The 57671-nt window shown below is 65.9% G+C and carries 52 protein-coding genes, 1 tRNA gene and 3 pseudogenes (1 of these 56 running past the window's edge); 33 read left to right on the plus strand and 23 right to left on the minus strand.

What is annotated here, in order from left to right; translation table 11 throughout:
- The first annotated feature begins 68 nt into the window (after positions 1 to 68).
- Positions 69 to 1175 (plus strand): DUF2339 domain-containing protein, encoded by a 1107-nt coding sequence (locus ACWDTF_RS16420; RefSeq protein WP_449754707.1) that lies wholly within the window; start codon positions 69 to 71, stop codon positions 1173 to 1175.
- On the opposite strand, the gene ACWDTF_RS16425 is transcribed toward ACWDTF_RS16420, so the two are convergent.
- A complete protein-coding gene (locus ACWDTF_RS16425) occupies positions 1138 to 1686 on the minus strand; it encodes an alpha/beta fold hydrolase (protein ID WP_449754670.1) in 549 nt (182 codons plus the stop codon). The two genes, ACWDTF_RS16420 and ACWDTF_RS16425, sit on opposite strands and share 38 nt — an antisense overlap.
- A gap of 154 nt (positions 1687 to 1840) precedes the next feature.
- On the opposite strand from ACWDTF_RS16425, the gene ACWDTF_RS16430 reads away from it, so the two are divergent.
- The 3 genes from ACWDTF_RS16430 to ACWDTF_RS16440 are packed head-to-tail and all read left to right on the plus strand — an operon-like array spanning position 1841 to position 4139.
- Positions 1841 to 2248, plus strand: coding sequence for a YciI family protein (locus ACWDTF_RS16430; RefSeq protein ID WP_240857821.1), 408 nt, complete (start codon positions 1841 to 1843; stop codon positions 2246 to 2248).
- Positions 2245 to 3408 carry an RNA polymerase sigma factor gene (locus ACWDTF_RS16435; protein ID WP_240857822.1) on the plus strand — a complete coding sequence of 388 codons (1164 nt, stop codon included), beginning with the start codon at positions 2245 to 2247 and terminating at the stop codon, positions 3406 to 3408. The genes ACWDTF_RS16430 and ACWDTF_RS16435 overlap by 4 nt, the downstream gene beginning before the upstream one ends.
- An 11-nt stretch (positions 3409 to 3419) precedes the next feature.
- Complete coding sequence (locus ACWDTF_RS16440) at positions 3420 to 4139, plus strand: cutinase family protein (protein ID WP_240857823.1); 720 nt, start codon at positions 3420 to 3422, stop codon at positions 4137 to 4139.
- Positions 4140 to 4171: 32 nt separating this feature from the next.
- Here the strand turns inward: ACWDTF_RS16440 and ACWDTF_RS16445 are convergent, their stop codons facing one another.
- From ACWDTF_RS16445 to ACWDTF_RS16455, 3 genes are read right to left on the minus strand one after another with little or no spacing between them, the layout of a single operon-like run.
- Positions 4172 to 4885: a hypothetical protein gene (locus ACWDTF_RS16445; RefSeq protein ID WP_433256662.1), complete on the minus strand. Its 714-nt coding sequence runs from the start codon at positions 4883 to 4885 to the stop codon at positions 4172 to 4174.
- Entirely contained in the window at positions 4878 to 5543 is a 666-nt protein-coding gene (locus ACWDTF_RS16450) for a nitroreductase family protein (RefSeq protein WP_433256664.1), read from the minus strand. Before ACWDTF_RS16450 ends, ACWDTF_RS16445 begins: the two co-directional genes overlap by 8 nt.
- An 8-nt stretch (positions 5544 to 5551) precedes the next feature.
- Complete coding sequence (locus tag ACWDTF_RS16455; RefSeq protein ID WP_433256666.1) at positions 5552 to 5992, minus strand: DoxX family protein; 441 nt, start codon at positions 5990 to 5992, stop codon at positions 5552 to 5554.
- 296 nt (positions 5993 to 6288) lie between these two features.
- Between ACWDTF_RS16455 and ACWDTF_RS16460 the strand changes: the two are divergent.
- Positions 6289 to 6587, plus strand: a pseudogene (locus tag ACWDTF_RS16460) (GIY-YIG nuclease family protein).
- 66 nt (positions 6588 to 6653) lie between these two features.
- On the opposite strand, the gene ACWDTF_RS16465 reads toward ACWDTF_RS16460, so the two are convergent.
- Together ACWDTF_RS16465 and ACWDTF_RS16470 are read right to left on the minus strand one after the other, a co-directional pair.
- Positions 6654 to 7583 carry an oxidoreductase gene (locus ACWDTF_RS16465; protein ID WP_433256668.1) on the minus strand — a complete coding sequence of 310 codons (930 nt, stop codon included), beginning with the start codon at positions 7581 to 7583 and terminating at the stop codon, positions 6654 to 6656.
- Between the two features lie 931 nt (positions 7584 to 8514).
- A complete protein-coding gene (locus ACWDTF_RS16470; RefSeq protein ID WP_449754671.1) occupies positions 8515 to 9876 on the minus strand; it encodes a styrene monooxygenase/indole monooxygenase family protein in 1362 nt (453 codons plus the stop codon).
- 99 nt (positions 9877 to 9975) lie between these two features.
- Here ACWDTF_RS16470 and ACWDTF_RS16475 point away from each other — a divergent pair, with 99 nt between their 5' ends.
- Positions 9976 to 12102: an acyltransferase family protein gene (locus tag ACWDTF_RS16475; protein WP_449754708.1), complete on the plus strand. Its 2127-nt coding sequence runs from the start codon at positions 9976 to 9978 to the stop codon at positions 12100 to 12102.
- Positions 12103 to 12108: 6 nt separating this feature from the next.
- Here the strand turns inward: ACWDTF_RS16475 and ACWDTF_RS16480 are convergent, their stop codons facing one another.
- On the minus strand, positions 12109 to 12621 hold the full coding sequence (locus ACWDTF_RS16480; protein ID WP_355276711.1) for a SanA/YdcF family protein: 513 nt from the start codon (positions 12619 to 12621) through the stop codon (positions 12109 to 12111).
- A 218-nt stretch (positions 12622 to 12839) separates the two neighbouring features.
- Between ACWDTF_RS16480 and ACWDTF_RS16485 the strand changes: the two genes are divergently transcribed.
- The 7 genes from ACWDTF_RS16485 (at position 12840) to ACWDTF_RS16515 (ending at position 23919) form a co-directional block, all read left to right on the plus strand.
- A complete protein-coding gene (locus ACWDTF_RS16485) occupies positions 12840 to 14225 on the plus strand; it encodes a wax ester/triacylglycerol synthase family O-acyltransferase (protein ID WP_433256672.1) in 1386 nt (461 codons plus the stop codon).
- A 238-nt stretch (positions 14226 to 14463) separates the two neighbouring features.
- The gene (locus tag ACWDTF_RS16490) at positions 14464 to 18027 is read left to right on the plus strand and encodes a (Fe-S)-binding protein (protein WP_449754672.1); all 3564 of its coding nucleotides are present in this window, start codon (positions 14464 to 14466) and stop codon (positions 18025 to 18027) included.
- Between the two features lie 97 nt (positions 18028 to 18124).
- Entirely contained in the window at positions 18125 to 18691 is a 567-nt protein-coding gene (locus tag ACWDTF_RS16495; RefSeq protein ID WP_355276691.1) for a dihydrofolate reductase family protein, read from the plus strand.
- Positions 18692 to 18739: 48 nt separating this feature from the next.
- A complete protein-coding gene (locus ACWDTF_RS16500) occupies positions 18740 to 19993 on the plus strand; it encodes a pyridoxal phosphate-dependent aminotransferase (RefSeq protein WP_449754673.1) in 1254 nt (417 codons plus the stop codon).
- A gap of 65 nt (positions 19994 to 20058) precedes the next feature.
- Positions 20059 to 21825, plus strand: coding sequence for an SDR family oxidoreductase (locus ACWDTF_RS16505; protein ID WP_449754674.1), 1767 nt, complete (start codon positions 20059 to 20061; stop codon positions 21823 to 21825).
- Positions 21826 to 21833: 8 nt separating this feature from the next.
- Positions 21834 to 22730 carry a metal-dependent hydrolase gene (locus ACWDTF_RS16510; protein ID WP_449754675.1) on the plus strand — a complete coding sequence of 299 codons (897 nt, stop codon included), beginning with the start codon at positions 21834 to 21836 and terminating at the stop codon, positions 22728 to 22730.
- Between the two features lie 13 nt (positions 22731 to 22743).
- Positions 22744 to 23919, plus strand: a complete 1176-nt coding sequence (locus ACWDTF_RS16515) for a PDR/VanB family oxidoreductase (RefSeq protein ID WP_355276698.1) — start codon at positions 22744 to 22746, stop codon at positions 23917 to 23919.
- On the opposite strand, the gene ACWDTF_RS16520 is transcribed toward ACWDTF_RS16515, so the two are convergent.
- On the minus strand, positions 23881 to 25431 hold the full coding sequence (locus tag ACWDTF_RS16520) for an MFS transporter (protein ID WP_449754676.1): 1551 nt from the start codon (positions 25429 to 25431) through the stop codon (positions 23881 to 23883). The two genes, ACWDTF_RS16515 and ACWDTF_RS16520, sit on opposite strands and share 39 nt — an antisense overlap.
- Positions 25432 to 25521: 90 nt before the next feature.
- Here ACWDTF_RS16520 and ACWDTF_RS16525 point away from each other — a divergent pair, with 90 nt between their 5' ends.
- A complete protein-coding gene (locus ACWDTF_RS16525; RefSeq protein WP_433256686.1) occupies positions 25522 to 26100 on the plus strand; it encodes a WHG domain-containing protein in 579 nt (192 codons plus the stop codon).
- Between the two features lie 28 nt (positions 26101 to 26128).
- Entirely contained in the window at positions 26129 to 26899 is a 771-nt protein-coding gene (locus ACWDTF_RS16530) for a MerR family transcriptional regulator (RefSeq protein ID WP_240857838.1), read from the plus strand.
- A 9-nt stretch (positions 26900 to 26908) separates the two neighbouring features.
- Here ACWDTF_RS16530 and ACWDTF_RS16535 read toward each other — a convergent pair whose 3' ends face one another.
- The 3 genes from ACWDTF_RS16535 to dcd all read right to left on the minus strand — a co-directional run bounded on the left by ACWDTF_RS16535 (position 26909) and on the right by dcd (position 30369).
- The gene (locus ACWDTF_RS16535) at positions 26909 to 28177 is read right to left on the minus strand and encodes a hypothetical protein (RefSeq protein WP_240857839.1); all 1269 of its coding nucleotides are present in this window, start codon (positions 28175 to 28177) and stop codon (positions 26909 to 26911) included.
- Between the two features lie 133 nt (positions 28178 to 28310).
- Complete coding sequence (locus tag ACWDTF_RS16540) at positions 28311 to 29711, minus strand: nucleotide sugar dehydrogenase (RefSeq protein WP_433256692.1); 1401 nt, start codon at positions 29709 to 29711, stop codon at positions 28311 to 28313.
- An 88-nt stretch (positions 29712 to 29799) separates the two neighbouring features.
- Positions 29800 to 30369, minus strand: coding sequence for a dCTP deaminase (dcd, locus tag ACWDTF_RS16545; RefSeq protein ID WP_240857841.1), 570 nt, complete (start codon positions 30367 to 30369; stop codon positions 29800 to 29802).
- Positions 30370 to 30561: 192 nt separating this feature from the next.
- On the opposite strand from dcd, the gene ACWDTF_RS16550 reads away from it, so the two are divergent.
- From ACWDTF_RS16550 to ACWDTF_RS16565, 4 genes are all read left to right on the plus strand, one after another.
- Positions 30562 to 31938, plus strand: coding sequence for a hypothetical protein (locus ACWDTF_RS16550; RefSeq protein WP_449754677.1), 1377 nt, complete (start codon positions 30562 to 30564; stop codon positions 31936 to 31938).
- 360 nt (positions 31939 to 32298) lie between these two features.
- Positions 32299 to 33711, plus strand: coding sequence for a DUF222 domain-containing protein (locus ACWDTF_RS16555; protein ID WP_449754678.1), 1413 nt, complete (start codon positions 32299 to 32301; stop codon positions 33709 to 33711).
- An 86-nt stretch (positions 33712 to 33797) separates the two neighbouring features.
- Positions 33798 to 33871 (plus strand) — tRNA-Gly (locus ACWDTF_RS16560).
- 37 nt (positions 33872 to 33908) lie between these two features.
- Positions 33909 to 34349: a TIGR03668 family PPOX class F420-dependent oxidoreductase gene (locus tag ACWDTF_RS16565; protein ID WP_449754679.1), complete on the plus strand. Its 441-nt coding sequence runs from the start codon at positions 33909 to 33911 to the stop codon at positions 34347 to 34349.
- Positions 34350 to 34373: 24 nt separating this feature from the next.
- Here the strand turns inward: ACWDTF_RS16565 and ACWDTF_RS16570 are convergent, their stop codons facing one another.
- The 3 genes from ACWDTF_RS16570 to ACWDTF_RS16580 all read right to left on the minus strand — a co-directional run bounded on the left by ACWDTF_RS16570 (position 34374) and on the right by ACWDTF_RS16580 (position 36587).
- Positions 34374 to 34661, minus strand: a complete 288-nt coding sequence (locus ACWDTF_RS16570) for a putative quinol monooxygenase (RefSeq protein WP_449754680.1) — start codon at positions 34659 to 34661, stop codon at positions 34374 to 34376.
- Positions 34662 to 34772: 111 nt separating this feature from the next.
- Entirely contained in the window at positions 34773 to 35342 is a 570-nt protein-coding gene (locus ACWDTF_RS16575) for a pyridoxamine 5'-phosphate oxidase family protein (RefSeq protein ID WP_449754681.1), read from the minus strand.
- A 60-nt stretch (positions 35343 to 35402) separates the two neighbouring features.
- Positions 35403 to 36587: a DUF418 domain-containing protein gene (locus tag ACWDTF_RS16580; protein WP_449754682.1), complete on the minus strand. Its 1185-nt coding sequence runs from the start codon at positions 36585 to 36587 to the stop codon at positions 35403 to 35405.
- Positions 36588 to 36666: 79 nt separating this feature from the next.
- On the opposite strand from ACWDTF_RS16580, the gene ACWDTF_RS16585 reads away from it, so the two are divergent.
- Entirely contained in the window at positions 36667 to 37272 is a 606-nt protein-coding gene (locus tag ACWDTF_RS16585; protein ID WP_449754683.1) for a TetR/AcrR family transcriptional regulator, read from the plus strand.
- On the opposite strand, the pseudogene ACWDTF_RS16590 reads toward ACWDTF_RS16585, so the two are convergent.
- Positions 37255 to 37497: pseudogene (locus tag ACWDTF_RS16590) on the minus strand (dihydrofolate reductase family protein); the annotation flags it as partial. The gene ACWDTF_RS16585 and the pseudogene ACWDTF_RS16590 sit on opposite strands and share 18 nt — an antisense overlap.
- 20 nt (positions 37498 to 37517) lie before the next feature.
- Here ACWDTF_RS16590 and ACWDTF_RS16595 point away from each other — a divergent pair.
- A complete protein-coding gene (locus tag ACWDTF_RS16595; protein WP_449754709.1) occupies positions 37518 to 38027 on the plus strand; it encodes an SDR family NAD(P)-dependent oxidoreductase in 510 nt (169 codons plus the stop codon).
- Between the two features lie 16 nt (positions 38028 to 38043).
- Here ACWDTF_RS16595 and ACWDTF_RS16600 read toward each other — a convergent pair whose 3' ends face one another.
- The 6 genes and pseudogenes from ACWDTF_RS16600 to ACWDTF_RS16625 form a co-directional block, all read right to left on the minus strand.
- Complete coding sequence (locus tag ACWDTF_RS16600; RefSeq protein WP_240860674.1) at positions 38044 to 38871, minus strand: alpha/beta fold hydrolase; 828 nt, start codon at positions 38869 to 38871, stop codon at positions 38044 to 38046.
- 104 nt (positions 38872 to 38975) lie between these two features.
- Entirely contained in the window at positions 38976 to 39962 is a 987-nt protein-coding gene (locus tag ACWDTF_RS16605; protein WP_449754684.1) for a GlxA family transcriptional regulator, read from the minus strand.
- Between the two features lie 16 nt (positions 39963 to 39978).
- A pseudogene (locus ACWDTF_RS16610) lies at positions 39979 to 41465 on the minus strand (flavin-containing monooxygenase).
- Between the two features lie 85 nt (positions 41466 to 41550).
- On the minus strand, positions 41551 to 42120 hold the full coding sequence (locus ACWDTF_RS16615) for a flavodoxin domain-containing protein (RefSeq protein WP_240860672.1): 570 nt from the start codon (positions 42118 to 42120) through the stop codon (positions 41551 to 41553).
- A 128-nt stretch (positions 42121 to 42248) separates the two neighbouring features.
- A complete protein-coding gene (locus tag ACWDTF_RS16620) occupies positions 42249 to 43505 on the minus strand; it encodes an arginine deiminase (protein WP_449754685.1) in 1257 nt (418 codons plus the stop codon).
- A gap of 53 nt (positions 43506 to 43558) precedes the next feature.
- Positions 43559 to 44200: a TetR family transcriptional regulator gene (locus ACWDTF_RS16625; protein ID WP_449754686.1), complete on the minus strand. Its 642-nt coding sequence runs from the start codon at positions 44198 to 44200 to the stop codon at positions 43559 to 43561.
- A gap of 126 nt (positions 44201 to 44326) precedes the next feature.
- On the opposite strand from ACWDTF_RS16625, the gene ACWDTF_RS16630 reads away from it, so the two are divergent.
- The 12 genes from ACWDTF_RS16630 (at position 44327) to ACWDTF_RS16685 (ending at position 56783) form a co-directional block, all read left to right on the plus strand.
- Positions 44327 to 45844 carry an MFS transporter gene (locus ACWDTF_RS16630; RefSeq protein WP_240860667.1) on the plus strand — a complete coding sequence of 506 codons (1518 nt, stop codon included), beginning with the start codon at positions 44327 to 44329 and terminating at the stop codon, positions 45842 to 45844.
- Positions 45845 to 45929: 85 nt separating this feature from the next.
- A complete protein-coding gene (locus ACWDTF_RS16635) occupies positions 45930 to 46328 on the plus strand; it encodes a DUF427 domain-containing protein (RefSeq protein WP_240860665.1) in 399 nt (132 codons plus the stop codon).
- A gap of 13 nt (positions 46329 to 46341) precedes the next feature.
- Positions 46342 to 47256, plus strand: a complete 915-nt coding sequence (locus ACWDTF_RS16640) for an LLM class flavin-dependent oxidoreductase (RefSeq protein WP_240860663.1) — start codon at positions 46342 to 46344, stop codon at positions 47254 to 47256.
- A 27-nt stretch (positions 47257 to 47283) separates the two neighbouring features.
- Positions 47284 to 48168, plus strand: coding sequence for a DUF1295 domain-containing protein (locus ACWDTF_RS16645; RefSeq protein ID WP_355276423.1), 885 nt, complete (start codon positions 47284 to 47286; stop codon positions 48166 to 48168).
- Positions 48169 to 48172: 4 nt separating this feature from the next.
- Positions 48173 to 49309, plus strand: a complete 1137-nt coding sequence (locus ACWDTF_RS16650; RefSeq protein WP_355276421.1) for an FAD-dependent oxidoreductase — start codon at positions 48173 to 48175, stop codon at positions 49307 to 49309.
- Between the two features lie 231 nt (positions 49310 to 49540).
- On the plus strand, positions 49541 to 50794 hold the full coding sequence (locus tag ACWDTF_RS16655) for an ABC transporter substrate-binding protein (protein ID WP_240860659.1): 1254 nt from the start codon (positions 49541 to 49543) through the stop codon (positions 50792 to 50794).
- Between the two features lie 118 nt (positions 50795 to 50912).
- Complete coding sequence (locus ACWDTF_RS16660; RefSeq protein ID WP_240860658.1) at positions 50913 to 52931, plus strand: ABC transporter permease; 2019 nt, start codon at positions 50913 to 50915, stop codon at positions 52929 to 52931.
- Positions 52924 to 53769 (plus strand): ABC transporter ATP-binding protein, encoded by an 846-nt coding sequence (locus ACWDTF_RS16665; protein WP_355276419.1) that lies wholly within the window; start codon positions 52924 to 52926, stop codon positions 53767 to 53769. The genes ACWDTF_RS16660 and ACWDTF_RS16665 overlap by 8 nt, the downstream gene beginning before the upstream one ends.
- Positions 53769 to 54473, plus strand: a complete 705-nt coding sequence (locus ACWDTF_RS16670) for an ABC transporter ATP-binding protein (protein WP_240860656.1) — start codon at positions 53769 to 53771, stop codon at positions 54471 to 54473. The genes ACWDTF_RS16665 and ACWDTF_RS16670 overlap by 1 nt, the downstream gene beginning before the upstream one ends.
- A gap of 275 nt (positions 54474 to 54748) precedes the next feature.
- Positions 54749 to 55342 (plus strand): TetR/AcrR family transcriptional regulator, encoded by a 594-nt coding sequence (locus ACWDTF_RS16675; RefSeq protein ID WP_276615155.1) that lies wholly within the window; start codon positions 54749 to 54751, stop codon positions 55340 to 55342.
- 96 nt (positions 55343 to 55438) lie between these two features.
- Positions 55439 to 56071 carry a TetR/AcrR family transcriptional regulator gene (locus ACWDTF_RS16680; protein ID WP_240860652.1) on the plus strand — a complete coding sequence of 211 codons (633 nt, stop codon included), beginning with the start codon at positions 55439 to 55441 and terminating at the stop codon, positions 56069 to 56071.
- A 115-nt stretch (positions 56072 to 56186) separates the two neighbouring features.
- Complete coding sequence (locus ACWDTF_RS16685; RefSeq protein WP_355276416.1) at positions 56187 to 56783, plus strand: pyridine nucleotide-disulfide oxidoreductase; 597 nt, start codon at positions 56187 to 56189, stop codon at positions 56781 to 56783.
- A 123-nt stretch (positions 56784 to 56906) separates the two neighbouring features.
- On the opposite strand, the gene ACWDTF_RS16690 is transcribed toward ACWDTF_RS16685, so the two are convergent.
- Positions 56907 to 57038 (minus strand): hypothetical protein, encoded by a 132-nt coding sequence (locus ACWDTF_RS16690; RefSeq protein ID WP_355276414.1) that lies wholly within the window; start codon positions 57036 to 57038, stop codon positions 56907 to 56909.
- 159 nt (positions 57039 to 57197) lie between these two features.
- Positions 57198 to 57671 carry the 3' portion of an MFS transporter gene (locus ACWDTF_RS16695; protein WP_355276412.1) on the minus strand. 1122 nt of this gene lie beyond the right edge of the window, so 474 of the gene's 1596 nt are visible here — the last part of the coding sequence; the start codon falls outside the window, past its right edge; its stop codon occupies positions 57198 to 57200.

The raw sequence follows: 57671 nt of genomic DNA on the forward strand, positions 1-57671 counted from the left end.
GCCACCGCGCCAACCCGAAGGTCGCTACAGTAGGAGCGCCCACAGGTGGGGAATTTCAATGAGCACACCTGGGGAACTTCCTTGAGCCTCGTCACAACTGGACTGCCATGTTCATCACCAACACGGCGGTCGGCACCCTACCCGTTCTGTACGGACTCGTGGCCTGGTCGTCGGACGATCGGTGGTTCTTCCTGATCGCCGCGTCGCTCAACGTCGTGCTGGCGATCGTGTCGGTGCTGGTGCTGATGCGGTCCTCGACTCGCCCGGTGATTCTCGCTCTGACGTCGTCGGCGACGGTGTTCCCGATGTTCGGCGCCGTGCACATCACCGGCGGTCCGCTGGCGTCGACGCTGCTAGGCGTCACCGCCGCAATCCTTCTCGCGCTGGCCGTCGCCGGTCGCCCGCTGGACGTCCCGGTTCCCGTCCGGGTGGTGTGGCTCGCGACGTCTGCGGTCACCGCCCTCGTAGCCTGCGCGTCGATCCTCGAGGGTGCGGGTCTCGCCGTCGCCGTGGCCGGCATCGCCGTTGTCACCGCCTGCGCCGCTGCGGTCGGGAAGGTTTCGGGCACCGGAGGGGACCTGAACCTCACCGTCGCGGTCATCGGGACGATCGCCACCGGGATCTCGCTCGCCGGCACCTTGCTCTCCGGTGCTGTTCCCCAGCTGCTGTTCGCCGATGCGCTGCCGACCGGCGATCAGGCGCTGATGCTGATCACCGAGGTCCTCACCCTCGCCGCCATCGTCGTGCTGGCGTGGTCGTGGGCGCAGGGCGCCGGCGGCGAGCAGTTGCAGGCGATCTGGACGGTCGGGACCGTGGCCGCGTTGTGGCAGGTCACGCTGCTGTGCGTGGGACTCGGCGCACTGATCGGCGGCGGCAGCGACGCGGGAATCCGGGGTGGCCACGCGGCGGCCACGATCGTCTGGGTGCTCACCGGTGCGGCCGGTCTGCTGTGGGCCCGCCGTCAACGCGGCAGTGCACGCACCGTGACGCTCAGCGTGAGCCTGTCGATCATCGGTGCGGCCGTCGCGAAACTGTTCCTCTTCGACCTCGCCACGCTCGACGGCGTGTTCCGGGTGATCGCCTTCATCGTCGTCGGACTGCTACTGCTGTCGCTGGGCGTCGCCTACGCGCAGTCGCTCAACTCCGACGACGACCGTTCCGTCGCCCAGCGTTGAGATCACGGCCCAGTGAGCCGACGACCGACCCGACTTCCCCGTCGAACTGATGACCGCCGACGGCGTGTTCGTACAGACGAGCCTGGGGAAGTCGGGTCGCGTTGAGCTTCAAGTGCCCAACCGGCACAGCCTCATCGTCTCGACAATCGTGCAATGCGAGCGGGACTGTCGGCTGCCGATCGCGGAGGTCGTATTCGGCGATGTCCCAACCGGCCGGGCTCCAATCGGGCATGGCCAGCAGCACCGCCGCTCGCACCGCGATTCCCGGATCGTCCGACAGCACCTGCATCAGCATCGATGCACCGAAGGAGTGGGCGATGACCACGTCGGATGCACTCAGTGATGCCACGGCAGGACGAATGACCGCGGCCCACGCGGCCCGCGACATGTCGTCGGGCGGGATCACCGGATAGTCGAGCGTCATCCCCAGCGTCTCGGCGAATTCCTCGGCGAGTGGTCGGTCGTCGAGGTCGCCGCCCGCACCGTGAATGAACAGCAATCGTCTCGCCACAATCATCCTTTCGAGCTGCCCCGGAGGTGTCGACTCGGCAACGGGCGACAACTCATCGAAGAATTCGTCACCATCGATGTAGAGGATGGGTCGACGGCTCCGTCTCAGGTATGAACGCGGCCGCAGGGGTCGCGTCGGACCAGAGGAGAAAACAATGGCGAAGTACCTGCTTCTCAAGCACTACCGCGGCGGCAAGCCCGCCACCAACGACGTCCCCGCAGATCAGTGGACCGCCGACGAATGGGAGGCGCACATCCAGTTCATGCGCGATTTCTCCGACCGGCTCGTCGAGACCGGGGAGTTCGTCGACGCCAACGCCCTCGCCGAGGACGGGGTGTGGGTGCGCTATGACGGGGAAGGACGTCCACCGGTCACCGACGGACCGTTCGCCGAGACCAAGGATCTGATCGCCGGCTGGATGATGATCGACGTCGATTCCTACGATCGGGCACTCGAACTGGCCGGGCAGTTGTCGGCGGCCCCCGCGGCCGGTGGCCGACCACTCGGAGAATGGCTCGAACTCCGGCCGGTGATGAGCGAACCGCCCACCATCACCGAATGACCGAGCCCGACCGTGCAGGTGCCACCGCATTGAGCGGACAGGTTCCTGCGGTGATCGGCATCCTCGTCCGGCGCGGAGCAGACTTCGCGTCGGCCGAGGATGCTGTGCAGTCCGCACTGGTGCGGGCGCTGGAGACCGGGGAGCGGCCCCGGGACCCGAAGGCCTGGCTCATCACCGTCGCGTGGCGCAAGTTCTTGGATCAAGTGCGCAGTGATGGCTCACGGTCGGCACGCGAGGAAAGCGTCGCACGAGAGCCCGAACCCGGTGACATCACGGGAGCCGATGACTCGCTGTGGCTGTACTTCCTGTGTGCTCATCCGTCACTGACCTCGTCGTCGGCCATCGCGCTCACTTTGCGCGCCGTCGGCGGGCTGACGACCCGGCAGATCGCCGACGCCTACCTGGTGCCGGAGGCGACGATGGCGCAACGCATCAGCCGGGCCAAGCAGCGACTCCGTTCGGTGCGCCTCGATCAACCAGGTGATGCGAGCACCGTCCTGCACGTGCTGTACCTGCTCTTCAACGAGGGATACAGCGGCGAACTCGACTTGGCCGCCGAGGCCATTCGCCTGACGCGCCAGTTGTCGGAGTTGCTCGACGAACCCGAAGTGGACGGTCTCCTGGCGCTCATGCTGCTCCATCAGGCTCGACGCGAGGCGCGGATGAGCGCGTCGGGTGCCCTGATTCCCCTCGCCGAACAGGACCGATCCCGCTGGGACACCGCGATGATCGCCGAAGGTGTCGAGATAGTGCAGTCCGCGCTGGCCCGCGACCGGTTGGGCCCCTATCAAGCGCAGGCCGCGATCGCCGCCCTGCACGCCGACGCCCCGAACGCCGACGAGACCGACTGGGTGCAGATCGTCGAGTGGTACGACGAACTGGTCGCGCTCACCGACTCGCCGGTCGTCCGACTCAATCGTGCCGTCGCCGTCGGGGAAGCCGATGGGGCCCCGGCCGGGCTCGCTGCCTTGGCCGACGTGGATCCCGGCGTCCCGCGCCACGCCGCCGTCTCGGCCTACCTACATGAGAGAATCGGCGACTTCGACACCGCCACAACCGAATACGCTCTCGCGGCGAGGGTAGCGACCAATGAGGCAGAGCGAGACCACCTCGCTCGCAAGTCTGCGCAATGTGCGCGAAAGCGGATCCAGGATCGCTGACCCTGCATAGCATGAGGCAGATGATCAAGCGTCTGCTATTGGTGATTTCTGGTCTCACGATGGCCATCGGCGGGTCGATCGTCGTGGCCGATGCGCCGGCGATGGCCGCACCGTGCGCCGACGTCGAGGTGGTGTTCGCGCGCGGCACCGTCGAATCCGCACCGCCGGTCGGGCTCACCGGACTCTCGTTCGGCGCGGCTTTGCGCCAGCGTCTACCCGGCAAGTCGGTGAACGTCTACGGGGTCAACTACCCCGCGAGCGACAAGTTCAACAACCGACTCCTGTTCGCGCAGACGGTCGCGAACGGTGTGCGCGACGCCCAGAATCGGGTGAAGTACATCGCGGCGACCTGCCCGCGCACCCGGATCGTGCTCGGCGGCTACTCGCAGGGCGCGGTGGTCGCGGGTTACGCCGTGCAGGCCAACATCGAGGTTCCCGCCCGCTACCGCCAGTACGCCGACCGCGCACCCAAGCCGCTGCCGGCCAGCCTGTCGAAGAACATCGCGGCAGTGGTGCTGTTCGGTCCGCCGTCGGACCGGTTCATCCGCGATGTCGGCGCGCCGCCGATCCGGATTGCCCCGGCATACCGCTACAAGACCGTCCGGTACTGCATCCCCGCGGACACCATCTGCAACGGCTCACCGGTCGGCGGGCCCAACGTTTTCCACGTCCTGTACGCGGTCAACGGCATGACGGTCGACGCAGCGAACTACGTCGCACGGCGCCTGTGAGCTGAGTGCAGGGCCCGCTGGTCGATGCCAACTCAGCGCGGGAAGGCACGCGCTCCGAGGATGGTGTCACATGCGGCAGCACCCCGGTGGAGCCCGGCGTCGAACGCGGCGACCCGTTGCTCGCCGGCGCCATGGCCGGGATCGCCTATCTCCCGGAACAGACTGCGACTCTCCCGGACTACAGCGGACGGCAGCATCCGTTGGCCGACGAACCATGCGATTCCGACGCCGGACCAGCAGTCGGCGGATTGTTCCAGCGGGAAGAGTCGCCGGTTGTCACCGGACAGCGTGACGGCGACCGGGTCGAATCCGGCCCGTTCCTGAATGCCGTGCCCGGACTCGTGCACGAGCGCGGTGATCGCCCGGACATCGCTGGTCAGGATTTTCGCGTCCCGCCTGGGCTCGATGAACGTCAGCCGATCACAGTGATGCAGGCCGAGACCGATGGGACCCACCCGAGCGAAACCACAGATCCCGTCCGTGGTGCTGCTCGGCCAGACGCCGACGCTCGGCTGCTGCACAAGGACGGTCTCACGCACGACGCCGCCCACACCGCGGTTACGCAGGAAGCGTTCGGTGAACGCGGCGCCGCAGCGCGCATACCGCACGAGGTCGGTGCCGCCACACGCCGCCATCGACGGCTGGATCCGAACAGTTCCCCACGGCGACGCCTGCGCCGGTTGTGCCGGAACGGCTCCGAGCAACAGGGCCGCGGTCAGCATCGCGCCCGCGAGGACCTTACGCATCCAGTGGAGCCCCGTCGTACCGTTCCCAGGTGACGAACTCCTCCACCGGCCGGCGTCGCAACTTGGTGAGTTGTTTCACCGGCTTGCCGAGGGGTACGACGGCCGCGATTGCGTGAGTATCGGGTAATCCCAACAACTCTCGCATGGCGGGCTCCTCGGCAACCGCCATCGTGGTGAACGTGCCACCGTACCCGAGCGACCGCGCCGCCAGCAGCGTGTTCCAGATCAGCGGGTACACCGACGCCCCACTCACCACGCCGATCCGATCGAGGTTCTGGTCGACGGCCGCCACCACCGCGAGATCGACCGAGAAGACCAGCAGGACAGGGGCTTTCCCAACCGGTGCGACAAAGTCGTCGACGCCGGGCACCTCGGCGATCTCCTGCTGGGTGATGCCCGGCGGATGCACCGGGTTCCACGGACTCTCACCGGCGCCGCGTTGCGCGAGATAGCGTCGAGCCGCTGTCTTGCTCAACTCGGCGACGCGGGCGCGGGTGTCGGGATCACGGATCACCACGACGTGTCCGCCCTGTCGGTTGCCGCCGCTGGGAGCGAACCGCGCGAGGTCGAAGATCTGCCACAGCACCTCGTCGGACACTGGATCGTCGGTGAACTCTCGCGCCGCGAAGGTCGTTCTCATCACCTCGTCGAGTTCCATGAACCCAACTATGCCTTGCCGCTGGTGCGTCCGTCCCCGCCTGCGGCGATCGCCCACAACACCAGGACCGGCTGGAAGAACAGGCGAACCAGTCGCTTGGTGTCAGTGTCGAGGCCGAACGCGTCGATACCGGCCACGTACTGGTGGATGTTGCCCGGGAATACCGCGACGAAGAAGGCAGCGGCCACCCACGACACGATGCGCCGGTGTCGGGGCAGCGCAATCAGTGCGGCACCCAAGCCGATCTCGACGACACCGGACGCCAACACGGTCGCGTCCTTGCCGAGCGGAACCCAATCGGGCACCTGAGCCTGGAACTCGTCGCGCTGGAAGGTCATGTGCCCGATCCCGGCGAGCGCGAGCACCACGCCGAGCGCGATGCGTGCGAACATCCGGCCGCGGGACTGGGGTGTGGTCGTGGGTGCGATCAGTGTCTTCAGGTCGGGCATCGAAACTCCTGTCGTCCTGTGCGTCGGCGAGTATTCGGAATCATCCTCCCACCGGATTGCCCGAGATTTCGCGAGTCTCGTCCGCCGATCGAGCCGCCCCCGCTGATCGAGCCACCCAACCGCTGATCGAGCCGACTCCGAGCCGCCCCACGCTGATCGAGCCGACTCCGAGCCCCCCACGCTGATCGAGCCGACTCCGAGCCGCCAGGCGAGGCGTCGTGTCGAGATCACTTCCGCGCCCACAGCCCTGTGGACAAGCGAACCACGATCCGGCACCAAAGCGCCAAAGTGTGTGCATGATCGGCTACTTGTACATCCTTGAATGCGCTGACGCACCCTGTATGTCGGCAGTACGCGGAATATCGAGCTGCGATTCGAGCAGCACCAAAGTGGACGCGGCTCGCGGTACACGAGCAGCCGCCTACCGGTCAGGCTCGTGTACTTGCTCGAATGCCCCTCTGTCGCAGAGGCGTACGCGCTGGAGAAGCGTGTCCAGAACTGGTCGCGGGCCAAGCGCATCGCATTGATCAACGGTCGGTTCGACCTGCTACCGGAACTGTCTCGACGGCGGGGTAAGTCGTACGGTTCGGAGTAGTGATCTCGACACGGGTCCTCGCCTAGCGGCCCGCTCCCGGCTCGATCAGCGTATGGGGCGGCTCGATCAGGCAAAGGAATAGTGCACGTCGGTGAGGTCCTCGGCCACGTCCCACAACTGCGTGGCCACCGCACGATCCTGCGCGCGCGCCGACGGCGTCACGAGTGCCGGCGGGCCGGCGAGGCCCAATCGTCCTGTCGGACCGTAGTATTCGCCGCCGATAGCCCGAGGATCAGTTGCCGCGCGAAGGATCGAGAGCACACCTTCGGGCGGGTCCATGATGAAGCGGTCGGTCAACCACCGCAGCGACGGGGCGAAGTAGGCCCACTGCAGGAAACGGTTCTGCTCGCGCATCACACCGGTTCGCGTCCCGCCGGGATGGGCTGCCAGAGAGGCGATCTCCGACTTGGCATCCCACAGCCGCCGGTCGAATTCGAACGCGAAAAGCATCTGCGCCAACTTGGCACGGGAATAGGCCGACGCCGAACTGAATCCGCGGTCGAGCCGTAGGTCATCGAAGTCGATGGCGCCGGTGCGGTGTGCGTGACTGCCGACCGTGACCACCCGACCGTCACCCGAAACCTTCGGCAGCAGAAGACCCGTCAGCGTGAAATGACCGAGAAAGTTTGTCCCGAAGTCCATTTCGAAACCGTCGACGGTGAGCTCACGTTGCGCACGCATCAGGCCGGCGTTGTTGATCAGCAGGTCTATGCTGTCGTGTCGGTCGATGATCTCTGCTGCCGCGCGTCGCACCGAGGACTGGTCGGACAGGTCGATCGTGACGACGTCCAGCTCGGCTCCCGGCACCATGTCGACGATGTCCGCGGCGGCGGCGGTCGCCGTCTGCTCGTTGCGGCACGCGAGTACGACGCGAGCACCCAGGGTGGCCATACCCATGGCAGCAGCGCGGCCGATGCCGGAGTTGGCCCCGGTGATGACCGCGGTGCGACCGGTCTGGGGTGGAGCATCGGCGAGCGTCCAACCCGATCTCGCCACGTCAGCCCCTTCGCCACCATCCGGACCCGATCATCGATCGGTCGACTGACTTCGTATCACATTGTCAACGAAACGAGCACCTCAGCGACCCACCCGCGCCGACGTCGTCGGCGATGGTGGAGGCGGGAAGAGCGCGGCCGCGTCGCAGAAACCGCACGTGTCGCCAGAAACCTCACTTGCGGTCAGGGACCGTCGGCAGTTCCGAAGGTCCCTGACCAGAAACGAGGTCCCTGTCGCCCCGGAGCATCCGCGCCGCCGGCACTCGCGACAACCGGAGCCGAATTGGGGAACGCGAGTGCTGCAGCACTCGCGTTCTCCAACTCAACTCGAGTTCTCGCAGGACGACGCGGGACATGGCCAGACCGAAGCCGAGGCCGCCCTGGGCGGTGATGTGCCATGGGTGGCCTCAGACCACACCCTGCGTCGAGTCGGCTCAACCGTGTGCTGCAGCACACAGATTCTCCAACAGGACACGGAGTGTCCGAGGCGCCTCCTCGGAAGGCTGCATTTCCCCAGTTCAGCGGGCTGTCACTACTCTTTGGATCGGCGACCCACCCGCCGACCTCGTCGGCGATCGTAGAGGCGGGAAGCGTCCGCCGGAGCGCGGCGCGGCGACGATGATCCACGAAAAATAGGGGAAGAAACTCGTCCCCTACCCCTGGAGTCCTCCCCGCGAATTTTCTCGCGGACGACTCAACAAGCAGGGGCAGAAAGTAGGGGAAGAACCTTCCCCTACTTTCAGTGGCCCGGCGCCTCGCCGACGTGGCCCGTTCACCTGCCCTTCGAGGCATCCCTCGGCCGGCGCCTCGGGCACCTCAGAGAGCGGTGGGGTGGTGGACGCTTATGTGCAGGTCAGAGCGCTAGTCACCGACCTCTTCGAGTCAGGGAGCGGTAGGAGCCACTCGCACCTCAGCTCAGGAGCGGTAACCCGTCAGGCGGAGACGGGCGCGGGTGCCGAGGTGAATCTGCCCGCCGGCTCGAAGCGGCCCAGCACGTCGTCGGCCGGTTCGCCTGCGACGGCGGAGATGAAGCCCAGGACGTCGTCGCGGCTCTCCAGCGTGAGCAGCGGGTTGGGCTCCGACAGCAGGCCGAAGAGAGCCGACGCGATCTTCTCGTCGACCGCCGCAGCCGGGAAGGAGAGTTCGAGGTGAGTGGCGTAATCGGGGTCGCCGAGGTACAGGCGCGTCACCTCGACCGCCGCCTTTCCGCGTCGCTCCCAATGCTTTTCGAACTCCTGGGAGAGCCACTCGGCGCCGAACTCACCGTCATGCGCAGCCGCAGCCTTGACCAACTCGGCAACCTGGATCAGCGTGTTCTGCGCGCCCTGCCCGGCGACCGGGTCGACGGCGATCGCGGTGTCACCGATGGCGGCCACCGGATGGCCACCGCGCGTCGTCGCGACCGCCTGGCGGACAGTCGGGGTCACCGCACCCTTGAGCCACGACACCGGGTCAGACTCGATGACCTGCAGCTTCTCGATGACCGGTGCGTCGTGCGGGAAGTACTCGTCGAAGATCTCGACGATGGCGGCGCGGGCCGACGCCGCGTCGTGCACGTCGTCGATCTTGGGCGCCCAGGCACCGTCGGGCTTCGCGAAGACGATGAACGACCAAGTGGCACCGGCGTCCTTGTGCAGGAACGGTCCGACGAAGACCTCGCCGTTCTCGCTGTCGAGGTTGAACAGCGAATGACCGCCGCCCTCACTGCTGCGGTAGGCGAAGGTCTGTGGGCCGTGATCGAGCCCGGTCAGCGTGACCTGCAGGAGGCGGCGCTGCGGCTCCCGGTAGTGGGTGCGCGACTCGTCGACGGGGAACAGGGTCGACAGCCCACCCTTGCCGGTGGCGACCAGAGTGATGTCGGCGTCGGCGGCGATCGCGTCGAGACGGTCGAGGTCGACGGACTCCACCGAGAACCGACCCCCGCGGTCCAGGAAGCGCCCGAGCCGGTCGTCGGCACGCAGGCGAAGATCGACGGCCTGGGCGACATAGCCGTAGTCGGGGTTGAACTCGAGCACGTCGGCCCGCTCGTCGCCACTGCCGGAGTGCAGGCGAACGCTGATACCGGTGGTGTTACCGACCTCGTACAGATCGTCGATGATCTCGGCATCCCATTCGCGCGACTTGCCGAACAGCACGCCGACACCGGTAGGCGGCACCTCGTTGCGCAGCGATGCGCGGTCGCGGTCGCTGTAGAGCGTCACGTCGAATCCGGCGTCGGCGAATCCGAGCGCGGCACTGGTTCCGGCCAGTCCCGCGCCGACGATCGCGACCTTGCGACGGCTGTCTGCTGTCATGATGTTTCTCCCTCACGTTGTGGTCCGCGCACAGCGTGCCGGTGCCGTGGCCCGGCGGGGAGGGTTAGACGCAGTACGATTCCGGCTGTGCGCACGCCCATGACCGATGAGAAGTCGGTCGCGACGCCCAACGAGGACGCCGCGACCGGCAACACGTCGGGCTACCGGCTCGACCTCGACGGGCTGCGCGGAATCGCGATCGCGCTGGTCGCCATCTTCCACGTCTGGTTTGGCCGGGTGTCCGGCGGAGTCGACGTCTTCCTGACGCTGTCCGGCTACTTCTTTGTCGCGTCGTTGCTCAAACACGTCATCGCGACGCAGCCGGCGTCGGTGTCGTGGAATCGGGCCATCAATCCCGGCCCCCGCCTGTGGCGCCTGTTCCGACGACTCATCCCCGCGCTCTTCCTCGTTCTGGCCGTCGTCACGTTGCTGATCGCGCTGGTGATGCCCAAGACCCGGTGGGGCCCGCTCGGCGCCGAGGTGCAGGCCAGCGCGCTCTACTACCAGAACTGGCACCTGGCGCTTCAGTCGCAGGACTACGCCGCGGCCGATTCCGCGATCAGCCCGATGCAGCACCTGTGGTCGATGTCGATGCAGGGCCAGTTCTTCGTCATCACCATGGTGTGCGCACTCCTCCTGGGCGGGCTGCTGAAGGCACTGGCGCGACGCTTCGAGGTACTTCGACGGCCGACGGTGATCCGCGGGATCGTCGGCGGCACACTGGCCGTCGTCGCACTCTTCTCGCTGGCGTGGGCTCAATACCGGCATGGCATCAACCAGCCGTTCAACTACTACGACACCGTCGCACGACTCTGGGAGCCGTTGGCCGGTGGCCTTCTCGCGGTGTGGATGCCTCGGCTCGCACTACCGCAGCGCCTGCGCACCTGGCTCGGCGTCGGCGCACTGTTGCTCATCGTGACGTGCGGCTGGTGGATCGTCGGTGTGGCGCAATATCCGGCGGCCTGGGCGCTGGTACCGGTCGGTGCGACGCTGCTGCTGATCTGGGTCGGCTCGCCGCAGACCGCGGCCACCGCCACCGGGCCGACCCCGACCAGCCGCGCACTGGCCCACCCCCGTCTGGTGTGGCTGGGATCGATCGCGTACGCGCTGTATCTCTGGCACTGGCCGCTGCTGATCTTCTACCTGAATTGGCGCTACCAGGACGACGTGTCGTGGCTCGAGGGCACCGGGATTCTCGCGGTCTCGGTGGTACTCGCGTGGGCGACCACACGATTCGTCGAAGCACCGCTGCGGTCCGGACGCGGCGGCGGCTCGAAGCAGTACCGACGCATCCTGGTGCTGGCGCTCGTCGCCGCGACCGTCGTGAGCGCGGCGACCGTCGCCATCTGGCAGCGCGACGCCGCCAACGCCACGGTCGACACGTTGAATCTCGACCCGCGCCTCTATCCCGGAGCACGCGCCTACCTGTACGACGCGGGCGTGCCGAACGTCCCCATGCAGCCGAGTCCCGAACTGGCGCCGAAGGATTGGCCGATCACCTGGGAGGATTCGGTCACCGGACAGTTCACCGACGCTCCCGACCGCATCCGCTCGGGCGTCTACGGCGACCCGACCGCCACCCGCACCATCGCGCTCGTCGGCGGCTCCCACGCGGACCAGTGGATCGACGCACTCAACATCATCGGCCAGCGGTACCACTTCAGGATCAAGACCTACCTGCGCGTCGGGTGCGCGCTGACCACATCGCACGTCTACACCTGGTTCGGCCGCAAGTACCCCGAATGCAACGAATGGTCGCGGCGCGTGATGGCGCAACTCGCCGTCGACAAGCCCGACGTGGTGTTCACCAACAGCACCCGCCCGGCCGAAGAAGGCCCGGGCGACTACGTACCGTCCGACTATGAGGAGATCTTCGCGCAGTTCCGCGACCGCGGCCAACGAGTTATCGCCCTGCGCGACAACCCTTGGGTGAGTGCAAAACTCAAGCCGCCGGAGTGTTTGGCGACCGGCCGCAAGCCGCAGGTGTGCGGCGTCGACCGGGATCGTGCGATGTCGCCGGTCGACCCGACGATCGCCATCGCGGGCAAGTATCCGAACATGACCTTCCTCGACTACACCGACGGCATCTGCAACGACACCTATTGCCCCGCGGTGGTCGGCAACATCGTCGTGTACCGCGACTTCCACCACCTGACGGCCACCTACATCCGGAGCTTCATCCCGCAGCTGGAAACGGACCTGCAACGGTCGTTGCGTTGGTGGTGAACCGGGTCAACCGACGATCGACAACAACGCCCGCGGCTGCGCGAAGAACAGTTCGCGGACGTGGTTGCGGACGATAGTCCATGTCGGACAAGGGCATTCGGCGTTCACCCCGACGGCGTCGACTCCGCGGTCGCGACACAGTGCAATCGCCCGCGCAAGGTGGAAGTCCTGGGTGACGACGACCATTTCCCGTTCACCGAACACGTCGTGTGCGCGCCGACAACTCGCCTCGGTGTCGAATCCCGCTGGATCGTCGACGATGTCGGCGGCCGGCACCCCACGCTCCTGGAGATACGCGCGCATCACGGCCGGTTCGTTGCCGGCCTCGGCAGAGCCGTTGCCGGAATTGATGATTCGGTCCGTCTTGCCCGACCGGTAGAGAGCAAGAGTGGTGTCGAGCCGGCCGCGGACGTAGTCGCCGGGTTCGCCGTCGTCGACGAGTGATCCGAGCACCAGCGCCGTGCGCGGACCCGCGAATTCGTCGGCGTCGAAGATCCGCCCGACCGACGCGACGTACATCCAGGTGGCCGCCACCGTGACGATCAGTTCGACCACGACCAGTCCGACGAGCACCGCCGCACGCCCGAAACCCCCGAGAACCCCGAAACCTCGGACTGTGAAACACCTATCAGTTGCCCGATAGCGACCACCTCTGTGCACTGCCGGGACGATACTGAAGCAATCAGCAGCCCATGTGTGCCGGGGGTCACACAGCATCGCGAAAGTGAGGTCGAGCGATGCCGTATATGCCCGTCACGGAATCGATGTTCCTGATTGCCGAGACTCGCGAGCAACCCATGCATGTGGGCGGCCTCCAACTGTTCGTGCCTCCCGAAGGTCAGTCGGCGACCGAACTCGCCGAGGAGATCTTCGCGACGTTCCACCAATGCAAGGACGTCCATCCGATGTTCCGGAAGCGTCCGGCGTCGCCGGTGACGCTGCTCGGCCATGTGGCGTGGTCCTACGACGACGACATCGACTTCGACTACCACGTCCGACGCACGGTGCTGCCCCGACCGGGCCGGATCCTCGAGTTGCTGCGTTACGTGTCGCTCAACCACGGCGCCCTGCTCGACCGCTTCCGGCCGATGTGGGAGTTCCACGTGATCGAAGGCCTCGAGGACGGTCGGGTCGCCCTGTACTCCAAGCTCCATCACTCACTCGTCGACGGCGTGTCGGCGCTACGACTGCTCGAACGCACGCTGTCCAACGATCCCGACGACCGCAACGGCAGCGCACCCTGGGACCCGGAACTGGTCAACCGCCGCAAGCGTCGGCCTGCCCGACCGAGCCCCAGCATCGCGTCGCGGATCGGCGGAGTCTTCGATGTCGCAGGCCAGATAGCGGGCATGGCACCCGCCGCGGCGAAGGTCGCGCTCACCGGCATGACCGACCCCGATTTCGTCGCACCCGGACTCACCGCGCCGCGCACGATCCTGGACGTGGCCATCGGCAGCGCCCGGCGATTCGCCGCACAGCAATGGGAGATCAGCCGCATCCGCACCGTCGCGTCGGAGATGCAGATCACCGTCAACGACGTCGTCGTGGCCATGTGCGCCGGAGCCCTGCGCGCCTACCTCATCGATCACGACGCGCTGCCGGACAAGCCGCTCGTCGCGTCGGTGCCGGTGTCGATGCACACCGACGACGACAAGGACGGCAACGCGGTCAGCGGGATCCTCGTCAGCCTGGCCACCGACCAGCCCGATCCCGAGCGGCGACTCCGATCCATCGTCGCGTCGACCCGCAAGAGCAAAGAGGTGATCCGGGGCCTGCGTCCGCTGCAGGCGCTCGCGCTCGGCGCGGCGAACTTCGCACCGCTCGCCTTCGCGACCATCCCGGGTGTCGTGCAATACACGCCGCCGCAGTTCAACATCATCATCAGCAACGTGCCGGGCCCCAAGGAGCATCTGTACTGGAACGGCGCACGGCTCGACGGCGTGTACCCGGTGTCGATCCCCATGGAGGGTCTGGCCCTGAACATCACCGTGACCAGCACCGCCGAGCACATCAACTTCGGGCTGATCGGCGCACGCGCCCAGTTGCCGAGCCTGCAGCGCCTGCTGACCCATCTCGACACATCTCTGGAAGAACTGGAAAAAGTGGCGTCGACCAAGCCCTGAGGTGGCGATCGACACACCCAGCGGGCCTCAACCTGACTAGACAGTAAGTTACTCGTGAGTATTATCTGGGTAACATGTCTCGCCCGACAGAACGTTAGTTAGGTCATCCTTGGCAGCGCGCCGGGGGCGCGAGGATTTACGGTTACCTGTAGTACACCGTCGACCAGTGGTGCATCAGCCCTGCGCACAGCGCGAACCACGGCGGCGGACGACCTAGGAGAAAGGCCGGTACGCGCCCGTGACAGCCACCACGATTGCCATCGGCACGACGGCCGCCGTCATCAGCCTGTTCTGTTGGGCTTTGTTCCTCAGCGGCGTCTGGCGAATGTTCCGCACCATCTCGCAGGGCCAACGCGTGGACAGCGCACGCTTCTGGCCGCTGCTGCCACGCCTGGGCACGATGATCAAGGAGTTCATCGCCCACACGCGGATGACGAAGTTCCGGACCGTCGGCTGGGCGCACTGGCTGGTGATGATCGGCTTCCTCGGCGGCTTCTTGCTGTGGTTCGAGGCGTACGGCCAGTCCATCAACCCGGAGTTCCACTGGCCGGTGTTCGGCGACTGGTTCATCTGGCACCTGTGGGACGAGTTGCTCGGCATCGGGACCGTCGTGGGCATCATGACGCTGATCGTGATCCGCCAGCTCAACCATCCGCGCGTGCCCGAGCGGATCTCGCGCTTCTCCGGTTCCCGGTTCGGCGCCGCCTACTTCGTCGAGATCGTGGTGCTGCTCGAGGGTCTCGGCATGATCATGGTGAAGGCGTCGAAGATCGCGACGTATCACCACAGCGACCCATACTCCGACTTCTTCACCATGCAGGTCGCCAAGATCCTGCCCGCCTCCCCGACGCTGGTGTCGATCTTCGCGGTGATCAAGTTGATGAGCGGCATGGTGTGGCTCGCGGTGGTCGGCCGGAACATCAACTGGGGTGTCGCATGGCACCGCTTCTCGGCATTCCCGAACATCTACTTCAAGCGCGAGGCCGACGGTGGCGTCGCACTGGGTGCGGCCAAGCCGATGATGAGCAATGGCGTGATTCTCGACATGGAGACCGCCGACCCCGACGTCGACGCGTTCGGTGCGGGCAAGATCGAGGACTTCTCCTGGAAGGGCTGGCTCGACTTCACCACGTGTACCGAGTGCGGTCGATGCCAGTCGCAGTGTCCGGCGTGGAACACCGGTAAGCCGCTGTCGCCCAAGCTGCTGATCATGTCGCTGCGCGACCACGGCTACGCCAAGGCGCCCTACCTGCTGGCCGGTGGTCGCAAGGACATGGGCGGCGACGAGGTGGGTCTCGTCGACGCCGACGGAAATGTGCTCGAGGACAAGCTGAACGCCATCCCCGAGGCCGCTCGCGCCGAGGCCGCCCGCAAGCTCGTCGGTGAATCCAAGGGTGCGCTCGGCGGTGGCGAGGGCATTGTCGCCGAGGAGGGTGCGTTCGATCCCGAGGCGCTCGGAGCGGTCATCGACACCGAGACCCTGTGGAGCTGCACCACCTGTGGCGCCTGCGTCGAACAGTGCCCCGTCGACATCGAACACGTCGACCACATCCTCGACATGCGCCGCTACCAGGTGCTCATCGAGTCAGACTTCCCGACCGAACTCGCGGGCATGTTCAAGAACCTGGAGAACAAAGGCAACCCGTGGGGCCAGAACAGCTCGGCCCGCACCAACTGGATCGACGAGATCGACATCGACATCCCGGTCTTCGGCAAGGACGTCGAGTCGTTCGAGGGCTTCGAGTACCTGTTCTGGGTCGGCTGTGCCGGCGCATACGAGGACCGCGCGAAGAAGACCACCAAGGCCGTCGCCGAACTGCTCGACGTCGCAGCCGTGAACTTCCTCGTCCTCGGTGAGGGCGAGACCTGTACCGGTGACTCGGCCCGACGCGCGGGCAACGAGTTCCTGTTCCAGATGCTGGCGCAGCAGAACATCGCGATGTTCGACGAGGTGTTCTCCACGGCCCCCGAACAGCGCAAGAAGATCGTCGTCACGTGTGCGCACTGCTTCAACGCTCTCGGCAACGAGTATCCCCAAGTGGGCGGGAAATACGAAGTGGTGCACCACACCCAGCTGCTGAACCGCCTGGTGCGGGAGAAGCGGCTGGTACCGGTCGCGCCGCTCGGCGAGGGCGTCACCTACCACGACCCCTGCTATCTCGGCCGCCACAACAAGGTCTACGACGCGCCGCGTGAGCTGATGGCCGCCGCGGGCGGACAGCTCACCGAGATGCCGCGTCACGGCGAACGGTCGATGTGCTGCGGCGCCGGTGGTGCGCGCATGTGGATGGAAGAGCAGATCGGCAAGCGGATCAACATCGACCGCGTCGACGAAGCGCTCGACACCCTCGGCGACCAGGTCGGCAAGGCACCCACCAAGGTCGCGACCGGCTGCCCGTTCTGCCGCGTCATGCTGACCGACGGCGTCACGGCCCGGACGTCCGGCACCGAGAACGAGGGCAAGGTCGAGGTCGTCGACGTCGCCCAGATGCTTCTCGAGTCGGTCAAGCGCGGTGCGCCCGAGGTCAAGCTGGGCGGACGCTTCCTCGGACCGCGACCGGCCGCTCCCGAACCAGAGCCGGAACCAGAGCCCGAACCCGAGAAGGTGGCTGCGGCCGCCGCACCGGCCGCGGAGGCCGGGTCGAAGCCGAAGGCCAAGGTCGGCCTCGGCATGAAGGGTGGCAAGAAGCCGGGTTCCGCAGCCGCAAAGGCCGCACCAGCAGAGGCACCGGCAGAAGCCGCTCCCGCCGCCGAGAAGAAGCCCGCCGCCAAGGGATTCGGCATGGGCGCCAAGGCGAAGAAGCCCGGTGCCGCCAAGACAGACGCCGGATCGGCTGCTCCGGCGCCCGCCGAGGCAGAGTCGTCGGAAGCGGTCGAATCGGCGGCGGAACCGAAACCGGCGAAAGCCAAGGGCTTCGGCATGGGCGCTGCAAAGCGTCCAGGTGCCAAGAAGCCGGGTGCTGCGGCTCCTGCTGCGGGTGTCACCGCCCCGGCCGAAAGCCAGGTGTCGGAGTCCGCTGCGGACGCCGAGCCGACCGCCGACACCGCAACGGCTGCCGTCAGCGAGGAAAAGCCTGGCAAAGCCAAGGGATTCGGGATGTCCGCGGGTAAGAAGCGCCCCGGCGGGATTGGCAAGGCGGCACCGGCTGCCAAGCCTGCGGCAGAATCCGCAGCGGCCGAAACTGCGCCTGCCGCAGCCGAGACCGCAGAGGCCGAACCTGTTGCCGAAGTGAGCAGCGCGGCGGCGGTCAGCGAGGAGAAGCCCGGCAAGGCCAAGGGATTCGGCATGTCCGCGGGCAAGAAGCGACCAGGGGGCATCGGCAAGGCGGCACCCAAGCCGGCCGCGGCGGCAGCACCGGAAAGTGCGCCCGCCGAGCCGGAGTCGACCCCAGAGCCGGAGGTCGCGGAGGCCACGCCCGAGTCCGAGGTGGCCGAAACTGCCGGTGCGGCAACCGCTTTGACCGAGCACAAGCCGGGTAAGGCCAAGGGCTTCGGCATGGCCGCGGGCAAGAAGCGTCCGGGCGGTGCAGGATCGGCGGCACCCAAGCCGGCAGCCGCACCCGAACCGACGCCAGAGCCGGAACCGACGCCAGAGCCCGAGCCGGAACCGGAGCCCGAAGTCGCAGAGGCACCCGAGGCCGAAGCAGCCGAGACGCCCGAGGTAAGCGAGACCCCGTCGTCCAACGGCACGTCGTCGAACGGCGCGGGACCCGATGACGGTCGCACCATCGCCGAGGTCGGGGCGTCGAAGGCCAAGGGATTCGGTATCGCCGCGGGCAAGAAGCGTCCGGGGCACAAGTAGAGATCGCACTACGCCGTAGATTTGTGTCACCTGGTGGCACAAATCTACGGCGTAACGTTCGTCGATGAATTTCGTCCTTTGATGCAGTCTTATCTGCATGGGCAAACTCATCTACGGCTTCACCGTTTCGCTTGACGGGTACATCGCCGATGCGAACGGCAGCATCGACTGGTCCGATCCGAGCGAGGAACTGCACCAATACTGGAATGATTTCGAGCGCGAGACCGAGCTGTCGTTCTACGGGCGGCGGCTCTACGAGTTGATGTCGGGACACTGGCCGACGGTCCACGAGGACCCCGACGCGACCCCGATAATGCGGGACTTCGCCCAGGTCTGGTGCGACATGCCCAAGGTCGTGTTCTCGAGCACGCTGGAGTCCGTCGACTGGAACTCACGCCTGGAACGGGAGAACCCCGTCGACGTGGTGAAGAAGCTCAAGGCCGAGACCGACGGCCAGATGGAAGTCGCCGGTCCGACGCTGGCCGCACCGATCGTGCAGGCCGGACTCGTCGACGAATTCCGACTCGTGGTCGCGCCCACCGCGGTCGGCGGCGGTCTCCCGTTCTTCCCGACGCTGCCGTCGTGGATCTCCATGCGACTGCTGGAGACCCGTACCTTCCCGGGCGGCATCGTGCTGCTGCGTTATGAGGCAAAGCACGACTGACCGGAGGGACCGAAGAATCGGTTTGCCTGCGGCTGCGACAATGTACTGGTGAGTAGGCCACATGTATCGCACCTGAATCAGAACCTGAAGCCACTGGAGCAGTCCCTGAAGCTGCAGAACGTGTGCTACGAGATCAGGGGACCCGTGCACGCGCACGCGGCGCGACTGGAGGCCGAGGGGCATCGCATCCTCAAGCTCAACATCGGCAACCCGGCCCTGTTCGGGTTCGAGGCGCCGGACGTGATCATGCGCGACATGATCCACGCACTGCCGTACTCGCAGGGCTATTCGGAGTCGGCGGGTGTGCTCTCGGCCCGCCGCGCCGTCGTCACGCGCTACGAGCTCATCCCCGACTTCCCGTACTTCGACGTCGATGACGTCATCCTCGGCAACGGGGTGTCGGAGCTCATCACGATGACCATGCAGGCGCTGCTCAACGACGGCGACGAGGTGCTCATCCCGGCCCCCGACTATCCGCTGTGGACCGCCATGACCACGCTGTCGGGCGGGCGTCCGGTCTACTACAAGTGCGACGAGGACAACGGCTGGAACCCCGACATCGCAGATATCGCGTCGAAGATCACCGAGCGCACCAAGGCGATCGTCATCATCAACCCCAACAACCCCACCGGGGCGGTGTACTCGCGTGAGGTGCTCGAGCAACTCGTCGACCTTGCACGCGAACACTCGCTGCTGATTCTCGCCGACGAGATCTACGACAAGATCCTCTACGACGACGCCGAGCACGTGAATGTCGCGTCGCTCGCCCCGGATCTGCTGTGCCTCACCTTCAACGGCCTGTCCAAGGCCTACCGGGTGTGCGGATACCGCGCCGGTTGGGTGGTCATCACCGGCCCCAAGGATCATGCGACCGGTTTCATCGAGGGTCTCGGCATCCTGGCGTCGACGCGATTGTGTTCCAACGTGCCCGGCCAGCACGCCATCCAGGTGGCGCTCGGCGGGTACCAGAGCATCGAGGCGCTCGTCGCGCCCGGCGGTCGCCTGTTCGAGCAGCGCAACGTCACCTGGGAGAAGCTCAACGAGATCCCCGGCGTGAGCTGCGTGAAGCCGATGGGCGCGCTGTACGCGTTCCCGCGCCTCGACCCCGAGGTCCACGAGATCCACAACGACGAACTGTTCGTCCAGGACCTGCTGCTGCAGGAGAAGATCCTCGTCGTGCAGGGCACCGGCTTCAACCTCGACGACCACAACCACTTCCGCATCGTGACCCTCCCCTGGTCACGCGACCTGGGCGAGGCCATCGAGCGCATCGGCAACTTCCTGTCGTCGTACCGCCAATAGCTCTGGAGTATTCCTGTAACCGTTGGTAACGTCTATCCCCATCCGATGACTCGAAGGGGAGATTCATGGTCGACTGGCGCAAGCGAGTTGTCACCAACGGCGGGGTGAACCTGGCCGTTTTCGAGTTGGGCACGCTCGAACCAGGGCGCCCGACGGTGGTCCTGGTGCACGGTTGGCCCGACAGCCACCACCTCTGGACGCACGTAGCGCCGCAGCTGGCCGAGGACTTCCACGTCGTCGCCTACGATTGCCGCGGATTCGGCGAGAGCGATCGCCCGACCGGCGACGCACCCTATCGCCTCAGCGAGATGGCCGACGACCTGTTCGCGGTCGCCGACGCGGTGAGCCCCGACGTAGGAGTCCACGTCCTCGCCCACGACTGGGGTTCGGTGATCTCCTGGGAGGCCGTCACCCGGCCCGGAGCCGAGCGCCGGATCGCATCGTTCGTATCGGTGTCCGGTCCCAACCTCGACTACCTCGGGGCATGGGCACGCAAGAACCTGAGTCGGCCGACACCCCGCAACCTGGCCAAAGCGCTGGCACAGAGCGGCTCGTCGGCCTACACGGCGATCTTCCAGTTGCCGGTGGTTCCGAAGGTGTTCTTCCAGCTGACCGGTTCACCGCGCCTGTGGGGCGAGTTCCTCCATCGGGTCGACGGCACGCCCCGGGAGAACGCCACCTTCGCGCCGACCCTGCGCGAGGACATGGTCTCGGGACTTCGTCTGTACCGAGCCAACATTCGGCCCAAGTTGCGCAATCCCGAACCTCGCCCCACCGCGGTGCCCGTCCTCGAGGTCATCAACGACCGCGATATCGCCCTGCGGCCGAGTATCTTCGACGACACCCACCTCTACACCGAACGCATCTGGCGCCGACGCACACCGACAGGACACTGGTTGCCGCTCACCCGGCCCGATTACCTGGCGAGGACCGCACGCGAGTTCATCGCCGCTCAGTCCGGCGACACCACGGTGGCCGGTCTCGTCGATCGCACCCGAGTGTTCGGTGCGCCCAAGCCGTTGTCCGGCAAGCTCGCAGTGATCACCGGCGCGGGCAGCGGCATCGGTCGGGAGACCGCGTACGCGCTCGCCGAGGAGGGCTGTGAGCTGGTTCTCGCCGACCTCGACCTCCCGTCCGCGGAAGAAACCGCACGCGAGTCCAAGACGTACGGCGCACAGGCGACGCCCTTCGAGCTCGACGTCTCCGACACCGCGGCCTTCGTGGCCTTCGCCGAGCAGGTCCGCGCCGAGCACGGCGTCCCCGACATCGTGGTCAACAATGCCGGAATCGCGCTTGCCGGTTCGGTTCTCGATGCCACCGACGAACAGATCGACCGGCTGCTCGCGGTCGACCTGCGCGGCGTCATCACCGGCAGCCGGGAGTTCGGACGTCAGATGGTGGCGCGCGGCGTCGGCGGGCAGATCGTCAACGTCGCGTCGGCCGCGGCCTTCACCCCGTCCCGCGACCTCGGTATCTACTCGGCCGCAAAGGCCGGCGTCCTGCTGTTCTCCGAGTCGCTACGCGGCGAGTTGGCCGAGCATCGCATCGGCGTGAGCGCGATCTGTCCCGGCATCGTCGACACGAACATCGTGTCGAAGACACCGATCGCCGGTGTCGACGCCGAAACCGAAGTCGAACAACGGAATCGACTCGACGCGTTCTATCAGCGACGCGGCTTCACCCCCGACCGCGTCGCCCGCGACATCGTCAAGGCGATCATCGGCAACAAGGCCGTGGTCCCGGTGACCCCCGAGGCCAAGATCGGCTATCGCGTCTACCGATTCGCGCCGTGGCTGTCACGGTTCGGCGCACGCCAGAAGGTCGCACGGTAGGAGGACTCATGACCGCACACGCGTACGACTCCGATCACGACTGCGATCCCGGACCGGTCGAACTGCACGCCCGCAACGTGACCTTCGACTGGTCGAATACGCCGCTGCACTGGATTCCCGGTCACCCGGTGGCGTCGAACTTCGTCAGCGTGCTCAATCTCCTTCTGCCCGAAGGTGAGCGCTGGTTCGTCCAGACCTACAACGAGGCGCTGCCGCTCGTCACCGACGACGAGTTGGCCGCCACCATGCGCGGCTTCATCGGCCAGGAGGCGATGCACGCCGAGGCACACGACCACGTGCTCTGGGAGTTCCTCGACCACCACGGTATCGACCCGCGTCCGTACGCCCGCCAGGCCGAGTGGATCTTCCGAAAGGTCCTCGCCCCCATGGACAAGGGCAGCGCATCGGCGCGCCAGAAGCACCTCGTCGAACGACTCTGGTTGATCGCGGCTCTCGAGCACTACACGGCACTTCTCGGTGATTTCGCCCTCAACAACACGTGGGTGGAGCACGACGCCGACCCGACCATGACGGACTTGTTCACCTGGCACGGCGCCGAAGAGGTGGAGCATCGCGCCGTGGCCCACGATGTCGCGGTGTATTTCGGCGACAGTTACCTGCGTCGGGGTCGGGCGATGCTCTTGGCGCTGCCCGTACTTCTGTTTCTCGTCCATCGAGGCTTCCGGTACATCACCAAGCAGGACAAGACGCTGCACTACAACATGTTCGCGCGCAAGTATCAGTATTTCCGCGGCGTACGTGCTGGGGTGCTACCCCAGATGTGGAAGATCATCTTGTCGACTTTCAGCTATTTCCGACCTGGTTTCCATCCCGACGAGATCGGCTCCACCGCACAGGCCGTCGCCTACCTGGCATCGTCGCCGGCTGCTCGCAACGCACAGTGAACCCCAACGCCCGATGAACCAGCGCGCCCACCCACATACGACGACACTCACGTCGCCGCCCCCGCATCTGCACGGGCGGTGGCGTCACGACCCCCTGCTCACGCTCGGCACGGTGATCGCCAAGGCGTGGTGGCCCTTCTGGCGGCCGATGTCACCGCTGCGTCACACCGCCGAGAACGACGGTGTGACGACAGTGAAAGTCGTTCGGCGCGAGGTGGTTGCCGAGGACGAGAACGTCGTCGCCCTCACCTTCGCGGCTCCCGACGGCGGCATGCTGCACCGCTGGCATGCGGGCGCCCACCTCGACCTCCTACTTCTGTCCGGGCGGATGCGTGAGTACTCACTGTGCGGCGATCCCGCCGACCGCTACACCTACCGGATCGCGGTGCGCCGCATCCCCGACGGCGGTGGCGGGTCGATCGAGGTGCATGACACTCTGAAGATCGGTGACCTCATCTCGATCAAGGGACCGCGCAACGCCTTTCCGCTGGCGGTCCCCGGCCACGGATCGCCCGCACGCTCGGTCCGATTCATCGCCGCCGGGATCGGCATCACCCCGATCCTGCCGATGCTCGCGGCTGCCGAACGCTTTGGGCTCGACTGGTCGATGATCTACACCGGCCGAACCGCGGACTCGATCCCGTTCCGCGACGAGGTGGCCCGGTTCGGCGACAAGATCACCATCCGCACCGACGACGCCGCCGCCGGGAGCGGAGCGAGCGGGGCGCATGTCCCAGTCGGTCTACCGACGATGGACGAACTACTCGGTCCGGTCGACCCGGAAACAGGCCGTGCCCCAGGCGGTCTGGCGGTCTACTGTTGCGGACCCGTTCCGATGCTCGAGCGCCTGCGGACGCACCTCGCCGACCGCGCCGACATCGAACTTCACTACGAGCGGTTCTCTCCGCCTCCCGTCGAGGACGGTGAACCGTTCACCGTCACGCTTGCCTCCACCGGACAGCAGATCGACGTGGCCGCAGACGAATCCGCGCTGGCCGCGATTCGCCGGGTCCTGCCGTCGGTGCCCTATTCGTGCCAGCAGGGATTCTGCGGCACGTGCAAGGTCGCGACATTGTCGGGCGAGATCGATCACCGCGACAACATCCTGACCGAGCCCGAGCGCGAGGCCGGAACCATGCTCACGTGCGTATCACGAAGTCGCGGTGACAACCTCACGCTCGACCTCTGATCCCTCCGGGGCGGTATGCCCGCGGAGCAGATACAGTGCCGCAAGCCCGGCGAAGGCGGTGATCGCGACGGCCGCCCACACGGCGTTGTGGAGACCGTCCATGAACACGTCCTGTATGGCGGCTCGCACGGTGTCGGCCACGGCACTCGGCGCCTGATCGGCGACCGCGCCGCCGGCCATCACCGACTGTTCGGCGATCTCGCGCGCCTCGCGGGGTACTCCGATGTCCGACAATCGATTTCCGACGCCGGCGACGTACGCGGACGTGAGGATCGACCCGAGGACGGCCACACCGAGGGTGCCGCCGATCTCCCGGGTGGTGTCGTTGACCGCGCTGCCCGCACCGGCCTGCTCGGGCCGCAGCGAATCCATGATGAGCTGGGTGCACGGTCCGGAGATGAACGCGAGACCGGCCGCCATCAGCGACATCGACCAGATGATGAGCTCCCAGTAGCCCGACATCCGCGACGACACCTCGACCAAGGCAAATCCACCCGACATCAGGAACGCGCCGGTGACCGCGACCGGCCGCGCACCGAATCGGTGCGACAACGCCATCGCCACCGGCGAGAGCGCCGCCATGACGACCGCGAACGGCAGTGTGCGAAGGCCTGCTTCAAAGGGACCGTAGCCCTTGACCGCCTGAAAGAACTGCGTGATGAGGAAGATGAAACCGAACAGCGCGAAGAACGCGACGCTGATCATGCCCGCCGCGGTCGCGAAGCGGCGATTGGTGAAGAGCCGGACGTCGAGGATGGGGTGATCGATCCTCGCCTCGCGCCAGCCGAACAGAGCCAGAAGACCCAGTGCGACAACAAGTCCCCCGATGGTCCGCGGATCCGACCAGCCGAAGTGCGGTCCTTCGATCACCGAGTAGGTGAGCAGCCCGAGGCCCGCGATCGACAGCGCCAGTCCGAGCAGGTCGAACGGTGCGACCACCTCCGGCCGGGTACCGGGCACCACCGCGAGGATCGCCACCAGCGCGACCGCCCCCAGCGGGACGTTCACCCAGAACACCGATGTCCAGGAGAAGTGTTCGAGAAGCCAGCCACCCAGGACCGGTCCGATGGCGACTGCCACGCCCGACGTCGCCGCCCAGATACCCACGGCCGCAGCACGTTCGGAGGCCTCGGTGAAGATCGTGGTGATGATGGCCAGCGTCGCCGGAAACACCAGCGCAGCAAAGACTCCGAGGCCACCACGCGCGACGATGAGCTGCGCGAGATTCTGTGTCGACGCCGCAGCCACCGACACGGCGGCGAACCCGATGACGCCGGTGATCAGCATGCGCCGATGGCCGAAGCGGTCGCCGAGGTAGCCGCCGGTCAGCAGCAGCCCGGCGAACACGAGCGTGTACGCGTCGACGATCCACTGCAGACCGGAGATCCCGGCGTCGAGATCGCGGGCCATGGTCGGCAGCGCGACATTGACGATCGTGTTGTCGACCATGACCAGGAGTTCGGCAAAGCAGAGCGCTCCCAGCGCCCACCAACGATTGTTCAGCGTCTTCATGACGTGCCCTTCAAAGATTGTGGAACATCGATCTATTGTTGTAGTACGTTGTTCTATTCAAGAAGAACACTGTTCTAGTAGGTTGTCAATATGTCCCCCGCAAAATCCCGCACTCGCACCGCCGGCCCCGACATCCGCGTCGGCCTCATCGCGGCCGGCCGAAAGATCCTGGAGCGAGATGGCGTGGCCGGACTGACGGTGCGGGCCGTCGCGGCCGAGGCGGGCGTCGCGCCGATGGGCGTCTACAACCACTTCGACGGCAAGGAAGGCCTGATCGACGCGGTGGTCACCGACGGGTTCGCGGAGTTCGCGTCGGCCATCGCCGCCACCGACGACGACCCGGCACTCCGGTTGAGCAACAGCGGCCGGGCCTATCGCACGTTCGCGCTGGCCAACCCGGTGTTGTACTCGTTGATGTTCTCCAGCGAGTGCGAAGCCGACCTCGAGGTGGCCGCCCGCGGCTTCCTGGCACTTGCCGACATCATCCGCTACGGACAGGTCGCGGGGCGCATCATCGCAGGTGACGCCAACGACTTCGCACTGCAGGCGTGGTCGTGCGTGCACGGTGCCGTCGCGTTGGAACTCGCCGGTTCCGCTCCCCCGTTCGTCGACACCGCCGCCAACTTCGAACACATCCTCGAGCTGATCGCACGCGGTCTCGCACCGTGAGGACAACGCCATCTGGGACAATGACCGCGTGACTGAGTATCGGATCGACGATCTCGCGCGCGCGGCCGGTACGACGACGCGCAACGTGCGCGGCTATCAGGACCGCGGCCTGCTGCCCCGACCGGTCCGCCGGGGCCGGATCGCCATCTACACCGAGGCACATCTCGCACGCCTCAAGGTCATCAACGACCTGCTCAAACGCGGCTTCACGATCCGTCACATCAGCGACTTCCTGTCCGGCATCCAGCGCGGCGACGACCTCGCCGAGGTCCTGGGTTTGCAGGAGGTGGTTTCCGAGCCGTGGTCGAAGGCCACGTCGACCACGATGTCGGCCGACGACCTGCGCGACCTGCTCAACACTCGGAACCCCGCACATTTCGCGCAGCTCATCGACTTCGGCTTGATCAGCCCCGACGGCCCGGCGGACCCGCCGGAGAAGTACACGATTCTGGATCAGGAAACCGTTTCGGCGTACGGACGGCTCGTGAAGCTCGGGGTGTCACTCGGCGGCATCCTCGATGTCCACCGCAGGCTCGACGGCGAGATGTCGGCGGTGGCGGCAACCGTCATCTCCGCCGGTCGGCGTGCGGTCACCGAAGGCCGTGAGGACGGCTGGATTCCCCAGACGACCGCCGAATCCGATTGGGCCACCGAACTGCTGACCGAGCTGCGGCGCGCAGGAACGGTCACCGCCCACAACGCGCTCGACCGCGCACTGGACCGGGACCTCGCCCGGCAACTCGAGGAGTACCTCGGCGAAGCTCGGAAATCGCGAAAAGATCAGGACCGACCCTCGTAGCTCCCCACCTCAGGGAATGACGATCGGCGGTAGTCCCGGTAGCGGAATCGTGAGCCGTGGTCGCGGGCGTGGGCGTTGGCGTGGCCGCGGTCCCGGCGTCGTCTCGTCGGGTGTCGATTGCGGCGGTGGCGGCGGAGGCGGCGGGGTGTAGCGCGCAGCGGGCAGCCGCGCCTCGGCCAGGACGGCTGGGTCTGCATAGGACGGCTGTGCGGGTGACGACGGCACGGATTGTGCGGCGGCCTGGTTGTCGGATGTGGAGTCGCCGCCGAGTGCGAAGGCTGTTGCCACGCCGACCAGCGCGAACACCGCGACGGCACCGACAACGGCGGCAACCCGCCGGCCCGACGCCCGACTCAGCAGCCCACGAGTCCGCGACGGCGGCGCCGGGGCCACGTCGACCACGTCGTCCGGCATGAGCTCGTCGTCGGGTGCGACCTCCTCGACCTCCGAGTACGCCAACGACGTCGCGACCACCGGGATCGGCTCGGTCGGCCGGTCGTCGGCTGCGATCGGCTCCGGCTCTGCGATCGGCTCAGGCTCGGGCACCTGCTCCGGCATCGGCGCTGATTCGGGTGCCGGCGTCATCTCCGGAACGACCACCGGCGGCATCACGGGGAAGTCCGCCGAGCCGAGGTCATCGGCATCGACGTGGGCGTTCACCACGGGTGTTTCGGGGACGTCGAGATCGAGTACCGGCACGGCGACGGCGCGCGCGATCGAGTCGCGCAGGCCGGGCCAGTTGCGAACGCCGTCGGCCGCGACCACCGCGACCACGTTGCCACCGGCGTTGGACACCGCACCGCGGGTCAGGGTCTCGACCTGCGCGATCAGCTGTCGAGTCGGCTCCTCGACGTCGCGTCGGGCCAACCGGAACAGCCGGAGATGCCGGCGCCCCATGATGAAGGTGCCGTCCGATGCACGCAGTCGCTGACGACCCTGCGCGACGAGGTCGAGCAGTTCGCGATCCCAGTCGGCCGAGGTCGGCCTGTCCACGCGACCGACTCTGATGAGGTGGTCGGCGATCATGCGGTCGAGCGTGGCGGGGCCGATGTCGTCGTCGGCCTGCGCAGATACCACCGCGCGCGATGCGAAATCGACGGTCAGGACCACGAGGCCGCTCTCGTCGAAGTCGAGGAGGACGACGCGCTCGTCGGTCGGCAAGCCGCGGGTTCGCAGCAGTTCGGCGATCTGCCCCAGCGAATCGACGATCTGATCGCGCGCAGCATCGTCGGCCGGTTGGCTCACGGCGTGTGCGGTGTCGTCGTTCATCGTGGTCATCAGTGGGCGGATTTCTGCGGTCAGGGACGGCTCTCAAGCTTGCGTCGCACATCGCCCCAGCGCCCCCACCGGCGAAAATGTGCCGAGTCGACCACCGTCGGTCGACCCCCTCGGAGCTTCAAACTAGCACGTGTCAGCCGCGCAGGGTCTGCGCAGCGTGCCCGACCACGTGGGCATTCGCTGTGTGCCGCTCCCGGCGTCGACCCGTCACCGGCCCGCCGATGGCGTGGTACTGCCATCCCGCGTCGAGCCACATCTGCGGGTCCAGGCACCGTCGGCCGTCGACGATGACCTTGGCGCGCACCACCTCGTCGAGCTCGTCGGGCGACATGTGCACGAACTCGGCCCACTCGGTGGCCACGACGACGGCATCCGCCCGGTCGCAGGCGTCGGCACCCGACGACGCGTAGGCGAGCATCGGGTAGGTCCGACGCGAATTCTCGAGGGCCTTGGGATCGAAGACGGTCACCGACGCGCCGCGCAACGCCAGCTGGCCGGCGACGCTGAGCGCCGGCGAGTCCCGAACGTCGTCGCTCTCCGGTTTGAAGGCCGCACCGAGCACCGCGATGTTGCGTCCGAGGACGTCACCACCGACCGCGTCGGACACGAGATCCACCATCGCGGTGCGTCGTCGCATGTTGATCGCATCCACCTCACGCAAGAACCCCAGGGTCCGATGGGCACCGAGCTCGTCGGCCCGGGCCGTGAACGCCCGGATGTCCTTGGGCAGGCATCCACCGCCAAAGCCCAATCCCGCGTTGAGGAATCGGCGTCCGATCCGCGCGTCGTGGCCGATCGCGTCGGCGAGCGTGCTGACGTCGGCGCCGACGATCTCGCACAGCTCGCTGATCGCGTTGATGAACGAGATCTTGGTGGCGAGAAACGCATTCGCCGACACCTTGACGAGTTCTGCTGTTGCCCAGTCTGTTTCGATGAGGGGAACACCGGTCTCGAGAATCTCCCGATAGATGTCCCGGATCACCGGGACCGCACTCGACGTCGTGCCGGCCGGGTCGGTGCCCACGACGATACGGTCGGGCGTCAGGGTGTCCTCCACCGCGAAGCCCTCGCGCAGGAATTCGGGACTCCACGCCAGCTCCACTGCGACACCGTCGGCGGCCAGTACAGCGATCCGTTGGGCCAGGCCGGTTGCGGTACCGACCGGGACTGTCGACTTGCCGATGATGAGGTGGTCACCGCGCAACACCGGCACCAGGGCGTCGATCGCCGCGTTGACGTGCCCGAGATCGGCGGCGTGCCCGCGAGGTTCCTGTGGTGTCCCGACGCCGAGGAAGTGCACCGACGCATGTGCGGCCGCCGCACGGTGATCGGTGGTGAACGAGAGTCGTCCGGATGCGATGTTGCGGCGCAGGATATCCTGCAGGCCGGGTTCGAAGAACGGGACCTCACCCGCAGTCAGCCGCTCCACCTTCGCCTCGTCGACGTCGACGCCGAGCACGTCGTGGCCGAGTTCGGCCATACAGGCCGCGTGAGTCGCGCCGAGGTATCCGCATCCGATGACCGTGAGCTTCATGTCTCAGTGAGTACGCGGGTCGTTCGGCCATCGAACGACAAGAGACTGTCGAGTCGTGATCGTCTCGGTGAACTCCCGACGAACCGATTTACGGCTTGGTGAAGTTGAGGTATGCCTTCGACGGCGTCGGCCCGCGTTGTCCCTGGTACTTGGAGCCGACGGCCGCGCTGCCGTACGGATTCTCGGCGGGACTGCTCAGCCGGATCAGGCACAGCTGGCCGATCTTCATGCCGGGCCACAGCGTGATCGGCAGGTTCGCGACGTTCGACAGCTCCAGGGTGATGTGACCGGAGAAGCCGGGATCGATGAAGCCGGCCGTCGAATGCGTCAGCAGACCGAGCCGCCCCAGCGACGACTTGCCCTCGAGCCGTCCGGCGAGGTCGTCGGGCAGACTGCACACCTCGAGCGTCGAACCGAGGACGAACTCACCCGGATGCAGCACGAACGGCTCATCCTTGGCCGGTTCGACGAGGCTCGTCAGTTCGTCCTGCTGCTGCGCCGGGTCGATGTGGGTGTAACGGGTGTTGTTGAAGACGCGGAAGAGGCTGTCGAGCCGCACGTCGACGCTGGAGGGTTGGACCAGCGTCGGGTCGAAGGGGTCGATGCCGAGGCGGCCCTCGGCGATCTGGGCACGGATGTCGCGGTCGGAGAGCAGCACGTTGTGAGGTTATCGGACCGGCTGTTCGCCGTAGGCCCCGACCGTGAGCCAGACAACATCGAATCATCAAGAGTTGTTTACGTCGTGGACGCTGCCGAACCGGCAGAGGATCTCTAGAGTTTGTTTCGCAACGCGCAGGATCGAGATCGATGCTGTCGACGGGGGACGTTGCACGTATGGATGGGGAGATCCATGGTCGGGGTTCGGGTGGGGTGGCATCGCTGTGTCATCGCGACGTTGTCGGTGGTGTTGGCGGTTGCGATCGCGTTGACGGCAGGCGAGCGGGGTGTCGCCGCGGTGGCAGCGCCGTCGAAGTCGCCTGCGGCGCCCACCGAATGCGTGGGTTCGCGGTTCGCGACGCTCGGCGCGGTGTACGACGCGATCTTCGATTCGTTTCTGCCGATGATGCCCGCGCAGATCCGTGATCGGTCCGCGTCGATCAAAGCGCAAGCGCACCGCGACATGGGGGCGCTGAAGATCTCGACGCTTGCGGTGTCGACGCACCCGTACGACCTCGGAGCCGACGAGCGCTCCCCGATCATGAAGTACCGAGATCCGGTGTCGCAGTGGATCGTCACGCAATTGGTGAACGTCCGCGACGGCCACGGCGGCGACGTCATCTCGGTGGAGAATCTCACCGTCGCGCAGGCAGTCGAGACGGTGTGGCTGTATCTCTATGTGACGGTGATGGTTCCGTTGACCATCGCCCGACGCAGCATTCCGTCGATCGGCCCGCTGGTGGGACCGTTCAGCATCGGCACGCTGCTCACCCTGCCGATCGTGCTGGGCGTCCTCGGTGCCACCGCCGTCTACAACAGCCTGAGCTCCAACCTGGTCAAGGCATGCATCGTGTCGGTGACCGAGTCGCAAAGGCGTTCCGCGGGAAAGCCGGTCAAGGATCTGCGATTCACGAATGCGGTTCCGGCGATCGTGCGTGACATCGCGAGTCAGGTGTCGGTCGCCGATCCCAAGACCTGCCCGGCCATCGGCAATCTGCCGGTGTCGCGCATCGTCGACCGGACGTCGACCTACCTGCGCGCCATCACCCGCGACGCCGGTACCCAGCGCCAGATCGGCGACCTGAGCACCCGTGTGCAAACGTTCCTCCGGTCATACCGTGTGCCGCACAACCTTATTCCCGCCGACCCAGCCGACTTCAACTCCGGCGAGGGCGCACTCTCCCAAATCGGCCTGATCCTGATTCCTTACGTCGGCGGCGCACCGCTCGACATCTCGATCGGCCTCAACCACAACCTGCGCGACGGCCACATCGCCGACACCGTCCCGCTGTCGGACCTGACCGTCACCAAGAGCCTGACCGCGGCGTACTACACCTACGCCCTGACCGCCCACTTCATCGAACTCATCTGGCGCTACGGCGCATCCGACCCGACCGCCACGATGATCAACAGCCTCTTCCCCGGCGCCGGCATCACCGCCGACATGATCCCCCGCAGCACCGGAATCATCGGCGCTCCCAACCTCTATGGCCTGGTGGTCTTCCACAACGTCCTGCGCTCCCTCTGCCTCACCGAAGACAAACGCCCAGCCTCGACGCCGCGCTGGTGACCACCCGCTGGTCGAGCCGACACCGAGCGCCATGCGCGAGGCGTCGTGTCGAGACCACCGCCGCACGTTCCGCGGAACGCACCCACCCCGCTGGTTCAGCCACGCCCCTCTGCTGTTCAGCCATGCCCCTCTGCTGTTCAGCCGCCCCCCTCTGCTGGTTGAGTAGGCGAGCCCCCCGGGGCGAGCCGTATCGAAACCCGGCGACCTGACAATGTCAGTGCACCCCACACCAATTCCGACCACACCGGCGTTCCGCGGAACGCGGTTGTGGACAGCCCGACGTTCCGCGGAACGATTCTGTCGGTACCCACCGATACCTTGTCCGTAGTGAGATCGAGATCCACACATCGGGGAGGGCCCATGCCAGTCACTGCGGTGACATCGTTGTCGGACACCATGTTTGACCACACACCAGCCGACCAACTCTCCACCACGGAACTGACCGACCGCGTCGTCGGCTACGCCGGCCAGATCGCTGCTCTCACCGCCAGGTTCCTGGAGTACCTCGCCGAATTCGACGCCCGCCGCGCCTGGTCGGGCGAAGGCATCCGCAGCTGCGCCGACTGGCTGTCCTGGCGCACCGGCCTGTCCCGACGCACCGCCCAAGACCACGTCCGCGTCGCCCACGCCCTCACATCGTTGCCCGCCATCCGGACCGCGTTCACCGAAGGCCGCCTCACCTACTCCAAAGTTCGCGCCCTCACCCGCGTCGCGACCCCCATCCGCGAGAACGAATTGTTGAACGTGGCGCTGTCGGCGACCGCCGCCCAGGTCGAACGGCTCGTGAAATCGATACGCAACATCGATGCCCTCGACCCCGACACCGGCACGCCACTGGAGCCGACCGCGGTGCGCCGATCCAAGGGCAATTGGCGGTTGCACTGCGACGGCACACTGTCGGTCTCCCTCAGATTGTCACCGGTCGACGGCGCGGCGTTCCTCGCCGCCGTGGTGCGCGCCGAGTACGAACGCCTGCGCACCAGCGGTGACGCCGACGTTCCGCGGAACGCGCTCACCGACCCCGAAACCGCTGGTCCCACCGACGGCAACCTGAAAGAACCCGGAGAACGTATCGATCTATGGCGGGGAGTGCCCCACGACATCAGCGCCGCCGTCATCGCGATGGCCGACACCACCCGCACCCTGACCGACGTTCCGGAACTGACCCGCGGCGCCGAAATCATCGTCCACAAGCCCCTCGAGGACGACCTCGAAGATGCGCACCTCGAAGACGGTCCCGCGTTGACCGACGCCGAGGTCGACACCCTCGAATGCGTGGCATCGGTCCGCGAGATCGGGAAACGTAAGGGCGTCACCCTGCGGTGGGGACGTAAACGCCACCCACCCACCGCCGCGCTGGTGCGGATGATCTCCGGCCGCGACCAGCACGAATGCGCCCATCCTGGCTGCGGGCGCACCCGCCACCTGCACCTGCACCACGTGCGCCCGTGGTCGAAGGGCGGCACCACCGACCCCGACAACCTGATCCTGCTGTGCTCAGCCCACCACGCCGCGCTGCACCGCGGCGTGTTCGGCATCACCGCCCACGGCAACCAGCACTTCACCTTCCACCGCCCCGACGGCACGCACATCGACACCGCACCGCACACCAGAGCACCCGACCGCTGGCGTCCCGACCCGCACATCGCACCCGACGCCACCGCACCGGTCGGCGGCGGCCGCTTGAATCTCGGCTACACCACCGAAGTCCTCTACGCCGCATGGGCCTACAAAACCGAACGAGCGAACACCGGTGAGTTGGCTGCGGCCTGATCGATCGACATCCTTCCTGCTGGTCGCGTCGAGACACCCCTTCCCCCATTTGCTAGGCTGTCGATCGCGAGTCTCACCGCTCGCACGCCGATGTAGTTCAATGGCAGAACATCAGCTTCCCAAGCTGAATACGCGGGTTCGATTCCCGTCATCGGCTCCACCATCACCGCGGGTAGAGCGATGTACATTCTTCAGACATGGCAGGCTCGCTCGACGACGAGATGCGTCAGCGCTTCGTGGAGGCGCGAGTCGCCCGATTGTCCTCGGTGACACCCGATGCGAGACCGCACATCGTGCCGATCGTCTTTGCCGTGAACGACGACACCCTCGTCACCTGTGTCGATCACAAACCCAAGCGCACCAATCGACTTCGTCGGCTCGCCAACATCGGGGAGAATCCCTACGTGGCGGTGCTCGTCGACCACTACGCCGAGAATTGGGACGAGCTGTGGTGGGTTCGGGTGGACGGCCGCGCCGAGGTGGTGGATGCGTCGGAACCTCGTGGCAGGCACGGAATCGATGTGCTCGCCGACAAATACGAACACTATCGTCGCCGACGACGACCCGACGGCCCGGTCATCATCGTCGGCGATCTCCACTGGCACTCGTGGTCGGCGCGACCGTCGCCGGCCGGCTGAGCGTGAGCACTTTGTTGATCCGACTCAGCCGAGTTGCCGGACCTCGGTGACCTCGTACTCGGCCACCGACGCCGACACGATCATCGCGGCCTGCCCATCGTCTGTACCCGATCCTCGGAACGCATCCACGGCCTGGACCGAGTCCCAACGCTCGTAGATGGTGATGCGTGCGGGATCGACGAGATCTGCCCCGATCGCGAAGTCGAGGCAACCCGGCGCCCGCCGTGCCGCGTCCACCACTGCGTCACAAGTCTGGAGATAGGTGTCACGGTCGGCAGGAGCGACGGTGATGTGTCCGGCGACGATCAACACTGGTGCTCTCCTCGGGTCAGGAAACGTTTGCCACGGATACAGACTCGACGACCCACACAGATTCATCGCCGGACACACGCCGGTGCGCTTACCTACCGTGCGAGCGAGAGGTCAGTCGAAGCTGAATCTGGTGCAGTCAGTGGGGAACGATGACCAGGCGAACGCGCGTTTCGGAGTGATCGCCCGAAGCCCGCCACCGTCGACCGTCGACTGCCATGACTCCGGGCCGGGGCTGTAGCCCTGCTCGGAGTATTTGCCAAAGGCCGCAGCAAGTTTCGCGCCCAGTCCGTCGGGGGACGCGCACACCGCCACGGACTCACCTTCGATGATGACCACGTCCGTCCCACTCTCGAGGCTGAGCGTGCACGCCGGATTGGCCTCGACATTGCGGGTGTGCCGGGTGGTCGGAGCACCGTCGTAGAAGAACCGACCCTCGACCCATACGCCCCAGCGAGGCACCGTGTGCGGAGTGAGGTCGGGACGTACCGAGGTCAGCCAATAGTGTTTCGACCCGACGAGCCGGCTCACGACCGACTCCCACGATCGCGTTCCGTCGAGTTCTGTACCAACGCCATAGCCGTTCGGGAAATGTGGACGGTCGACGCGTGGTTCTGTGACAGGCGGCAGGGCGTCGGCACTCGCCAACGCAGGTTCAGGCGAGGTGTGTGGCAAATCCGTCATTGGCTCAATGTACGAGCGTGCGGCGCTGCGCTGCCCGGCCGTTCTTGCTCAGATGTCATGTCAGCGTGTGAGGGTGGTGTCGCGATTGGCCGCGTTCGGTGCCCGCCCCTCCCCGGCCAGCCGCTGGTAGCTGCTGTGCCATAGCCACTCCAGCGGTCCGCGCTTGAACCTGCGCAGCCAGAGGGTGGCGAGCACGATCATCGTCGCGCTTATGGCCAGATAGAGAGCGATGGTCACCGGCACGACCGTCGTCGCATCAAGGTGTGCCGCGAGCCCGAGTCCCCAGCCGTAGCAGATGGCGCCGGCGATGGCGTTCTGCAGAACGTAGCAACTCAACGCGGTGCGGCCGACGGGAGACATCAGTCGTCCCACTCGCCCAGCTGCGCGTCCGTCGGCGTAGAAGCCCGCGACCCACGCCAGAATTGCCAGCGACACCACCGGCGCCAGAACGTAGCGCCCCAGGATCAGCCCGGCCGTGCCGCCGAAGATGCCCGCCACAAAGTCGAGCGGCGCCGCCACACCCAGACCGGCAATCATCAAGCGCCGCCGAAGCATTGCGCCACGGGGTTCGAGCACCCCGGCGCGCAGCAACGCAGCACCGATCAGGAACAGCGCGATGGACATCGGCACAATGAGCACCACTTCGGCCCGGAACACTCCGATGTTCTGGATGCGAAATACGACGAGGTCGAGGAATGAGCCGTCCGCATAAGGATTGGGCGACAACGGTTTCGAACTCTCCGAAGATCCGCCCGGCGCAGCGGCGAGCGCCCAGACGATGAGTCCGACGAGTATCAGGTGGACGGTACCCGCGATGCCTATGGCCAGTCGCTGGCGGCGAATGCTCATCGACAGCAGATACGCGACGATGAGTCCGGTGACCGCGTATCCCATCAGCACGTCGAACTCCGTGAACAGCAAGTAGTTCAGAGTCCCGTCGATGAAGAGAAGTATTGCGCGCCAGTAGTATCGGCCGGGCCACGGCCGACCGCGCCGCGTTGCGGAGGCTTGTTGGATGGCGAGTCCGATGCCGAACATGATCGTGAGAAGTCCGAGGAACTTGCCCTGGGTGAGCTGTTCGAGCAGAACCTGGGCGACGCGCCACGCGCCGTCGGCCTGCGTGGGGTCGGAGAGATAGCCGACAAAGCCGTCGACGTTGGTGAAGATCCAGATGTTGGTGCCCAGTGTGCCGAGGATGGCTATTCCGCGCAGCACATCCAGCGAGACGAAGCGTTGGTCGGCCATGGCTCTCCTGAGATTTTGTTAGCACGGTAGTGTTACCAAACTCTCGGCCAAGGTAGCACAGTTGGGCTAGTATCGGTCAATGCCCAAACTGATCGACCATGCGCAGCGACGAGCCGACATTGCCGTCGCACTCTGGCGAATCATCATGCGTGAGGGCATATCCGGCGTCTCGATCCGCGAGGTCGCGGCCGAGGCGGGAATCTCCACCGGGTCACTTCGTCACGTTTTCGCGACCAAAGAAGAGCTTCTGGAGTTCTCGATGAGACTCGTCTACGAACAGGCCGCCGCCCGCATCGAGCGCCACCGGCGCATGCGGAGCCCACGTCGTCGCGCCGAGGCGATGATTGCCGAATTGCTGCCCCTCGATGCCGAGCGGGCGGCCGAGATGCGCGTGCACATGGCGATGAACGCCGAGTCGGTAGCACATCCCGTACTCGTCGACGCAGCACGCGAAGCGCATGAGGGACTACGAACGCTCTGTCACGTCGTGCTTGACGACCTACGATGCCACGGACTCATCGACTCTGCCGCCGACCTCGACGTCGAAGCAATGCGGCTGCACGCGGTGATCGATGGTCTCGCTATGCACCTGCTGGTGTCGGGCACCGACACCCCAGACCAGGTACGCGCGCTGGTGCGTGCGCACCTGGCATCGCTGGCAACGGTGTCAGTCGCCGACGGCTGAGCTCGCGGCGTACGACACCAACGCCACCCCATTGCTGAATGACCGTGCCGTCAGCAATCGCAGCGTAGGCGCCTCGAAGCCGTCGGGAAACAATCGCCGACCTCGCCCCTGAACCGTCGGGTACTGGAACAGGCGGTACTCGTCGACGAGTCCGGCTCCGATCAGCGCGTGGGTGAGCGTGATGCTGCCGGTGACGACGATGTCCTTGCCGTCACGCTGTTTGAGTTCGCGGCAACAACGCCGGGATCGCGATGCACGCCGACCTCGCCGACACCGACCGCGACCGCGATCAGGTGCCACTCAACGTCGCGGTGCTGACCGACCTCACGACCGTCTATCTCCAGAGAATGGCGGAGCGTGGGTCGGGCGCCATCATCAACGTCGCGAGTGTCGCTGCGTTTCAACCGGTTCCGCACCTGGCGGTGTATGCAGCGTCCAAGGCGTACGTGCTCTCACTCAGCGAGGCACTGTGGTGGGAGGCCAAACGACGCGGGGTGAAGGTTCTGGCCGTATGCCCGGGTGCCACGGAGACCGGTTTCTTCGAGGCGGCCGGCGCCGACGGAGATTCCGTCGGCCCGACCCGCTCCCCGAGCCAGGTCGTCGACACTGCCTTACGAGCACTCGAGAACGGCAAACCGAGCGTCGTCGACGGTGTACTGAATCTGGTCGCCACCACGGTGAGTAAACTCGTGCCACAACGGATTTCGATTGCCGTGGCCGAGTTCGCCGTCCGGCACAGCGGCCCTCAGTCCTGAGCCCACCCCGTCGGCGTCAGGGCGCGCGGAAGAATTCCAGCAGGTCGGCGTTGATGGTGGCGGCCTCTGTGGTCGGCATGCCGTGCGGGAATCCCGGGTAGGTCTTCAGGGTGCTGTTGGGCAGCAGCTCAGCCGACTTCACGCCGGTGTCTTCGTAGGGCACCACCTGATCATCCTCGCCGTGAAGCACCAGGGACGGGATCGTCACCTTCTTGAGGTCGTCGGTGAAATCCGTCTGCGAGAACGCGACCACCCCGTCGAAGTGCGCCTTTGCACCGCCCATCATGCCCTGGCGCCACCAGTTTGCGATGACGCCCTCCGACGGTTCTGCGCCCTCCCGGTTATAGCCGTAGAACGGTCCTTCGGCGAAGGTGCGGAAGAAGTCGGAACGACGCGTGGCCACCTGCGTCTGGATGTCGTCGAACACCTCTTTGGGGATTCCGTCGGGGTTGGTGTCGGTCTTGACCATGATCGGTGGCACCGCGGAGATCAACACCGCCTTGGCCGCACGATCCTGTCCGTGACGTGCGAGGTAGTGCACCACCTCGCCGCCGCCCGTCGAATGGCCGACGTGGATGGCATCGGTCAGGTCGAGGTGCTCGACAACGGCTTTCAGGTCGTCTGCGTAGTGGTCCATATCATGGCCGTCGGCTACCTGGGTCGACCGCCCATGACCACGCCGGTCGTGAGCGACCACCCGAAACCCGTTCTGTAAGAAGAACATCATTTGGGCGTCCCAGTCATCGGACGACAGCGGCCAGCCATGACTGAAGACGATTGGCTGACCCGAACCCCAGTCCTTGTAGAAGATGTCGACGCCGTCGGAGGTGGTGAGGGTGGGCATTGGATACTCCTATGTGTATTGGACCAGCCGATCCAGTGTGCATCCACCGTCAAGGTCACCGTCCCACTCACCCGGCCAGAAAAGCCCCCATTTGCGACACCACGTCAGCCGGCGAGAGCACCCGTCGACGAGAAGCGTTGCTGGTAGCGGCGAGGCGATATGCCGATCCGCGCAACGAATGCCCTGCGCATCACCTCCGCACTGCCGTATCCCGCCGCTTGGGCCGCTGCGCCCACGGTCAATCCGGCGTGCAGTTTGTCGCGGGCGATCTCGAAGCGGGTGTCGGCGACGTAGCCGGCCGGGGTTGCGCCCAGTTCGTCGCGAAAGAGCCGAGTCAGCTGACGGACGCTCACGTTGACATGCGCGGCGATACTCGAAACAGTGTGCGGAACTTGAGGGTTCCCACGGATATGATCAGTTGCCTTGCGCACCAGAGACGTTCGCGGAGCGGGCCCGGTGAGCGACGACGAGAACTGTGACTGCCCACCGCCGCGCTGCATGTAGACCAGCAGCCCTTGCGCGGTGCGACGTGCCACCTCGGCGCCGTGATCCTCCTCGACGAGCGCCAGGCTCAAGTCGATCCCGGCAACCACCCCCGCCGAACTGTAGATGTTTCCGTCGCTGACGTAGATGGCATCCGAGTCGACCTGCACCTCGGGAAATCGGTGAGCAAGGTCGGCAGTGAACTTCCAGTGCGTCGTGGCCGACCGCCCGTCGAGAAGCCCGGCCTCGGCAAGGACGAATGACCCCGTGCACACCGACGACATCCGCCTGGTTCGTGTCGCCAGGTCGCGTGTCGCCTCGATGAGCTCCGGCGTGACGAACAGCGGCGGCGCGATCTCGCTGCCTGCAACGATCACCGTGTCGAAGCCGCCGGAGTCATGCACCGGCGTGGTGCTCACCCGCACGCCCACCGACGTCGCGACGTCACCGCCGGTCGGCGACATGACTACCACCTCGTAGTTGCCGCCGAACTGGTTGGCCTCGACAAAGACTTCAGCGGGGCCCGTGAAGTCGAGCATCTTGACACCGTCGAACACGACGATGCCAACTCGCCTACGTGCAGTTTCCGACGAGCGAACGATCTCCATGGTGAGAAGTATGCCGTCAGGCGGTGAACTCGTAGTCGTCGAGCGGGTAGACGCGACTGTGCACGGCGGCTCGACGGTGGTGGTCGGACGGAGTGGGGCGTCGCCGTTATGGTCGAAGTAGTACCTGTTGGCCTTGCTGCAGGACTCCTGCCAGAAGATCTGTCGATAGCGACGCTTCAGCACCGACGCGAAGTAGCGGTCGTTGGCCTCCTGCCGAACCTCCACCTTCTTCGCCTCTCGACCGATCGCCGCACGAATGCAGCGGGTGATGTGCCGAGTCTGGTTCTCGATCAACGCGAAGTACGACGAACCGGTGTAGCCGTACGGCCCGAAGACGAAGAAGAAGTTCGGGAAACCCGGCACCGACACCCCCTCGTAGGCCTGCGATCGGTTCTCATTCCAGAAATCCGCCATCGTCCCCTTGGGCCCGGCCAGCCTGAAGGGCGGCATGGCGTCGGGATCGGTCACCTTGAAACCGGTTGCCAGGATGAGGATGTCGATCTCGTGTTCGGTACCGTCCGAGCAGTGCACACCATGCGCGGTGACCTTCTCGATCGGCGTCGTCTGCAGAGTCACGTTGTCGCGGTTGTAGGTGGCCAGGTACTCGTTGTGAATCCCGGGCCGCTTACAACCCAGACCGTAAGCGGGCGTGAGCTTTGCGCGCGTCTCCGGGTCGTGGACCTGACTGTCGAGGTACTGCCGGCACGAGCGCTCGGCGAGCCGGCCGGCCGCAGGTATCCACTTGTAGAAGTGCGCGAAGATCGTGAACGACAGCTCGATGAAGGCCTGACTCGCCGCCCGCGGGATCAGTCGGAGCAGCGGTGTGCGGGAGAGCACGCGAACCGGTTGAGGCAGAACGAAATCCATCTTGGGCATGCACCAGATCGGGGTTCGCTGGAACACGGTCAACGTCTCGACGTCTGGCGCGATGGACGGAATCACCTGGACCGCAGTGGCTCCCGTACCGACGGTCCCCACCCGCTTTCCACGGAGATCGACCGAGTGGTCCCACCGCGCGGTGTGCATGGTGGTCCCGGCGAACTCGTCGATCCCCGGGATGTCGGGCAGGCTCGGCACATTCAGTGGACCCGCAGCACTGATCAGGAAGCGGGCGGTCAGTGTCTCGCCGCCCGGCAGGGTCAGCCGCCAGAGATTCGACGCACTGTCGAACTCGGCGTTCTGGACCTCGGTATTGAACCGAATGCGACCGGCCAGACAGTATTGCTCCACGAGTTCGTCTGCGTACTGCTTGAGTTCGGCACCGGGAGCGTAGCTGCGCGACCATTTCCCTGGCGCGAAGGAGAACTGATAGCTGAACGACGGGATGTCGACCGCCACGCCGGGATAGGTGTTCCAGAACCAGGTTCCACCCGCACCGCTACCGGCTTCGATGATCTGCCAGTCGCGAATTCAGGCTCGGTCCAACCGAATTCCGGTACCGATACCGGAGAAACCGGCTCCGACGACGGCAACGGTGAGATCCGGCTCGGCATCGTCGTCCATGGCCCCGACTCCCTTGTCCCGACGGCACTTGTGCCGCTTCACGGTACTCCGCGGACGTTGCGCTGGGAAGGAGTCGAACGACCGACTAGTGCTGCGACGGGGCGGCGGTGGTACCACTACTCGCGGCAAGGGCCGCGGCAACGTCGTCGGCCCAACGACGGATCGCGTCCCAGTCTCGGGCGTCGCGTAACTCCTCGGGAGTGCGCTTCACCATGGACTTCTCGATGAAACCGTGCGGATCTGTGGGCATCCGGCCGGCGAACACCGTGTGCCCGCGCAGCCCGATGGATTCGGCGAGGTCGAGCACCTTGTGGGGTTCCAGCCAATTCGAGTTCTCGGCGAGGTCCTCCTCGACGTTCTCGCCCACCGGCCCGGAACTGAAGATCCAGAACGGAATACGCACGAGATCGTCGCGATGGTGTTTCAGGAAGCGGTGCGCATCCTTGAGCCAGCGGCCGGCGTAGACGGCACTGCCGAGAATCACCGCGTCGTATCCGGTCACGGTGTCCGCGCTGACGTCGGTGCAATCGGCGTCGAGCCCCTGTATCCGCAACTCGGCGGCGATGGCCTCGGCTATCTCCGCGGTCGAATGATGCTTGCTCGCATATGCGACGAGTACCTTGCCCATACTTTGATGGTCCTCCTGCGCGGACATGTGATCCAGGGCACAACGTCCCGATTGCGAGGTCGTCTCACCAGGCCTTCGAGGCGCCTCGCTAGCGCTCGTCGCACCTCAGGCAGCGGATGGGGTGGCGTCGTGGAGGCGGGAGGACTCGGCAGCGGTTACTCGAGCGGATCGCGGATGAGTGGGCAGGTCATGCAATGGCCGCCACCGCGGCCGCGGCCGAGTTCGGCGCCGACGATCGTGATCACCTCAACACCCTGCTTGCGGAGCAGCGCATTCGTGTAGGTGTTGCGGTCGTAGGCGAACACCACACCGGGTTCGACGGCGACGAGGTTGTTGCCGCTGTCCCACTGCTGACGCTCCGACGCGTAGGCGGTGCCCCCGGCCTCCACGACGCGCAGGCCGTCGAGGTCGAGGGCGCGCTGCACGACCTTGAGGAAGTGGTCGGCCTCGGCGATCACCTCGACACCGGGGTCCTTGTCGGAGGGGACCAGCGTGAACGGCCGGACCGAGTCGATGATGCCCGGGTACACCGAGACGAGGTCGCGATCGGCAAAGGTGAAGACCGTGTCGAGATGCATGGCAGATCGCAGCTTGGGCATACCCGCGACAACAACCTTCTCGGCCGCGCCCTTCGCGAACAGTTCGCGGGCCACCTGCGTGATCGCCTGACGCGATGTTCGTTCACTCATCCCGATGAGAACCACACCATTCCCCGGCACGAGCACATCGCCGCCCTCGATCGAGGCTGCACCCCAATGCTTTTCGGGATCTCCCCACCACACTGTGGAGCCCACGAAGTCGGGGTGATACTCGTAGATCGCCTTCATCAGCAGGGTCTCGTGATGCCGGGCCGGCCAGAATAACGGGTTGAGAGTCACCCCGCTATACACCCAGCACGTGGTGTCCCGGGTGTAGAGCGTGTTGGGCAGCGGCGGCATGAGGTACTCGCCGAGCCCGGTGGCCTCGTCGACGATGGACATGTAGTTCGGCCGGAGTTCGGCGGGCAGATCCACCGTGGACAGGCCGCCGATCAGGAATGTGACCAGATCTCGGGAGTCGAGTTCGTCGAGGAACTCGCGCGTCGCAGCGACGAGACCCAAACCGGTTTCGTTGGCGACGATCTTGCGATCGAGCAACCACGACCGCGCTTCGGGGTTGTCCATCGTCTCGGTGAGCACGTTGTGCAGTTCCACCACGTCGACGCCCCGGTCGCGCATCTTGGTGACGAAGTCGAAGTGGTCCCGCTTGGCGTTCTGCACCCACAGCACGTCGTCGAAGAGCAGGTCGTCGGCGTTGGTGGGCGTCAGCCGTTCGTGCGCGAGACCTGGGGCGCACACCAGCACCTTGTGTAGCCGCCCGACCTCGGAGTGAACGCCGTAACTCGCTGAGGGTGTGGCCGGGGGTGTGGTCATCGTGGACTTCCTTCTGGAATCTGGGCACTTCATGACCCCCTTCAGAAACCTACCTAACCGCCGGGCACCATCTCCCGAAATGTCGCATACGTTGCCTTGATCGACTTGGCGCAGCCGAGCATCACCACACCGCTGTCGGCGTCACCGCTCATATCCCACTGGTCCATCGCGAGTTGCATCAGCGCGCCGTAGGTGGACATGACGACGCGGACACGCATGTCGTCGTCGGCGAGACCCATGCGCTGGGCCACCTTGCTGCGGATGGCCTGCGTCTTCCACTCCCCCATCTCCACGCTGCGCGCACGGACGGCGGGAGAGGCAGCGACAATTCGGTTCATCACCATGAACTGTTCGAACAGCGGAGACGGCGGGTCCTGGCTCGCCGCCTCTTCGAACACCTGCACATGGGCCGCGCACAGTGCGTCGAGCTCGTTGCCCGTCTTCGGCTGTGCGTCGAGGGCAGCAACGACGGCGGTCACGAGTTCCTCGATCGGTCCGAGAACCACGTCCTCCTTGGTGGCGAAGTAGCGGTTGAACGTCCGCGGCGAGATGTCGACGGAATCCGCGATCTGCTCGACGGTCGTCGCGTCGAATCCTTGCTGGTCACACAGCTCGAGCGCGGCGGAGATCAACGCCGAGCGGGTCTGCATCTTCTTGCGTTCCCGCAGGCCGGGTTGACCCTTCGCGCACATCATGGTCCGGATTGTAGCACCTGATGCCAATTGTCTTTCTCTGCGATTTGTCTCTTGACGACTTCTGTCTGACTCTGCCATTATTTGGAAGGTACGCAGCACGATCCCCTCACGACCTCAGGTGTCACCATGACGGAAACTCAAGTCCTGCAAGCATCCCCACCCGAACCACGGATCGATGACGACGTCGTCATCGACCACTCCAATCGCCGATGGTGGGCGCTGGGCGTCATCGCCCTCGCCCAGCTGATGGTGGTGCTCGACGCCACGATCGTCACCATCGCCCTCCCGTTCGCCCAGGTCGACCTCGAGATCTCCGACGCCAACCGTCAGTGGGCGATGACGGCATACACCCTGATCTTCGGCGGAATGCTGCTGCTCGGTGGCCGCCTCGCCGACTACCTGGGCCGACGACGCATGTTCCTCATCGGCCTGGTCGGCTTCGCGGCATCGTCCGCCTTGGCCGGACTGGCCTGGGACAGCGTGTCGTTCTTCGGCGGCCGCGCCCTGCAGGGGGCGTTCGCCGCGATCCTCGCTCCGGCAGCACTGTCACTGATCACCGTCACCTTCGTCGAACAGAAGGAACGTGCACGGGCATTCGCCGTGTATGCCGCGGTGTCCGGCGGCGGCGCGGCCATCGGCCTGATCGCCGGCGGCGCCCTCACGGAGTACCTCTCGTGGCGGTGGACGTTGCTGGTGAACGCTCCGATCGCGGTGATCGCGGCGGTCGGCGCGGTGGTCCTCGTTGCCCGCGACCTGCCCGCTACTCGCGGGCGCGGTTACGACCTCCCCGGCGCATTCACCGCCACCCTCGGCCTGATCAGCCTGGTGTACGGCTTCACCCGGGCGGCGGAAGCCGGCTGGTCGTCGGCGTCGACGATCACTTTGTTCGTGCTCTCCGCAACCCTGTTGTCGGCCTTTGTCTTCATCGAGAGCCGATCAGCCAATCCACTTCTGCCGCTGCGGATTCCGGGTGAGATCAATCGTGGAGGCGCCTATCTGCTGTCGCTGATCATCCCGATCCCGATGTTCGCGGTGTTCATGTTCTTGAGCTACTACATGCAGAACACGTTGGGCTACAAGCCACTCGACGCGGGGATCGCCTTTCTCCCGTTCCCGGCCGCGATCATCGTCGCCGCCGGTATCGCGAGTTCGCTTCTGCCACGGATCGGGCCGCGCATCCCGACCATCACCGGCACCGTGCTCGGCATCGTCGGACTGCTCTACCTCGCGCAACTCGACTCCGACAGCACATGGCTCGTGAATGTCCTGCCCGCCGAGGTGCTGATCGCCGGCGGCATGGGACTGATCTTTGTCTCGATGCAGTCGGTGGCCCTGCATCGCATCGAGGAGCGCGACGCCGGCGTGGCCAGTGCGCTGCTCAACACCGGCCAGCAGATCGGCGGCTCGGTGGGTCTCGCACTCCTGTCCACCATCGTCGCGCAGGTTCTGGCCCGCCACCCCGGAAGCCAGGCCCCGATCGGTTCGGCCGCCTTCAAGGAAGCGAGCATCTACAGCTACGACGTCGCATTCTATTGGGGCGCAGGCTTCTTCGTCCTGGCACTGATCGTCGCAGTGTTCATGATGCGCCTGAAGGCATCCGACATGGGTGACGAAACCCAGAACGCGGTCCACGTGGCTGCGTGATCCCTCTGTGTGAATCCCTCCGCAACAGCCACCCGCTCGGGCGTACGCTCGGGCGGGTGGCCGCTGTATGCCGAAGGGACCCGCCATGACCGACCGTCAAGTACTCATTCCGGATGCGCGCCATCCGATCACCATCTCGCCCGCACCGGGAACCGTCCGCGTGACGGCCGGGGACACTGTCGTCGCGGTCACCGACGCCGCCCTGGTGTTGCAGGAGTCGTCCTATCCCCCGGTGTACTACATCCCCCGGGACGCGGTCGGCGCGGATCTACTCACAGCAAGCGCGCACACCACCTACTGCCCGTACAAGGGTGTGGCGCACTACCACGGACTGCGCACCGACGCTGACACCTTGCGGGACAACAAGGTTTGGTATTACGACGAGCCACATGCAGCCGTGTCGGAGATCGCCGGGCACGTGGCGTTCTATCCGGATGTGGTCGACATCGAACTCGTGGCCGGCGCGCCGAATCGACAGCGCTGACCGACTCGCACACATGCAGATCGGGATGACAATGCCGGTGATGGAACCCGGCCTCGACGCGACACTCCTGCGCACGTGGGCCGAGACCATCGACGCGGGTCCGTTCTCGTCACTGTGCTGGGGAGAGCGCATAGCCTTCGACAATCCCGATGCGCTCACCCTCTTGGGGGCGTTGGCCGCCTGGACGCATCGCGTTCGGCTCGTCACCACGGTTGTGGTGCCACAACTCCACGACCCCGTGATGCTCGCCAAAGCACTGGCGACCGGCGACATGCTGTGCGACGGAAGACTGACGGTGGGTCTCGGCGTGGGCGGACGGCACGAGGACTACCGAGCCGTCGGCGCGGACGTTGCCACCCAGACCATGCGCGGAATGGCCGACGCCGTCGAGATCATGCGCCGGGTGTGGGCAGGCGAACACGTCACCGACTCGGTCCGCCCGGTCGGCCCACCGACGACGCGACCCGGCGGCCCCGAACTGCATGTCGGAACCACGGGACCCCGAACGATTCGCAGCGCATCGCACTGGGCGTCGGGGGTCGCCGGGGTCACCCTGGACCTCGATGTCGGCCAGCAGCGCCAACTCTTCGACGTCGCACTGCGATCCTGGTCCGAACTCGACAAGCCGCACCCGCACCTGGCCACCTCGTTCTGGTTCGCCCTCGGCGACGAGGATCGGGCCCGCGCCCAGATACCCCGCACACAGATACACCGACACCTGCGCCACTACATGAACTGGATTCCGGCCGACTTCGTCGACGCGATGGCACCGACCACCGGCTTCGCCGGAACGCCCGCGCAGCTTGCCCAGACCCTGCAGGCGTTCGCCGAGATCGGCACCGACGAGGTCGTTCTCATCCCGACCGACGCAGACCCGGGCCAGCTGCGCGACGTTGCTTCAGTTGCGCGCGAATTCGCCGACGCGTGACCACGGAGTGGCTATAGGGTTCCAGTGGTGTCGAGATCGTCAGCATTTCTAAGGATCAGCCTCGCCTATGTGGTCGCCGTTGCCGTCGGGCTCGCGTGGTTGCTGTGGGGACCAGAGACCGGACAACTCTGGCTGGACACGCTGATCGCCGACCTGTTGGCCACCATTCTGATCTTCGGATTCAGTCGAGTGCACCACAATTCGAGCTTCTACGACGCCTATTGGAGCGTCATCCCGCCGCTGCTGCTGGTGTTCTGGTGGGCACGCGGCGATGCCGGCCTCGACGCGGTGCATTGCTGGCTGGTCGCGATCATCGTCTTCGTCTGGGCGATACGCCTGACCGCCAATTGGGTGCGCACGTTCCCCGGCCTGCATCACGAGGACTGGCGCTATCCGATGCTGCGCGCCCGCGCCGGACGAGGCGAGTTCGTCGTGGATCTCGTTGCCATCCATGTGATTCCGACGCTGCAAGTGTTTCTCGGCATGCTGCCCGTCTATGTGGCCGTGACGCATTCCGCCGACGAGATCGGGTGGTTGACCTGGGTGGCGTTTGCCGTCGGCGGTGCGGCGATCACGCTCGAAACTGTCGCCGACCGGCAGTTGCAGAGCTTCACCCGCTCGGCGACCGAGGGAGCCGTGATGGACCGCGGACTCTGGAGCTGGTCTCGGCATCCGAATTACTTCGGCGAGTTCTCCTTCTGGGTTGCGTTGGCGTTGTTCGGAATCGCGGTTGCGCCGACCAGTTGGTGGTGGATGTTCGCGGGCGCGGCCGCCATGCTCGCCATGTTCCTGGGCGCGAGCATCCCGATGATGGAACAGCGCAGCCTCGACCGCCGGCCCGCCTACGCCGATGTCGTCGCCCGGGTGTCGGTGTTTCTGCCCCGACCGCCACGCAATCGGGTCGAGGCCTGAACACGTGACCGCACGCGTGGTGATCGTCGGGCTCGGCGACACCGGAACCCTGTGCGCCATACACCTTTCGCCGCATGTCGAGGTGGTCGGGATCTCCACCAAGGAGGGCCTCGTGAGTGGGCAGGAACTCGGGATGCGGTTGGCCCGGCCCCAGGAGTGGTCGCGTGAGTACGACGTCGACTACGGCCGCTACCGCCGGCTCGACAAGGCGACCATCATCCGCGCATCGGTCGTCGGAATCGATCTGGGCTCTCGCACAATCGAACTCGTCGGGCCCGACGACGAACACCGCGTCGAGCGATTCGACGTCGCGATCATTGCCACGGGCGCCCGAAACGGATTCTGGCGCAACCCGGATCTCCAGACGGCACAAGCCGTGAAAGACCAACTGAGCGAGAACCATCGGCGTATTCGAGACGCCGCGTCGGTTGCGGTGGTGGGCGGTGGGGCGTCGGCCGTGAGCGCGGCAGCCAACATCGCCCTCGGCTGGCCGGAGAAGACCGTCGACCTGTACTTCCCGCATGACACCGCACTCACCGGCCATCACCGGCGAACGTGGTCGCGGGTCCGCCGGCGTCTGGCCGCTGCTGGGGTTCGGATGCATCCGGGGCATCGCGCGGTGATCCCCACCGGCGGGCCACTCGATCACATCGACTCCGGAACCATCGAGTGGACCACCGGCCAGTCGCCAGCAACCGCGGAGGCGATCATCTGGGCGATCGGCCGGACACAACCCAACGCCGGATGGCTGCCCGCCGATCTTCTCGACGACGACGGCTTCGTCAGGGTCGACGCGGACCTTCGAGTTCCCGGTCATCCCAACGTGTTCGCGGTCGGTGACGTCGCCGCGACCGACCCGCTGCGGTCGTCCGCGCGCAATCGTGCCGACCGCCTTGTCGCCCACAATGTGCGCGCACATCTGGCCGGACGGCGGCTGCGCGAGTACCGGCCGCCTCGGCGCCGGTGGGGATCTGTCCTCGGACCGCAGCCCGACGGGCTGGAGGTGTTCGCACCCAACGGCCGCGCGTTTCGCTTCCCCGGTTGGTCGATCAAGACAGTGCTCTGGCCGTGGATTGTTCACCGTGGGATTTACGGCGGCATCCGGCCGGAAATCGATGAGCAACCGCGAGCGGACAATTGACCCAGAAAAAGCCCTGAAGGGGCCCGAAACCACCCGCCATCGAATTCGGACAAACAGCTTGACACGCGCGTAAGGGCGGGATATTTTTCGAGTGGCCCACATCACATCCGGTCTGGGCTCACCGACCGCCAGCGTCGTCTAGCTGGGCGGACGGCGAAATCCAACCCAATTTCTTGTAGCCCCGCCGGGCTGATTCGTCGTGCCCGGAATCAGAGTGGAAAGGCACCATTCATGCGTTGGAGAGCCCGTCGAGTTGCCGCGATGGCCGTGGCCGCGGCCTGCGTCTTGTCGTTCGCAGCCTGTAGTCAGGACGATGACAGCGGTGGTTCCGCAGCCGAGAACGGCACCAAGGCGTCCGGTGATGCCATCAAGATCGGCCTTTTCAATCCCAGTCTGGGAGCGGTTCCGCAGCCCGGTGTGACCGTGGGCAAGAACGCGGCCGTCGACTACATCAACAACCAGATCGGCGGCATCAACGGCCGACCGATCGAGATCGTCGACTGTGGCATCGACCAGGCCAGCCCCGAATCGACCAGCGCCTGCGCCACCCAGTTCCAGGAGCAGGGCGTGGTAGCCGCCATCGACGCGTACAACACGCAGTCGGCCGCGGCGCTGAAAACACTGACGGCCGCGGGTATCCCCCTCGTCGGGCAGATCCCGTTCAACCTGACCACCGGCGCCCAGACGGCGAACCGCGTGTACTTCGGACCGCCGCCGGCGGCATTCCTCGTCGGATTCATGCAGCAGCTGAAGGCGGCAGGCAAGACCTCGCTGAAGCTCGCGAATGCCGATCTGCCGGAAGCTCACGTGGTGTTCGACCAGCTACTCAAGCCGATGGGTGCGCTCCTCGGCATCAAGGTCGACGCCATCTACTACCCGGCAACCGGCCCCAACTTCACTCAGCTGGCATCGACGCTGGCCGACGGCAATCCGGCTGCGACCGGTCTGATGACCTCCCCGATGGACTCCACCTGCACCAAGCTGGCCGAATCGCTGCGTTCGATCAACTACAAGGGCACCATCTTCCTGGCCGCATGTACCGACTTCATCAGTGAACTCGGCGACCAAGCCGTTGGCGCACAGACGTATTCGCCGATCTGGCAGCCGCCGTCAGCTGATTCGGCGCCGGAGCCGGCCAAGACCAACCTGGCGACCGCGCAGAAGTTCATCGACAACCAGGAAGGCAATGCCGGCTTCTACGGATACGGCACCTTCTCGATCCTGGCCGACTTCGCGAACATCCTGAACGCCGCCAAGGTCACCGACATCACCGGGCCCGTCGTGCTCACCGCCCTGAAGGCCGTCAAGGACTACCAGAGTTTCCTGGGACCCAAGCTGGCCAACTGCGGTAAGGCCACCTCGCCGAACTGCACCACCGAGATGCTGCTGTTCGACGTGGTCGCCAACAACAAGACCCAACCGGTCACCGGCGGCTTCATCACCCCGTTGCCCGCCGCGCTGGCCAAGATCCCCGGCGCAGCGTAGTCAGATCGGTTCCGACCGATTTCTCATCGCGGCCGGGTGGGGCGACCCTCGCCCTGCCCGGCCGCGATCATCGTCAAGTCCCGCCACCCTCTGTGGCAAGAACGAATGAGTGACAAGCATGGGTCAGCTGCTGCAATTCGCCGTCCTCGGCTTCGCCTTGGGCGCCATTTACGCGGTACTCGCAACATCTTTGGTCGGCGTGTACGCCGCCACCGGGATCATCAACTTCGCCCAGGGCGCGATCGGACTGTACTCGGTGTACGTCGTTGCCGCACTCCGCACCGACGGTAGCCTCGTCCTACCCATCGGCACGCTGTACCTGGGCACCGCAAAGCACCCCACGCCAATGGGATTGGCGATCGCCATCGGCATTCTGAGCGCCATCATCTGGGCGCTGCTCGCGCACTTCCTGGTGTTCCGACCGCTGCGGCGCGCCCCCGTGCTGGCTCAGGTGGTCGCATCGGTCGGCCTGATGCTCTTCCTGCAAGCACTCGTTCAGCTGCGCTTCGACATCGAGGATCTCGAAGCCGACGACATCCTGCCCAAGAACACCATTCACCTGGGCGACACCGTGATCAATGTGTCGGACCTCATCTTGGCGGGCGTCGCCATCGTGATCGCGGCACTCTTCTGGGCCTACTTCCGGCTGACGACGTGGGGGGTCGCAACGCGGGCCGGTTCCGAGGACGAACTCGCCACCCGGCTCACCGGTTTCTCGCCAGACCGACTGGCCGGCATCGTCTGGGGAATCACCGGCGCCGCAACCGGTCTCATCGCCATTCTGTCCGCTCCGACCATCGGGCTGACCGTCACCACCTACACGTTCTTCGTCATCCCGGCACTGGCCGTCGCGCTGCTGGGCCGACTCACCTCGTTCGGTGTCGCCTGCGCCACCGGACTCGTACTCGGGTCGTTCCAATCGGTCATCGCCTGGCTGACCACCAAGGACTGGTGGCCGGACTGGGCGCAATCCGGGATCGGGGATGCCGTCCCGTTCGTCGTCATCATCGTCGCCCTGTTCGCGATGGGCGGTCGGATCCCGTCGCGCGGTTCGCTGGGCGAAGTACGGTTGCCCGCCGTGCGCATTCCGCGGATCCGTCCCATCCACACGATCGTGATTCTCGCGATCGCTGTCGTCGCGATCGTGATGACCGACGGGTCGTGGCGGATCGGTGTCACCACGTCGATCATCCTGTCGCTGATCGCGCTCTCGCTGGTGCTGCTCACCGGCTATCTCGGCCAGATCTCGCTGGCGAGTATGGCATTCGCCGGTGCCGCCGGATTCGCGCTCTCGAAGATCACCACCAACTGGAATGTGCCGTTCCCCTTCGACATGATTCTCGCCGCGCTCATCGCGACATTCCTGGGCATCCTCGTCGGCATCCCCGCGCTCCGAATCCGCGGTGCGCAACTCGCCGTCGTCACTCTTGCTGCCGCACTGGCGATCCAGAGTTTCATCTTCAACAACCCGGCTCTCACCGACTCGTTCAAGGGCAATCTCATCGAGGACCCAGCACTGTTCGGTCTCGATCTCGGCGCACGCGACGGCACCACGATTCTGACCCTGCGGTTCTCCTTCCTGGTGCTCATCATCGTCACGATCGCCACGCTCGTCGTGCTGCGGTTCATGGGTGGCTCGACGGGCCGCGCATTCCTCGCGGTGCGGTCCAACGAACGAGCGGCCGCCTCGGTCGGAATCAACGTCGCCGCAACCAAACTCCTCGGTTTCGCCTTGTCGGCATTCCTCGCCGGCATCGGCGGATGCCTCATCGGTTACCGGGAAGGGCAGATCTCCGGCGGATCGTTCACCGTCATCATCGGGCTCACCCTGCTGGCGATGACCTATGTCGGCGGCATCACCTCGTTTGCCGGCGCCGTGATCGCCGGCATCATCGGCCCCCTCGGCATCGGCTGGGTCTTCATGCACCAGACCCTCGAACTCGGTCAGTACTACGAGGTGTTCGCGGCCGGAAGCCTGCTGCTGATGGCCGTCCTGAATCCCGAAGGTGTGGCCGGCGCGGTCCACAAGGTCGTCGAACACTTCCGCCACCATCCCGAGCAACCACCGCAGCAAGCCCCACCGCCGCCGGATGCCTCGGGAACGCCCACCACTTCCGAGGCAGGTGCCCATGTCTGACGCAGCACTTCTCGACACCACCGCGCTCACCGTGAAATACGGTGGTGTGGTTGCCAACTCCGATGTGTCCATCACCGTCGGTGCAGGCGAGATCGTCGGGCTGATAGGACCCAACGGCGCAGGCAAAACGACCTTCGTCGACGCCGTCACCGGATTCACCAAGGCGTCCGGGACGGTCACCCTCGACGGAACCCAACTGGAGAAGGCCGGCCCCCACCGCCGTCGTCGAGCCGGCATGGCCCGCACCTGGCAGGCCGGCGAACTGTTCACCGACCTCACCGTCGAACAGAATCTGGCGGTAGCGATCCAGCCAGTCGGATTGCGTGCCATGCTTTCCGACGTCATCAACGGCTCCAGGCCGCCCGCCGACACCATCAGCAAAGCACTCGATCTCGTCGGCTTGCACGGCGTCGCCGGACGCAAACCCGGCGAGCTCACCCTCGGTCAGCAGAAACTGGTCGGCGTCGCCCGAGCGCTGGTCGGCGGATCGCGCCTGCTGCTCCTCGACGAACCGGCCGCCGGACTCGACACCCACGAAAGTGTGGAATTCGGAGCGGAATTGCGCCGTATCGCCGCCACCGGCATCGGCATCTTGCTGATCGACCACGACATGTCGCTGGTGCTCGACGTCTGCCACCGGCTCTACGTCCTCGACTTCGGACGCGTCATCGCCAGCGGCACACCGTCGGAGATCCAAGCCGATCAAGCGGTGGTCGCGGCGTATCTCGGCAGTCCGGAAGTCGATGCGAGCACCGGCACCGTCGTGCCCGGCGCCGGGAGCGAAGCGAGCGGGCCGAGTATCACCGGCGCCGAAAGCGAAGCAGAGGCAGGCAAATAATGAGTGAGGCAACAGGACTCGAGTTGTCCGACATCACCGTCGGATACGGTGGCGTCCCAGCGGTGCGCGGTCTCAGCGCCTCGGTCCGGCGCGGCGAGATTCTCGCTCTGCTGGGTCCCAATGGGTCGGGAAAGACCACCACGCTGCTGGCTGCGGTCGGGGCACTGCCGTTGATGGCCGGCGATGTGCGTGCGCTCGGCGAGCCCATCGATCGGCGGATCGAACGCAACGCTCGACGCGGCATCACTCTGGTCCCCGACACCCGCGGCGTCTTCCACCGCCTCTCGGTCTCCGACAACCTGCGACTCGCCAAGCGCAAGGGCGGCATGGAGATCGACGCCGTGTTCGACTATTTTCCCAAGCTGAAGACGATGCGGTCACGACGCTGCGGCAACCTGTCGGGCGGTGAGCAGCAGATGCTTGCACTCGCGAAGGCACTACTCACCGGACCGCAGGTCCTGCTCATCGACGAGATGAGTCTCGGCCTGTCGCCCATCGCGGTGCAGGATCTGTTGCCACGGCTGCGCGCCATCGCCGATGACCACAACATGGCCGTTGTCCTCGTCGAGCAACACATCGATCTCGCACTCGGCATTGCCGATTCCGCGGTGGTGTTACACCACGGGCGGGTCGCGTTGTCGGCGTCGGCGAGTGAGCTCAAGGCCAACCGCGACCGCGTCGAGGACGCCTACTTCGGCCGCTAGTGGTGTGTCTCGGAAAGTGGTGACCAGTATCCGGTGGAGCGGTCGGCGATCTGGCCAGGCGGAGGAGAGAGTGATAGCGGCGCTATCGTGACCGACGACAACGCAGCCAGGCGTCGATCGAACGCCGGAGACTAGTTACCAATTTCTGAGACACACCACCAGGACCGAGTCGACCAACCGCAGGAGGCAGCGTGGCCAGAGCGGAGAGCGGCCGGGGCGAGCGAAGCGACGGGGGAAGTCACCGAAGTACGCGGAACAGGCCTACTGATGACGAGTTGCTCACGGCTGCAGCAGAAGTCATCGGTGAGGTCGGTGCCGAACGCACCACGATGGACATGATCGCCGATCGGGGTGGCACCACCCGGGTGACCCTGTATGCCCACTTCGGTTCGCGAGATGCGTTGGTCGAGAAAGTGATCGAGCGGGAGTTCGTCGCCTTCGCGGGCTACATGTTCGGCGTGTACGACAACAGCGACGGCATGCAGCACGGCCCACGCGCGCGCTACACGGTGGAGGCACTGTTCGACTACGCCCGCAACAACCCCGTCGGCCTGCGCGTTCTTCTCGGCCACCGCGACGGTCGCGACGACACCCCGGGCCGTCGTATCTATGCGGCGTTGGAACCGAAGATCGCCTCGAGGCTTCGACAGAACTACGCGGAGGTCGGCGCCGACATCGGCGCCGGTGCCAATGCGCTCGCGTCGCTGCTGCTCGGGATGGTGCTCGACGTCGCCCACCGTGCGCTCTTCGTCACCGGCGCCGACATCGACGCGGCGAGCGAACTCGCGGTGACCGCCGTACTCGCCGTCCTGCGGGAGGTCCGTCCCGAACAGTTGCGGGCCCTCGACGAGTCGCTGTCGCGGAGTTGAGCGTGCGATACCGAAGTGGCAGGGTCCTGCGATCGCCTGCATCATGGGCAAATGGCACGCGTCAGCACACCTCGATCCACGGTCTGGAGGTGACCGGTGCCCCATCGCAGCACACGTAACCGCCCGACCGATGACGAACTGCTCGATGCCGCGTGTGGCGTCATCGCCGAAGTCGGGGCCGAACGATCGACGATGGACATGATCGCCGAACGCGGAGACACCACCCGGGTCACCCTGTACGCCCATTTCGGGTCGCGGGACGCGCTGGTCACCCGGGTTATCGAGCGAGAACTCGACAAGTTCACCACCTTCATGTTCGCCGTGTACGACGAGAGCGAAGAGATGCAGTACGGCGCCCGCGCGCGCTACACCGTGGAATCGCTGTTCGAATACGCCCGACGCAACCCCGATGGTCTGCGGCTCCTCATCGGCCACCGGGAGGATCAGGACGACCCGGCCGGGCGCCGCCTCTACGCGGCGCTTGAGCCGCGGATCGCGGCACGGCTGCGCAAGAATTATGCGGAACGCGGCGCGCACATCGCCGCCAGCGCCGATACCCTCGCGTCGTTGCTGCTGGTGATGAGCCTCGACGTCGCCCATCGCGCGCTGTTTGTCGACGGCGCCGACATCGACGCCGCCTGCGATCTCGCCGTCACCGCCACCCTCGCCGTACTCCGCGACGTCCGCGCCGAGCAACTGCAAGCCATCGACGCGTCGATGGGTGACTGAGTAGCGGCGGAAGGGCGTTCCGCGGAACGCTCACGCACGCGCACAAGCAGATCTCAAGTTGTCTCCAAGCGACGCCAGCGATCCTTTCGGCAACACCACACCGAAAGGACCCACCATGAACACCGACACCACATCCGAGGCGATCACCTACATCGACGACGCGCCGCGCTCGCCGCGGCCGATGTGGCGACTCGCCCGTAGCGGCGCCGTCACGCTGGCCTGCATGTCGTTCGCCCTTGTGGCCGCGTGCAGCTTCAGCATCGGCGACGATGACGCCGTCGAGAACTCCGACGACATCTCGATCGGCGAGTGTCTGCAGATCGGCGACAGCCTCGACGGCGGAAAGGTCAAGGCGACCAAGGTCGACTGCGACACCACCGACGGACTGTCGTTCTACGCGGCCGAGATCATCTCCGAGAACGCGCAGTGCGGAAGCAAGAACACGTCAACACTCACCTTTGCCGACGGCGACAAGAAGCTGTGCATGACACCCAATTTCGAGACCACGTCGTGCTACCAGATCCCACTCTCGGGTGGGAGTCTGGTGGACTACCGCAAGGTCGACTGCGGAACCACCGCCAAGGACTCGACGATCGTCGCCCAATCGGTCACCCGCGCAGACGAATCCGTGTCCTGCACGACGGAGCAGACCAAGTGGTCGTTCAAGCAGCCGTCGTCGATCGGCTATTGCCTGCGTCCGGTGACGGCCTAGGGTCGCGTGTCAGGTGTGCGCCGGCGAGTAACCGTCTACAACGGTCCGCCTGAGGTGCCGCCGAGGGCATATTTCCCTCGGCGGCACCTCACGGCGACCGTTGTGGTTGCCGCCCTCGGCGATTCAGTGCGGATCGGCGTCGACCAGGTCGTGAGTGACATCGTAGGCCGACCGCATCCGTGTCATCTCCGCGTCGCGGATGCGGTAGGCGCGCGCAGTCAGTCGCGCGCGACCACCGAAGGCAATGGTGCGCATCGGCTGTACAAGGGACAGAACCGGTCCGACCCGCGCCAGCACCTGGGCGAGCGGATCGTCGGGGACGCCCAGCGCGTCGGCGTCGTGAGTAGCGAGCCTGCGAGCGTATCGAAGGGCGCACCTCAGGGAGCGGAAGAGGTGCCCGAGGGAGGGGAAGGATCAGTCGGCGGCGACTTCTGACAAGCGCTCTGCCGCATACTTTTTCATCGCTTCGCGTTCTTGGTCGTGCTTGGGGTAGCCGAAGAACATCACCAGGGCGCCGGCGAACACGATGAGCACTGCCGCGCCGTAGGCCAGGGTGTCACCGTGCACAAACGCGTCGCGCGCCGCAGTGATGATCTGATCCTGATACTGCGGATATCGTTCCGCCAGTACCTCGGCGCTGGAGAACGACTTGGTCAGCGCGGCCTCGGTCTGGCTGGTCACCTGGTCGGCATTCGGCGAGTCGGAGATCTGTTCGGTCAGTGACTTCGCGTATCCCGCAGTGAGAATCGCACCCAGGATGGACTGCAGGATGGCGCCGCCGAGGTCGCGTTGCAGGTCGGACATGCTCGACGCCATACCCGCGCGCTGAACGGGCACCGAGCCGGTCAACGACCGCGACGCCGGGGTGCCGGCCAGGCCGACCCCGAG

The organism is Gordonia sp. NPDC003422, assembly GCF_053588675.1.

Bases quoted from the DNA above. Each gene is read 5' to 3' on its own strand.
- ACWDTF_RS16430 (WP_240857821.1), top strand. From the start codon at position 1,841: ATGGCGAAGTACCTGCTTCTCAAGCACTACCGCGGCGGCAAGCCCGCC.
- ACWDTF_RS16540 (WP_433256692.1), bottom strand. From the start codon at position 29,711: ATGAAGCTCACGGTCATCGGATGCGGATACCTCGGCGCGACTCACGCG.
- ACWDTF_RS16440 (WP_240857823.1), top strand. From the start codon at position 3,420: ATGAGGCAGATGATCAAGCGTCTGCTATTGGTGATTTCTGGTCTCACG.
- ACWDTF_RS16635 (WP_240860665.1), top strand. From the start codon at position 45,930: ATGACCGACCGTCAAGTACTCATTCCGGATGCGCGCCATCCGATCACC.
- ACWDTF_RS16485 (WP_433256672.1), top strand. From the start codon at position 12,840: ATGCCGTATATGCCCGTCACGGAATCGATGTTCCTGATTGCCGAGACT.
- ACWDTF_RS16685 (WP_355276416.1), top strand. From the start codon at position 56,187: ATGAACACCGACACCACATCCGAGGCGATCACCTACATCGACGACGCG.
- ACWDTF_RS16670 (WP_240860656.1), top strand. From the start codon at position 53,769: ATGAGTGAGGCAACAGGACTCGAGTTGTCCGACATCACCGTCGGATAC.
- ACWDTF_RS16495 (WP_355276691.1), top strand. From the start codon at position 18,125: ATGGGCAAACTCATCTACGGCTTCACCGTTTCGCTTGACGGGTACATC.
- ACWDTF_RS16640 (WP_240860663.1), top strand. From the start codon at position 46,342: ATGCAGATCGGGATGACAATGCCGGTGATGGAACCCGGCCTCGACGCG.
- ACWDTF_RS16535 (WP_240857839.1), bottom strand. From the start codon at position 28,177: ATGACCACGATGAACGACGACACCGCACACGCCGTGAGCCAACCGGCC.
- ACWDTF_RS16585 (WP_449754683.1), top strand. From the start codon at position 36,667: ATGCCCAAACTGATCGACCATGCGCAGCGACGAGCCGACATTGCCGTC.
- ACWDTF_RS16475 (WP_449754708.1), top strand. From the start codon at position 9,976: ATGACCGATGAGAAGTCGGTCGCGACGCCCAACGAGGACGCCGCGACC.
- ACWDTF_RS16470 (WP_449754671.1), bottom strand. From the start codon at position 9,876: ATGACAGCAGACAGCCGTCGCAAGGTCGCGATCGTCGGCGCGGGACTG.
- ACWDTF_RS16515 (WP_355276698.1), top strand. From the start codon at position 22,744: ATGAACCAGCGCGCCCACCCACATACGACGACACTCACGTCGCCGCCC.
- ACWDTF_RS16510 (WP_449754675.1), top strand. From the start codon at position 21,834: ATGACCGCACACGCGTACGACTCCGATCACGACTGCGATCCCGGACCG.
- ACWDTF_RS16555 (WP_449754678.1), top strand. From the start codon at position 32,299: ATGCCAGTCACTGCGGTGACATCGTTGTCGGACACCATGTTTGACCAC.
- ACWDTF_RS16690 (WP_355276414.1), bottom strand. From the start codon at position 57,038: ATGCGCACCATTGCCTTCGGTGGTCGCGCGCGACTGACTGCGCGCGCC.
- ACWDTF_RS16525 (WP_433256686.1), top strand. From the start codon at position 25,522: ATGTCCCCCGCAAAATCCCGCACTCGCACCGCCGGCCCCGACATCCGC.
- ACWDTF_RS16630 (WP_240860667.1), top strand. From the start codon at position 44,327: ATGACGGAAACTCAAGTCCTGCAAGCATCCCCACCCGAACCACGGATC.
- ACWDTF_RS16620 (WP_449754685.1), bottom strand. From the start codon at position 43,505: ATGACCACACCCCCGGCCACACCCTCAGCGAGTTACGGCGTTCACTCC.
- ACWDTF_RS16665 (WP_355276419.1), top strand. From the start codon at position 52,924: ATGTCTGACGCAGCACTTCTCGACACCACCGCGCTCACCGTGAAATAC.
- ACWDTF_RS16625 (WP_449754686.1), bottom strand. From the start codon at position 44,200: ATGATGTGCGCGAAGGGTCAACCCGGCCTGCGGGAACGCAAGAAGATG.
- ACWDTF_RS16580 (WP_449754682.1), bottom strand. From the start codon at position 36,587: ATGGCCGACCAACGCTTCGTCTCGCTGGATGTGCTGCGCGGAATAGCC.
- ACWDTF_RS16450 (WP_433256664.1), bottom strand. From the start codon at position 5,543: ATGGAACTCGACGAGGTGATGAGAACGACCTTCGCGGCGCGAGAGTTC.
- ACWDTF_RS16600 (WP_240860674.1), bottom strand. From the start codon at position 38,871: ATGCCCACCCTCACCACCTCCGACGGCGTCGACATCTTCTACAAGGAC.
- ACWDTF_RS16605 (WP_449754684.1), bottom strand. From the start codon at position 39,962: ATGGAGATCGTTCGCTCGTCGGAAACTGCACGTAGGCGAGTTGGCATC.
- ACWDTF_RS16615 (WP_240860672.1), bottom strand. From the start codon at position 42,120: ATGTCCGCGCAGGAGGACCATCAAAGTATGGGCAAGGTACTCGTCGCA.
- ACWDTF_RS16575 (WP_449754681.1), bottom strand. From the start codon at position 35,342: ATGACGGATTTGCCACACACCTCGCCTGAACCTGCGTTGGCGAGTGCC.
- ACWDTF_RS16455 (WP_433256666.1), bottom strand. From the start codon at position 5,992: ATGCCCGACCTGAAGACACTGATCGCACCCACGACCACACCCCAGTCC.
- ACWDTF_RS16445 (WP_433256662.1), bottom strand. From the start codon at position 4,885: ATGCGTAAGGTCCTCGCGGGCGCGATGCTGACCGCGGCCCTGTTGCTC.
- ACWDTF_RS16565 (WP_449754679.1), top strand. From the start codon at position 33,909: ATGGCAGGCTCGCTCGACGACGAGATGCGTCAGCGCTTCGTGGAGGCG.
- ACWDTF_RS16660 (WP_240860658.1), top strand. From the start codon at position 50,913: ATGGGTCAGCTGCTGCAATTCGCCGTCCTCGGCTTCGCCTTGGGCGCC.
- ACWDTF_RS16655 (WP_240860659.1), top strand. From the start codon at position 49,541: ATGCGTTGGAGAGCCCGTCGAGTTGCCGCGATGGCCGTGGCCGCGGCC.
- ACWDTF_RS16435 (WP_240857822.1), top strand. From the start codon at position 2,245: ATGACCGAGCCCGACCGTGCAGGTGCCACCGCATTGAGCGGACAGGTT.
- ACWDTF_RS16520 (WP_449754676.1), bottom strand. From the start codon at position 25,431: ATGAAGACGCTGAACAATCGTTGGTGGGCGCTGGGAGCGCTCTGCTTT.
- ACWDTF_RS16480 (WP_355276711.1), bottom strand. From the start codon at position 12,621: ATGTACGTCGCGTCGGTCGGGCGGATCTTCGACGCCGACGAATTCGCG.
- ACWDTF_RS16550 (WP_449754677.1), top strand. From the start codon at position 30,562: ATGGTCGGGGTTCGGGTGGGGTGGCATCGCTGTGTCATCGCGACGTTG.
- ACWDTF_RS16505 (WP_449754674.1), top strand. From the start codon at position 20,059: ATGGTCGACTGGCGCAAGCGAGTTGTCACCAACGGCGGGGTGAACCTG.